Source organism: Klebsiella sp. K5-306, assembly GCF_051835185.1.
In the GTDB taxonomy this organism is placed as follows: Bacteria; Pseudomonadota; Gammaproteobacteria; order Enterobacterales; family Enterobacteriaceae; genus Klebsiella; species Klebsiella oxytoca.
Map to the genome: position 1 here is coordinate 1 of NZ_JAIFJY010000031.1, position 40,671 is coordinate 40,671.

43 protein-coding genes and 4 pseudogenes are annotated in these 40,671 nt (G+C 51.2%); 32 read left to right on the top strand and 15 right to left on the bottom strand.

Annotated elements, in window-relative coordinates; all coding sequences use genetic code 11:
• Positions 1-72 (bottom strand): IS1 family transposase (locus tag K2184_RS27630; RefSeq protein ID WP_044061500.1); only part of this gene is annotated, 72 nt, incomplete at its 3' end.
• A 190-nt stretch (positions 73-262) separates the two neighbouring features.
• A protein-coding gene (locus K2184_RS27635; protein ID WP_085955172.1) for an IS3 family transposase occupies positions 263-1,470 on the bottom strand; the annotation gives its coding sequence in 2 pieces (ribosomal slippage) (positions 263-1,149 and positions 1,149-1,470; 1,209 coding nt in all).
• A 90-nt stretch (positions 1,471-1,560) separates the two neighbouring features.
• Here K2184_RS27635 and K2184_RS27640 point away from each other — a divergent pair.
• Positions 1,561-2,045 (top strand): annotated as a pseudogene (locus K2184_RS27640) (IS1-like element IS1X2 family transposase); the annotation flags it as partial.
• A 15-nt stretch (positions 2,046-2,060) separates the two neighbouring features.
• Positions 2,061-2,603, top strand: a pseudogene (locus tag K2184_RS27645) (ISL3-like element ISKpn25 family transposase); the annotation flags it as partial.
• 295 nt (positions 2,604-2,898) lie between these two features.
• On the opposite strand, the gene silE reads toward K2184_RS27645, so the two are convergent.
• From silE to silR, 3 genes are all read right to left on the bottom strand, one after another.
• Positions 2,899-3,330 (bottom strand): silver-binding protein SilE, encoded by a 432-nt coding sequence (silE, locus tag K2184_RS27650; protein ID WP_004178091.1) that lies wholly within the window; start codon positions 3,328-3,330, stop codon positions 2,899-2,901.
• Positions 3,331-3,580: 250 nt separating this feature from the next.
• Complete coding sequence (gene silS / locus K2184_RS27655) at positions 3,581-5,056, bottom strand: copper/silver sensor histidine kinase SilS (RefSeq protein ID WP_003032875.1); 1,476 nt, start codon at positions 5,054-5,056, stop codon at positions 3,581-3,583.
• Positions 5,049-5,729 (bottom strand): copper/silver response regulator transcription factor SilR, encoded by a 681-nt coding sequence (gene silR, locus K2184_RS27660; RefSeq protein WP_001572351.1) that lies wholly within the window; start codon positions 5,727-5,729, stop codon positions 5,049-5,051. The genes silS and silR overlap by 8 nt, the downstream gene beginning before the upstream one ends.
• A 189-nt stretch (positions 5,730-5,918) precedes the next feature.
• Here silR and silC point away from each other — a divergent pair, with 189 nt between their 5' ends.
• The 7 genes from silC (at position 5,919) to K2184_RS27695 (ending at position 15,594) form a co-directional block, all read left to right on the top strand.
• Positions 5,919-7,304, top strand: coding sequence for a Cu(+)/Ag(+) efflux RND transporter outer membrane channel SilC (silC, locus tag K2184_RS27665; protein WP_000475512.1), 1,386 nt, complete (start codon positions 5,919-5,921; stop codon positions 7,302-7,304).
• Between the two features lie 28 nt (positions 7,305-7,332).
• Positions 7,333-7,686: a cation efflux system protein CusF gene (gene cusF / locus K2184_RS27670; RefSeq protein WP_001246153.1), complete on the top strand. Its 354-nt coding sequence runs from the start codon at positions 7,333-7,335 to the stop codon at positions 7,684-7,686.
• Positions 7,687-7,799: 113 nt separating this feature from the next.
• Positions 7,800-9,092 (top strand): Cu(+)/Ag(+) efflux RND transporter periplasmic adaptor subunit SilB, encoded by a 1,293-nt coding sequence (silB, locus tag K2184_RS27675; protein ID WP_004098959.1) that lies wholly within the window; start codon positions 7,800-7,802, stop codon positions 9,090-9,092.
• A gap of 10 nt (positions 9,093-9,102) precedes the next feature.
• Positions 9,103-12,249 carry a Cu(+)/Ag(+) efflux RND transporter permease subunit SilA gene (silA, locus tag K2184_RS27680; protein ID WP_004098958.1) on the top strand — a complete coding sequence of 1,049 codons (3,147 nt, stop codon included), beginning with the start codon at positions 9,103-9,105 and terminating at the stop codon, positions 12,247-12,249.
• 86 nt (positions 12,250-12,335) lie between these two features.
• Positions 12,336-12,776, top strand: coding sequence for a DUF411 domain-containing protein (locus K2184_RS27685; RefSeq protein WP_000758228.1), 441 nt, complete (start codon positions 12,336-12,338; stop codon positions 12,774-12,776).
• 126 nt (positions 12,777-12,902) lie between these two features.
• Positions 12,903-15,356, top strand: a complete 2,454-nt coding sequence (gene silP, locus K2184_RS27690; protein WP_023317528.1) for an Ag(+)-translocating P-type ATPase SilP — start codon at positions 12,903-12,905, stop codon at positions 15,354-15,356.
• 40 nt (positions 15,357-15,396) lie between these two features.
• Entirely contained in the window at positions 15,397-15,594 is a 198-nt protein-coding gene (locus tag K2184_RS27695; protein ID WP_000843497.1) for a DUF2933 domain-containing protein, read from the top strand.
• A 33-nt stretch (positions 15,595-15,627) separates the two neighbouring features.
• On the opposite strand, the gene K2184_RS27700 is transcribed toward K2184_RS27695, so the two are convergent.
• Complete coding sequence (locus tag K2184_RS27700) at positions 15,628-16,365, bottom strand: peptidoglycan DD-metalloendopeptidase family protein (RefSeq protein WP_004182013.1); 738 nt, start codon at positions 16,363-16,365, stop codon at positions 15,628-15,630.
• A gap of 288 nt (positions 16,366-16,653) precedes the next feature.
• Entirely contained in the window at positions 16,654-17,103 is a 450-nt protein-coding gene (locus K2184_RS27705) for a copper resistance protein (protein WP_001023257.1), read from the bottom strand.
• Between the two features lie 233 nt (positions 17,104-17,336).
• On the opposite strand from K2184_RS27705, the gene pcoA reads away from it, so the two are divergent.
• The 7 genes from pcoA to pcoE all read left to right on the top strand — a co-directional run bounded on the left by pcoA (position 17,337) and on the right by pcoE (position 24,187).
• Positions 17,337-19,154, top strand: a complete 1,818-nt coding sequence (gene pcoA / locus K2184_RS27710; RefSeq protein WP_000925242.1) for a multicopper oxidase PcoA — start codon at positions 17,337-17,339, stop codon at positions 19,152-19,154.
• A gap of 5 nt (positions 19,155-19,159) precedes the next feature.
• A complete protein-coding gene (gene pcoB / locus K2184_RS27715; protein ID WP_001378118.1) occupies positions 19,160-20,050 on the top strand; it encodes a copper resistance outer membrane transporter PcoB in 891 nt (296 codons plus the stop codon).
• A 39-nt stretch (positions 20,051-20,089) separates the two neighbouring features.
• Positions 20,090-20,470: a copper resistance system metallochaperone PcoC gene (pcoC, locus tag K2184_RS27720; protein ID WP_000025662.1), complete on the top strand. Its 381-nt coding sequence runs from the start codon at positions 20,090-20,092 to the stop codon at positions 20,468-20,470.
• 55 nt (positions 20,471-20,525) lie between these two features.
• Entirely contained in the window at positions 20,526-21,404 is an 879-nt protein-coding gene (gene pcoD, locus K2184_RS27725) for a copper resistance inner membrane protein PcoD (RefSeq protein ID WP_080821469.1), read from the top strand.
• A gap of 54 nt (positions 21,405-21,458) precedes the next feature.
• Positions 21,459-22,139: a copper response regulator transcription factor PcoR gene (gene pcoR / locus K2184_RS27730; protein WP_001188930.1), complete on the top strand. Its 681-nt coding sequence runs from the start codon at positions 21,459-21,461 to the stop codon at positions 22,137-22,139.
• The gene (gene pcoS / locus K2184_RS27735) at positions 22,136-23,536 is read left to right on the top strand and encodes a copper resistance membrane spanning protein PcoS (RefSeq protein ID WP_004152084.1); all 1,401 of its coding nucleotides are present in this window, start codon (positions 22,136-22,138) and stop codon (positions 23,534-23,536) included. The genes pcoR and pcoS overlap by 4 nt, the downstream gene beginning before the upstream one ends.
• A 216-nt stretch (positions 23,537-23,752) precedes the next feature.
• On the top strand, positions 23,753-24,187 hold the full coding sequence (gene pcoE, locus K2184_RS27740; protein ID WP_004152085.1) for a copper resistance system metallochaperone PcoE: 435 nt from the start codon (positions 23,753-23,755) through the stop codon (positions 24,185-24,187).
• 231 nt (positions 24,188-24,418) lie between these two features.
• Here pcoE and K2184_RS27745 read toward each other — a convergent pair whose 3' ends face one another.
• A complete protein-coding gene (locus tag K2184_RS27745; protein WP_024623170.1) occupies positions 24,419-24,598 on the bottom strand; it encodes a type II toxin-antitoxin system RelE/ParE family toxin in 180 nt (59 codons plus the stop codon).
• A 60-nt stretch (positions 24,599-24,658) separates the two neighbouring features.
• Positions 24,659-26,279: pseudogene (locus K2184_RS27750) on the bottom strand (ISL3 family transposase).
• Positions 26,280-26,340: 61 nt separating this feature from the next.
• On the opposite strand from K2184_RS27750, the gene K2184_RS27755 reads away from it, so the two are divergent.
• A complete protein-coding gene (locus tag K2184_RS27755) occupies positions 26,341-26,850 on the top strand; it encodes an aquaporin (RefSeq protein WP_004196769.1) in 510 nt (169 codons plus the stop codon).
• A 49-nt stretch (positions 26,851-26,899) separates the two neighbouring features.
• Here K2184_RS27755 and K2184_RS27760 read toward each other — a convergent pair whose 3' ends face one another.
• A complete protein-coding gene (locus K2184_RS27760) occupies positions 26,900-27,397 on the bottom strand; it encodes a GNAT family N-acetyltransferase (RefSeq protein ID WP_004196778.1) in 498 nt (165 codons plus the stop codon).
• A 331-nt stretch (positions 27,398-27,728) separates the two neighbouring features.
• On the opposite strand from K2184_RS27760, the gene K2184_RS27765 reads away from it, so the two are divergent.
• The 6 genes and pseudogenes from K2184_RS27765 (at position 27,729) to K2184_RS27790 (ending at position 32,190) form a co-directional block, all read left to right on the top strand.
• Positions 27,729-28,055, top strand: a complete 327-nt coding sequence (locus K2184_RS27765) for an ArsR/SmtB family transcription factor (protein WP_004152092.1) — start codon at positions 27,729-27,731, stop codon at positions 28,053-28,055.
• Positions 28,052-28,765, top strand: a complete 714-nt coding sequence (arsH, locus tag K2184_RS27770; RefSeq protein WP_004182006.1) for an arsenical resistance protein ArsH — start codon at positions 28,052-28,054, stop codon at positions 28,763-28,765. Before K2184_RS27765 ends, arsH begins: the two co-directional genes overlap by 4 nt.
• Positions 28,766-28,773: 8 nt before the next feature.
• Positions 28,774-29,319 (top strand): sigma-70 family RNA polymerase sigma factor, encoded by a 546-nt coding sequence (locus K2184_RS27775; protein WP_004182005.1) that lies wholly within the window; start codon positions 28,774-28,776, stop codon positions 29,317-29,319.
• 75 nt (positions 29,320-29,394) lie between these two features.
• A complete protein-coding gene (locus K2184_RS27780) occupies positions 29,395-29,757 on the top strand; it encodes an arsenic metallochaperone ArsD family protein (RefSeq protein WP_004152095.1) in 363 nt (120 codons plus the stop codon).
• An 18-nt stretch (positions 29,758-29,775) separates the two neighbouring features.
• A pseudogene (gene arsA / locus K2184_RS27785) lies at positions 29,776-31,532 on the top strand (arsenical pump-driving ATPase).
• A gap of 121 nt (positions 31,533-31,653) precedes the next feature.
• Positions 31,654-32,190: a GNAT family N-acetyltransferase gene (locus K2184_RS27790; protein ID WP_004152096.1), complete on the top strand. Its 537-nt coding sequence runs from the start codon at positions 31,654-31,656 to the stop codon at positions 32,188-32,190.
• A gap of 32 nt (positions 32,191-32,222) precedes the next feature.
• Here K2184_RS27790 and arsC read toward each other — a convergent pair whose 3' ends face one another.
• From arsC to arsR, 5 genes are read right to left on the bottom strand one after another with little or no spacing between them, the layout of a single operon-like run.
• Complete coding sequence (gene arsC / locus K2184_RS27795) at positions 32,223-32,648, bottom strand: glutaredoxin-dependent arsenate reductase (protein ID WP_004152097.1); 426 nt, start codon at positions 32,646-32,648, stop codon at positions 32,223-32,225.
• Positions 32,649-32,660: 12 nt separating this feature from the next.
• Positions 32,661-33,950, bottom strand: a complete 1,290-nt coding sequence (gene arsB, locus K2184_RS27800) for an arsenite efflux transporter membrane subunit ArsB (protein WP_004152098.1) — start codon at positions 33,948-33,950, stop codon at positions 32,661-32,663.
• 47 nt (positions 33,951-33,997) lie between these two features.
• On the bottom strand, positions 33,998-35,749 hold the full coding sequence (gene arsA / locus K2184_RS27805) for an arsenite efflux transporter ATPase subunit ArsA (protein ID WP_004152099.1): 1,752 nt from the start codon (positions 35,747-35,749) through the stop codon (positions 33,998-34,000).
• A 17-nt stretch (positions 35,750-35,766) separates the two neighbouring features.
• On the bottom strand, positions 35,767-36,129 hold the full coding sequence (gene arsD / locus K2184_RS27810; protein WP_004152100.1) for an arsenite efflux transporter metallochaperone ArsD: 363 nt from the start codon (positions 36,127-36,129) through the stop codon (positions 35,767-35,769).
• 49 nt (positions 36,130-36,178) lie between these two features.
• Positions 36,179-36,529: an As(III)-sensing metalloregulatory transcriptional repressor ArsR gene (arsR, locus tag K2184_RS27815; RefSeq protein WP_004152101.1), complete on the bottom strand. Its 351-nt coding sequence runs from the start codon at positions 36,527-36,529 to the stop codon at positions 36,179-36,181.
• 357 nt (positions 36,530-36,886) lie between these two features.
• Between arsR and K2184_RS27820 the strand changes: the two genes are divergently transcribed.
• From K2184_RS27820 to K2184_RS27860, 9 genes are all read left to right on the top strand, one after another.
• Entirely contained in the window at positions 36,887-37,156 is a 270-nt protein-coding gene (locus K2184_RS27820; RefSeq protein WP_004152102.1) for a hypothetical protein, read from the top strand.
• A complete protein-coding gene (locus K2184_RS27825; RefSeq protein ID WP_004152103.1) occupies positions 37,144-37,719 on the top strand; it encodes a hypothetical protein in 576 nt (191 codons plus the stop codon). Before K2184_RS27820 ends, K2184_RS27825 begins: the two co-directional genes overlap by 13 nt.
• A gap of 30 nt (positions 37,720-37,749) precedes the next feature.
• Complete coding sequence (locus K2184_RS27830; protein ID WP_004152104.1) at positions 37,750-38,244, top strand: DNA-binding protein; 495 nt, start codon at positions 37,750-37,752, stop codon at positions 38,242-38,244.
• Between the two features lie 43 nt (positions 38,245-38,287).
• Positions 38,288-38,656: a hypothetical protein gene (locus K2184_RS27835; protein WP_004152105.1), complete on the top strand. Its 369-nt coding sequence runs from the start codon at positions 38,288-38,290 to the stop codon at positions 38,654-38,656.
• A gap of 33 nt (positions 38,657-38,689) precedes the next feature.
• Positions 38,690-38,893, top strand: coding sequence for an HHA domain-containing protein (locus tag K2184_RS27840; protein WP_004152106.1), 204 nt, complete (start codon positions 38,690-38,692; stop codon positions 38,891-38,893).
• A 48-nt stretch (positions 38,894-38,941) separates the two neighbouring features.
• The gene (locus K2184_RS27845; RefSeq protein WP_004152107.1) at positions 38,942-39,199 is read left to right on the top strand and encodes a hypothetical protein; all 258 of its coding nucleotides are present in this window, start codon (positions 38,942-38,944) and stop codon (positions 39,197-39,199) included.
• Between the two features lie 75 nt (positions 39,200-39,274).
• Complete coding sequence (locus tag K2184_RS27850; RefSeq protein WP_004152108.1) at positions 39,275-39,529, top strand: hypothetical protein; 255 nt, start codon at positions 39,275-39,277, stop codon at positions 39,527-39,529.
• A gap of 175 nt (positions 39,530-39,704) precedes the next feature.
• A complete protein-coding gene (locus K2184_RS27855; RefSeq protein WP_003026799.1) occupies positions 39,705-39,971 on the top strand; it encodes a DUF1778 domain-containing protein in 267 nt (88 codons plus the stop codon).
• Positions 39,959-40,441: a GNAT family N-acetyltransferase gene (locus tag K2184_RS27860; protein WP_003026803.1), complete on the top strand. Its 483-nt coding sequence runs from the start codon at positions 39,959-39,961 to the stop codon at positions 40,439-40,441. Before K2184_RS27855 ends, K2184_RS27860 begins: the two co-directional genes overlap by 13 nt.
• Positions 40,442-40,671 lie beyond the last annotated feature (230 nt).

Here is a 40,671-nt window from a genome sequence, read left to right on the forward strand (position 1 = left end):
AGTGCTTTTGCCGTTACGCACCACGCCTTCAGTAGCGGAGCAGGAAGGACATCTGATGGAAATGGAAGCCACGCAAGCACCTTAAAATCACCATCATACACTAAATCAGTAAGTTGGCAGCATTACCAATCATCTGTTCTCCAATGACTGGTCTAAAAACTAGTATTAAGACTATCACTTATTTAAGTGATATTGGTTGTCTGGAGATTCAGGGGGCCAGTCTAGTGATCTTGACCCTCCATCTCCGAACAGCTTTTGTATCTTAAGTTAACGATGTCCGCTGCCGCCGGTATTCCCTCGGGGAGTGATATCCCAGCGCGCTGTGCGGGTGGTTTTCATTGTAATGCGTGAACGCTACTGCAAGGTTTCGCAGTGCTGTTCTCACATCCGGTTTTGGCATGAACGCGATATAGTCTTCTTTCATCGTTTTCACGAACCGTTCGGCCATGCCATTACTCTGCGGGCTGCTCACCGCTGTTGTGCAGGGCTCCAGATTCAGCTCTCTCGCGAACCTCCACGTTTCATACGCGGTATACGCTGAACCGTTGTCCGTCAGCCACTGCACCGCTGTATCGGGCAACCTGTCGCCGAAGCGCTTTTCCACCGACCTCAGCATCACATCCTGCACGGTTGAACTGTCATAGCCTCCCGTGCTTGCTGCCCAGTCTATGGCCTCACGGTCGCAGCAGTCCAGCGCGAACGTTACCCGCAGTTTTTCGCCGTTGTCGCAGCCGAACTCGAAGCCATCTGAACACCAGCGCATATCGCTTTCTGCCACCGCTATCTTGCCCTTATGTTCACGCTTCGGTCGCTCTGGTTTGTCATGCAACAACAACAGGTTATGCTCGCTCATTATCCTGTAAAGCCGTTTGGCGTTCACAGGTGGCTGTCCCTCTGTGCGACGTTGCTTGCGCAGGATGCCCCACACGCGTCGATAACCATAACTCGGCATATCGCTGATGATGTCGAGGATAGCCGACAGTATTTCTTCGTCTGCTTCGTCATTACGCCGGTTACAGCGCTTGTCCTGCCAGTCGGCAGAACGGTTAATCCGCAGTGACAGCTGCGCACGCGACACGCCCATGGTGCGGCTGACCAGGGCTATTCCCCGTCCTTTGGCAACAAGGGCGCGTGCGCTATCCATTTTCGCGACTGGCCGTACTCCACGGCTTCTTTCAGGATCTCAACTTCCATCGTCTTCTTGCCCAGAAGGCGCTGAAGTTCCCGGACCTGCTTCAGAGCAGCAGTAAGCTCAGAAGCAGGAACGACTTCCTCTCCGGCCGCAACGGCGGTGAGGCTGCCTTCCTGATATTGCTTCTTCCACTTAAACAGCAGGCTGGGCTGGATACCATGCAGGCGGGCGACATGGGAGACATTCATGCCCGGCTCCATCGTCTGCTGGATAATGGCGATCTTCTCCTGAGGAGTTTTACGTTTACGGGCTTCTTGCCCTAACAGGATCCCGGTCATCTCAAAATTGGCGTTAGTGTTAGACATATATTCAAGCCTATCTCTTATCTGGAGATACAGCTACTGTCCGGTGTTTCAGGGGGCTACATCATTATGGGCGTTGGCCTCAACACGGTTTTACGTCACTTAAAAAACTCAGGCCGCAGTCGGTAACCTCGCGCATACAACCGGGCAGTGATGTGATTGTCTGCGCTGAAATGGACGAACAGTGGGGCTACGTCGGTGCTAAATCACGTCAGCGCTGGCTGTTTTACGCGTATGACAGGATACGGAGGACGGTTGTGGCGCACGTCTTCGGTGAACGCACTCTGGCCACACTGGAGCGTCTTCTGAGCCTGCTGTCGGCCTTTGAGGTCGTGGTATGGATGACGGATGGCTGGCCGCTGTATGAATCCCGCCTGAAGGGAAAGCTGCACGTTATCAGCAAGCGTTACACTCAGCGCATTGAGCGACATAACCTGAATCTGCGACAACATCTGGCAAGGCTGGGACGGAAGTCACTGTCGTTCTCAAAATCGGTGGAGCTGCATGACAAGGTCATCGGGCATTATCTGAACATAAAACACTATCAGTAAGTTGGGGTCATTACCCAGGCACAGTTAAGCAAAGAAGATCGCATTTACGTCAAAAAGTCCATTCGCTGGCTTACCCTGAAGCGACCCGGCAACCTGACGCCCGCAGAGCAAAAGGCGCTGGAGGTTGTAAAGCAGGCGATCCCAGCACTTGCCATGGCCTATGACTTCAAGGAAGCCTTCTTCTGCATCTACGACGAACCCGACAAGCAGAGTGCTCAGAACGCCTTTGAGGCTTGGAAGAACAGCCTGCCGCCTTATGGCATGGAGCCTTTCAAAAAACTGGTAAAAACGGTACACAACCATTACGACGACATCTTTGCCTACTGGGATGCGCCGTTCTCACTCACCAATGGCTATACCGAAGGGCTCAACGGTTTGATCAAGATGTCCAACCGGTTAGGTCGGGGTTATAGCTATGAGATCATCCGTGCAAAGACGTTGTACTCCAAAGAAGCCCGCAAGGTTGGCAGTGGTATTCGAGCAGGACGAGGCAAGGTCGAGTATGGACCGCACATTCCGACATTGTTGAAGCAGGCAGAAGGTGGAGAGTTGGATTAACGCGAGAGAGGGCGCGTCTGAGAATCCAACCAATGTTAGATTTTCGCAGGGTGGTGAAAAACAGAAAAATCCAACCAGAAGCAGCTTTTTGTCCGACTAAGAATCAAGGGTTAGAATGGATGAATTCCAACCCTAGAATGCAAATAGCCCATATAATAATTCCTTTCAGACAGGTACCGGTTAAGTGTAGCTGAGTCAGACAAAAAAGCCCCCTGACGGGGGGCAAAAATGTAGCAACGTTGTTTCAGGAAAATCTATCAGGGAAAAGGTAACAGCACGGATACTACCGTCGCATTCAGCCTGCATTGATCATGCGGCGGTGCGCTTCGGCCATGGCCTGATGTGGGCCGGATTGCCCGTTATTCATGAATTCATGAGCAACCGCTGCTCTTTCATGCTCATTCATCGCCGCGTAAGACGTTGACGGGACGGTCGTGGATACCGTGTTATTTCCCATCATCTTCTGATGACTTTCCACCATTTTCTGGTGAGCATCCGCCGAGCCGTTCGTCATGGTTTCATGAGCAATAATGGCCTGTTCATGCTGGTCCATACCGGTCATACGAGGAGCAGTCCCCTGGATCCCGACAGGAGCCTCAGCAGACTGCATCTGGTGAGCAGGAGCCTGTGCATTGTTGACGCGATCATGGATATTCACGGTTTCAGTGGCCCAGGCCGATGAAATTAAACCAAAGCCCAGCAAAGATGCTAATACGATATTTTTCATGATAACTCTCCATTTCTGAATTAGTGATGTCCGGGGAAGTACAACCGGTGTTTTCAGTTCCATAACTGAAACAAGTTCGGCAGCGTTTATTTCTCCGGAAGAGGGCTGGATATTCATTTCCTGGCGTACTCTGACGCCGGGTATTGATGAAGCAATCCAGCCTTCCTGATAAGTTGCACTAATTATATCGAATGGCTTCTGTTTGCTGCATGACAGGCTAATGACATCTTTGTCATTTACATCTTTATTTTCAGCATTGGGTTTCCGGGATCATTTTCTCCAGTCTGGGCACGGATAAGATAAAACGCGTGGAGCGTACGTCTGATTCCACCTGCACTCTTCCGTGATGTGCTTCCACGATTGACTTCACAATCGCAAGGCCGATGCCGCTGCCTTCTCCTTTTCGTTGTCTGGATGGATCCACCCGATAAAAACGGTCAAACAGCCTTGATAAATGTTCTTCAGGGATCGGTTTCCCCGGATTTTCAATCACAAGGTCAAAAAAGCTCTCCTGCTCTCTTATTGAGACGGTGATTGCCTGTCCCTCCGGGGTATAACGCAGGGCATTGGATAACAGATTATTGATCGCCCTTCTGAACATTTGTGGATCTCCCTCAACCAGGCAGGGCATCCCGTTAAATTTGAGCGTGATATTGCGTTCTTCGGCCCAGGCTTCGAAAAACTCGAAGACTTTCATGACTTCCGCTCTGAGGTCAAACATGACCCTGTCAGGTATCAGCTGATTATTATCTGCCTGTGCCAGGAACAGCATATCGCTGACCATTTTGGTCATCCGGTTATACTCTTCAAGACTGGAATAGAGGACATCCTCAAGTTCCCTCTGTGTTCGATCCTGACTCAGTGCGATTTCAGTCTGCGTCACCAGATTGGTGATGGGCGTTCTGATCTCATGCGCGATATCGGCAGAGAAATTGGCCTGGCGGGTAAAGACATCCTCAATCTTTCCAATCATATGATTGAACGAGATAACCAGTTGCTCCAGCTCAATGGGAACGCGTGTCGGTTCCAGTCGCGCATCAAGATTCTCGGAGGTGATGTTTTTAATGGCATTGCTGACATTACGAAGGGGCAGGTGCCCCTGACGGACAGCGATTCGAATGATCAGAACAATCAACAGGCTTATCACGACGGCAATCGCAATCAGGTTCTTTTTCAGCGCATCGAGGTAATGGAGATGGAAATTAATGGATAGGCCAGTCAGCATGACATAGTTCTGCTGTTTGCCCTGAAATATCGCCTGACCAGAGGAGGCGATAATCCTGTATGTTTCCATCTTCATTTCGGACCCGGTATCCATCGGTCCCGCAGGATCCTCCACCGTCCAGAGAAAGACATCCCGTGCGCGGCTGTGCTCGCTAAAATCTGCTGAATTCACTGCCGGGCGTAGTGCCGCCCCCTGAGCTGAGCTAAAGAGCACTTCACCCCTGGGATTGAGGAGCAAAAGGGCAACGTTGCGGTAGCTGGCAATTGATTCCTTTATTTTGCTTACTTTTTTTTCATCCGGATCTGCCGGGGACTGGAGTATACGGCTCAGTGTGGTGCTGATTTGTTGCAGATCGCTGACATCCTGCTCGGCAAAATGCTTTTCAACAGAATGCAGCATAAACCAGGTGAAGGCGATAAACGCCAGTATTGTGGACAGGCTGATAAAAAAGGTCAGCCGCAGAGCGAGTGAGAAAGGTCGTCTGGACGGTTTGCTATGCATCCGGGATCTCCAGCATGTAGCCCACGCCCCGCACTGTCTGGATCAGTTTTGTCCCGTAATCGTTGTCTATTTTAGCGCGGAGTCGCTTTACTGCGACATCAATCGCGTTAGTGTCGCTGTCAAAATTCATGTCCCAGACCTGAGAGGCAATCAGGGAGCGGGGAAGAACTTCTCCCTGATGGCGAATGAAGAATTCCAGCAAGCTGAACTCTTTACTGGTGAGCACAATGCGGTTCCCGGCGCGGCTGACTTTTCTGGATACGAGATCAACCGAGAGGTCAGCCACTTTAAGCTGGCTTTCCGTGATCATCGTGTTTCCCCGCCTGAGGAGGGTTCTTACCCGGGCGAGCAGTTCAGCAAACGCAAAGGGCTTCACCAGATAATCGTCCGCACCCAGCTCAAGTCCTTTGACCCTGTGTTCAATCGTGCCAAGGGCCGTCAGCAGTAATACCGGCATCCCCTTTCCGGCACTGCGCAGCATACGGATGATATCCCAGCCGTTTACATCAGGCAGCATGATATCCAGGATGACTAAATCATACTCGGCTGTCATGGCAAGATGATATCCGGTCAGACCATTATCAGCGTGATCCACGACGAACCCCGCCTCTGTCAGCCCCTTGCTGAGATATTCACCTGTTTTAATTTCGTCTTCAACGATTAATATTTTCATCATGCTCCCCGGCTGGCTGCTAATGTCATTTTATTGCGCCCACGATCGTTATCAACGGATTACAGCAAAAATGACAACATTGTCATTATCCTGTCACCCGGCAAACAGAGAGCGTTCGGTAAAGTATCCCTATCAATACTCTGGATTTCGTTTGAACCATTTACCAGGTCTGCCTGTACGAGAAGCGTTATGTTCAAATTAAAATTACTCAGCATCAGTACCATATTCATCCTGGCTGGTTGTGTTTCTCTGGCACCTGAATATCAGCGTCCGCCAGCTCCGGTTCCCCAGCAGTTTTCATTGTCTAAAAACAGTCTGACGCCTGCGGTAAACAGCTATCAGGATACGGGCTGGCGAAACTTTTTTGTCGATCCCCAGGTCAGCAGGCTGATCGGTGAAGCCCTGAATAATAACCGTGATTTGAGAATGGCTGCCCTGAAGGTTGAAGAGGCCCGGGCCCAGTTCAACGTCACGGATGCAGATCGTTATCCCCAACTGAATGCCTCATCCGGGATCACATACAACGGTGGTCTGAAAGGTGACAAGCCGACCACACAGGAGTACGACGCGGGTCTGGAGCTCAGCTATGAGCTCGATTTTTTTGGCAAACTTAAGAACATGAGTGAGGCTGATCGCCAGAACTACTTTGCCAGCGAAGAAGCCCGTCGTGCCGTACACATCCTGCTGGTCTCCAACGTTTCACAGAGCTATTTCAGCCAGCAACTGGCGTACGAACAACTCCGTATTGCGCGGGAAACGCTGAAAAATTATGAACAGTCCTATGCTTTCGTTGAGCAACAGCTCGTGACCGGGAGTACGAACGTTCTGGCACTTGAACAGGCGAGAGGACAAATCGAAAGTACCCGCGCCGAAATAGCCAAACGAGAAGGCGATCTGGCTCAGGCAAACAATGCCCTGCAACTGGTGCTGGGAACGTACCGCGCACTTCCGTCAGAAAAAGGGATGAAAGGCGGGGAGATCGCACCAGTAAAATTGCCACCAAATCTATCTTCACAAATTTTGCTGCAGCGACCGGATATTATGGAAGCGGAATATCAGCTGAAAGCGGCTGATGCCAATATTGGCGCAGCGCGAGCGGCCTTTTTCCCCTCCATTACCCTGACCAGTGGTCTTTCCGCAAGCAGTACGGAGCTGTCAAGCCTGTTTACGTCAGGAAGTGGAATGTGGAATTTTATCCCTAAAATTGAAATTCCTATTTTTAATGCTGGCAGGAATAAAGCCAATCTGAAGCTGGCTGAAATTCGCCAGCAACAATCGGTGGTTAATTACGAACAAAAAATTCAGTCAGCCTTTAAGGATGTTTCCGACACGCTTGCGCTGCGCGACAGTCTTAGCCAGCAACTTGAGTCACAGCAGCGTTATCTTGATTCACTTCAGATAACTCTCCAGCGTGCCAGAGGATTATATGCAAGTGGTGCTGTCAGTTACATCGAAGTGCTGGATGCAGAACGTTCCCTCTTCGCTACGCAGCAAACCATTCTCGATCTTACCTATTCCCGACAGGTTAACGAAATTAATCTGTTTACCGCGCTGGGTGGCGGTTGGGTAGAGTAAATTTATTTAATTAATCAGGAAATTAAAAATGCGTAATTCACTTAAAGCCGTTTTATTTGGTGCCTTCTCTGTCATGTTTTCTGCCGGTCTTCATGCTGAAACACATCAGCATGGCGATATGAATGCTGCCAGTGATGCTTCGGTACAGCAGGTTATCAAGGGCACCGGTGTCGTTAAAGACATTGATATGAATAGTAAAAAGATTACCATTTCGCACGAAGCAATCCCTGCTGTGGGCTGGCCTGCAATGACCATGCGCTTCACTTTTGTTAATGCAGACGACGCTATCAATGCCCTGAAAACCGGCAACCATGTCGATTTCTCGTTTATTCAGCAGGGCAATATCTCCTTACTCAAAAGCATTAACGTTACGCAATCCTGATTATCAGTCCGGAGCGAATACATCCAGTGCGCCTGAACATTCATTAAGGGATTACTGTGAATGAATGATCGGGCGCATATGCCAGGTGTTTTGATTTTTCAGCGAGAAATTGTATGGCTTCTTTAAAGATAAAATATGCTGCAATAATTATCAGCAGCCTCATAGCAGGGGGGCTGATATCGGTTACTGCCTGGCAGTATGTAAACTCATCACAAAAAACAGTACAAACCGAACAAAAGGCACCGGAGCGAAAGGTACTTTTCTGGTATGACCCGATGAAACCGGATACCAAATTTGATAAACCCGGAAAATCTCCCTTTATGGATATGGACCTGGTGCCGAAATATGCTGATGAAAGTGGCGATAAAAGCAGTGGCGGGATCCGTATCGATCCAACGCAGGTTCAGAATCTGGGATTAAAAACGCAAAAAGTCACGCGAGGAATGCTGAATTATTCCCAGACAATCCCGGCTAATGTCAGTTACAACGAGTATCAGTTTGTCATTGTGCAGGCGCGCTCTGACGGTTTCGTCGAAAAAGTGTATCCCCTGACGATTGGCGATCATGTGAAGAAAGGCACTCCGCTTATCGATATCACCATTCCTGAATGGGTTGAGGCACAAAGTGAGTTCCTGCTGTTATCCGGTACAGGCGGTACGTCAACCCAGATAAAAGGGGTTCTGGAGCGACTTCGTCTGGCTGGTATGCCGGAAGAGGATATTCAAAGGCTGCGTTCAACCCGCACAATCCAGACCCGTTTTACCATTAAAGCACCTATTGATGGTGTCATTACTGCGTTTGACCTGCGCACCGGCATGAATATTTCGAAAGATAAAGTAGTGGCTCAGATTCAGGGGATGGACCCGGTCTGGATCAGCGCTGCAGTGCCAGAATCTATCGCATATCTGCTGAAAGATACGTCGCAGTTTGAAATTTCGGTACCGGCTTATCCGGATAAAACATTCCATGTCGAAAAATGGAACATTCTTCCCAGCGTGGATCAGACAACCCGTACGCTTCAGGTCCGTCTCCAGGTTTCTAATAAGGATGAGTTTCTCAAGCCGGGCATGAATGCCTATCTGAAACTGAATACCAAGAGCCAGGAGATGCTGCTGATACCAAGCCAGGCCGTTATCGATACCGGCAAAGAACAGCGCGTGATTACTGTTGATGATGAAGGCAAGTTTGTGCCGAAACAGATCCACGTTCTGCATGAATCACAGCAACAGTCCGGCATCGGTTCCGGCCTGAATGAAGGCGATACCGTGGTGGTCAGTGGCCTGTTCCTCATTGACTCCGAAGCCAATATTACGGGCGCGCTGGAACGTATGCGCCACCCTGAAAAAACAGAAAGCAGTATGCCAGCAATGTCTGACCAGCCTGTAAATATGCATTCAGGGCACTGAGGAGACGACGATGATTGAATGGATTATCCGGCGCTCTGTCGCCAACCGTTTCCTGGTCATGATGGGGGCCCTGTTTCTCAGCATCTGGGGTACATGGACGATTATTAACACGCCGGTCGATGCCTTGCCTGACCTGTCAGATGTACAGGTCATTATCAAAACCAGCTATCCCGGCCAGGCCCCGCAGATTGTAGAAAACCAGGTCACCTATCCACTTACCACCACCATGCTGTCCGTACCTGGCGCAAAAACCGTGCGTGGTTTTTCACAGTTCGGGGATTCGTATGTGTATGTCATTTTTGAAGACGGCACCGATCTGTACTGGGCCCGTTCCCGCGTGCTGGAATATCTGAATCAGGTTCAGGGAAAACTGCCTGCCGGTGTGAGTTCTGAAATCGGTCCTGATGCCACGGGTGTGGGCTGGATTTTTGAATATGCCCTTGTCGATCGCAACGGAAAACACGACCTTTCAGAACTGCGCTCTCTGCAGGACTGGTTCCTGAAATTTGAGCTGAAAACCATCCCGAACGTGGCTGAGGTCGCTTCGGTTGGCGGCGTGGTGAAACAGTACCAGATTCAGGTCAATCCGGTAAAACTGTCCCAGTACGGTATCAGCCTGCCCGAAGTGAAACAGGCACTTGAATCGTCTAACCAGGAGGCCGGTGGCTCATCCGTTGAAATGGCCGAAGCGGAGTATATGGTCCGTGCCAGCGGTTATCTTCAGAGCATTGATGATTTTAATAACATCGTCCTGAAAACAGGTGAGAACGGCGTGCCGGTTTATCTGCGGGATGTTGCCCGCGTGCAGACCGGGCCCGAAATGAGGCGTGGTATTGCCGAGCTGAACGGCCAGGGAGAAGTCGCTGGCGGCGTGGTGATCCTGCGGTCGGGTAAAAATGCGCGCGACGTTATCACGGCAGTGAGGGATAAACTGGAGACGCTGAAGGCCAGCCTGCCGGAAGGCGTTGAAATCGTGACCACCTACGATCGCAGCCAGTTAATCGACCGGGCGATTGATAACCTCAGTTACAAGCTTCTTGAAGAGTTTATCGTTGTTGCTGTCGTTTGCGCACTGTTCCTCTGGCATGTCCGTTCTGCCCTGGTGGCGATTATTTCTCTGCCACTTGGCCTGTGTATCGCCTTTATCGTCATGCACTTCCAGGGACTGAACGCCAATATCATGTCGCTGGGAGGGATAGCGATTGCCGTCGGTGCGATGGTGGATGCCGCCATTGTGATGATTGAAAATGCGCACAAACGGCTTGAGGAGTGGGATCATCAGCATCCGGGTGAGCAGATTGACAACGCCACCCGCTGGAAGGTGATTACCGACGCCTCCGTGGAAGTGGGACCCGCGTTGTTCATTAGCCTGCTGATCATCACCCTGTCCTTTATTCCTATCTTTACCCTGGAAGGGCAGGAAGGTCGTCTGTTTGGCCCGCTGGCATTCACGAAAACGTACTCCATGGCGGGAGCGGCCGCACTGGCCATCATCGTCATTCCTATTCTGATGGGATTCTGGATCCGGGGGAAAATTCCTGCCGAGACAAGTAACCCCCTGAACCGGGTGCTGATCAAAGCGTATCATCCTTTGCTGCTGCGGGTCCTCCACTGGCCAAAAACAACCCTGCTGGTTGCGGCCTTGTCCATTTTCACGGTTATCTGGCCACTGAGTCAGGTGGGCGGTGAATTTCTGCCGAAGATTAACGAGGGCGATCTGCTGTATATGCCGTCGACCTTGCCTGGCGTCTCTCCGGCAGAAGCTGCAGCGCTCCTGCAGACAACAGACAAGTTAATCAAAAGCGTTCCTGAAGTGGCTTCTGTATTTGGCAAGACCGGTAAAGCAGAGACCGCAACGGATTCCGCGCCGCTCGAAATGGTGGAAACCACGATCCAGCTCAAACCTGAGGATCAGTGGCGTCCCGGCATGACAATTGACAAGATTATTGATGAACTCGACAGGACAGTCCGTTTACCGGGTCTGGCAAACCTCTGGGTGCCGCCTATCCGTAACCGTATTGATATGCTCTCAACCGGGATCAAAAGCCCGATAGGTATCAAAGTGTCCGGGACTGTTCTGTCCGATATCGACGCGACGGCGCAGAGTATCGAGGCGGTAGCCAAAACCGTGCCTGGCGTGGTGTCTGTCCTGGCTGAGCGACTTGAGGGCGGGCGCTACATCGATATCGATATCAACCGGGAGAAAGCTTCCCGGTACGGGATGACTGTGGGCGACGTCCAGCTGTTCGTCTCTTCAGCAATCGGTGGGGCTATGGTGGGTGAGACGGTTGAAGGCGTGGCCCGGTACCCTATTAACATTCGCTATCCGCAGGATTACCGTAACAGTCCGCAGGCGTTGAGAGAGATGCCAATCCTGACCCCAATGAAGCAGCAAATTACGCTGGGCGATGTTGCCGATATTAAGGTCGTTTCCGGACCAACCATGCTGAAAACCGAAAATGCCCGGCCAGCCAGCTGGATTTATGTTGATGCCCGCGGCAGGGACATGGTGTCGGTGGTGAACGATATTAAGACGGCCATCAGTGAGAAAGTGAAACTGAGACCGGGGACCAGTGTGGCATTCTCAGGACAGTTTGAATTACTCGAGCACGCCAATAAGAAATTAAAACTGATGGTACCGATGACGGTGATGATCATCTTCATCCTGTTATATCTGGCATTCCGCCGGGCTGATGAGGCCTTACTTATTCTGATGAGCCTGCCGTTTGCCCTGGTTGGCGGGATATGGTTCCTGTACTGGCAGGGCTTCCATATGTCAGTGGCGACCGGAACCGGGTTTATCGCCCTGGCCGGGGTGGCAGCAGAGTTTGGCGTGGTCATGCTGATGTATCTGCGTCATGCCATTGAAGCGCACCCGGAATTGTCCCGTAAAGAGACGTTCACACCGGAAGGCCTTGATGAAGCCCTCTATCATGGTGCCGTACTGCGTGTCCGGCCGAAAGCCATGACCGTGGCGGTGATCATTGCGGGTCTGCTGCCAATACTCTGGGGAACCGGTGCAGGTTCAGAAGTCATGAGCCGTATCGCGGCACCCATGATTGGTGGGATGATCACGGCTCCGCTGCTGTCCCTGTTCATTATTCCTGCCGCCTACAAATTAATCTGGCTGCGCAGACATAAAAAAAGCGTGTCCTGAACCTGAAAGGGCACCCCCTGTGGGTGTCCTTCTTTACTGATTCACCCTGACGTCAGGGTTTATATCGATAATATACAGAGGTGAGTATGAAAAAAGTGGTTCTAATGGCGCTGGCTCTCGGCCTTTCACTACCCGCGATGGCGAGTGAAAAAGTGATTGATATGTACAAATCTGAAAACTGTGGCTGTTGTTCCCTGTGGGGCAAAGCGATGGAAAAAGACGGGTTTGAAGTACGAACTCACGTCATGAATGATCAGGCGCTGTCAGCCCTGAAAGAAAAGCATGCTATTCCTGCAGGACTACGAAGTTGTCATACCGCGGTTGCCGGTAATTTGATCATTGAAGGCCATGTGCCTGCGACAACGATACATAAGGCAATGCAGTCTGGTTCGGGTATATACGGTCTCGCCACCCCCGGTATGCCAGCAGGAAGTCCTGGAATGGAGATGGGAGCCCGAAAAGAGGCTTACGATGTTATCGCATTCTCACCGGATGGAAGTAAAAAAGTCTTCCAGCGAATCGAATAGTCAGCGGAACGGCTGATAACGGGACGCCGGTAGCAGGCACTCCTGTGCCGGCGATATTCGTGGTAATCGCATCCATGACATACCCTGAAGACAGAAGATGCTTCGGTATGCATAAGGAGAGTTACTGTGAAAAATGACAATGCAGTGCAACACAACAACCAGACTGCTTCTGAGCAGACATTATCCCCGGACGAGGGCCACGTATTGCATAAGGTGAGAGATCCCGTGTGCGGGATGGCCATCCTGCCCGACAGGGCGCACAGCAGCATTCGATACCAGGACCACCAACTTTATTTCTGCTCCGCCAGCTGTGAGAGTAAATTTAAAGCCCATCCCGATCGTTATCTTACCGAAGATGCCAGTGAACATTCCCATCACCATCACCATCACCACGATCATCACGAAGTCAGCCCTGATCAGATAAAACAGCCTCACAACCAGGCGGAAAAAGAGAATTCTGAAGGTGTGTGGACATGTCCGATGCACCCGGAGATACGCCGCAGTGGTCCCGGAAGCTGTCCTGTCTGTGGAATGGCACTGGAGCCGCTCGTAGCTACGGCATCCACGGGGCCGAGTGATGAACTTCACGACATGACAAGACGCTTCTGGCTGGGGTTGTTGCTGGCGTTTCCGGTTCTGGTACTCGAAATGGGATCTCATCTGTTTCCCGACTTGAGGAATACAGTACCGCCACAGTACAACACATGGCTGCAGTTGCTTCTGGCCTCCCCTGTCGTGTTGTGGTGTGGCTGGCCATTCTTCGCCCGGGCCGGAATGTCGTTACGTAACCGCTCCCTGAATATGTTTACCCTTGTTGCAATGGGGACCGGCGTAGCCTGGGTTTACAGCGTCATTGCAACCGTCTTCCCCTCCTGGTTTCCTGCATCGTTCAGAAACATGGATGGCCTGGTGGCCGTTTATTTTGAAGCCGCAGCAGTTATTACGGTGCTTGTTCTGCTGGGACAGGTTCTTGAGCTGCGGGCACGGGAACAAACCTCAGGCGCCATTACTGCGCTTCTGAACCTTGCCCCCAAAACCGCCAGACGGCTGGATCATGACGGTCATGAAACGGATATTAATGCGGAAGATGTCCTGCCTGGCGATAAGCTCCGCATCAGACCTGGAGAGAGTATTCCGGTCGACGGTATCGTGATCGAAGGCAAAACAACCGTTGATGAATCGATGGTGACCGGGGAGTCTATGCCGGTTACCAAAACGAAGGGTGACCCTGTCATTGGGGGGACGATTAATCAGACAGGTAGTCTTATCATCCGTGCAGAGAAAGTCGGTGATGAAACGATGCTCTCACGAATTGTTCAGATGGTCGCTGATGCACAGCGTTCGCGTGCCCCCATCCAGAGAATGGCAGACAGCGTTTCAGGCTGGTTTGTTCCTCTGGTGATACTTATCGCGGTTGTTGCTTTCTTGATCTGGTCTCTCTGGGGGCCCGAGCCCAGGATGGCGCACGGTCTCATTGCGGCTGTGTCGGTCCTGATTATTGCCTGTCCCTGCGCGCTGGGACTGGCCACGCCGATGTCGATAATGGTGGGGGTGGGCAAAGGCGCCCAGGCCGGGGTGTTAATCAAGAATGCCGAAGCCCTTGAGCGTCTTGAAAAAGTGGACACGCTGGTTGTCGACAAAACAGGCACGCTCACGGAAGGTTCGCCTACGGTGACAGGGATTATCAGTCTCAGTCCGGGTGGGGAAATATCTCTTTTACGTGTAACAGCTGCAGTGGAAAAAGGTTCGCAGCATCCGTTGGGTATGGCTGTTGTCAGAGCCGCGCATGAAAAGGGGATCGTGATACCTGCCGTCAGTAATTTCAATGCCCCGTCGGGGAAAGGTGTCTCAGGCGATGTCGAAGGTCAACGGGTTGTTATTGGTAATGAACTGGCTATGCAGGAAAACAGTATCGTTATTGATAATCAAAAGGCCGTTGCGGATACGTTGCGGATGGAAGGCGCTACCGTTATCTATGTGGCCACAGACGGGAACCTTGCAGGCCTGATAGCTATCTCGGATCCCGTGAAAGCAACCACGCCGGATGCGCTTAAAGCTTTGCGTCAGGCGGGGATCCGCATTGTTATGCTCACCGGGGATAACCAGCTTACTGCTGAAGCAGTCGCACGGAAACTGGGAATAGATGAGGTTGAAGCCGGGATTCTGCCGGATGGCAAAAAAGCAGTGATAACCCGACTGAAAGCGTCTGGCCATGTGGTTGCGATGGCCGGAGACGGTGTGAATGATGCCCCGGCGCTGGCAGCGGCTGACGTGGGTATAGCCATGGGAACGGGTACAGATGTGGCAATAGAAAGTGCTGGCGTTACCCTTCTCAAAGGCGATTTGATGATACTCAACAGGGCCCGTCATCTGTCAGAAATCACCATGAAAAATATCCGGCAGAATCTGTTTTTTGCGTTTATCTACAATGCTCTTGGGGTGCCTGTAGCTGCAGGTCTGCTTTATCCTGTGTATGGAATACTGCTGTCGCCAGTTATTGCGGCGGCGGCTATGGCCCTTTCCTCCGTTAGCGTCATTGCAAATGCGTTGCGTCTGAAAAGTGTCAGGCTCGGGAAATAACCCTGAATGAAGGGTCTGTTACTAACAGAAGGAGTCCGGTATGAAAAGTACCACCTATGCGCTTATTGCTGTCGCCGCGATTGCGGCATTTGCCCTCCTGCGCGAACACTGGTCACATGTGGCAGGTTACTGGCCATATCTGTTATTGCTGGTCTGCCCGCTAATGCATCTTTTCCACGGCCACGGAGGGCATGGAGATCATCAACATCAAGGAAGTGAAAACGATAAAAAAAATTAATCCGGCAGACGGGGCCGCGTCGCGGCCCCGTTATCATTCCAGGTATCGTTCGTAGTCTCTGGCATGCGCAAAGGCATGCTGTTCAAGTTTGTTATCAGCGGGTGCCGCTGCCCGGAACGCCAGTGAGTTAACAGGATTGTTATTGATGACCAGCTCGTAATGCAGATGAGGACCGGATGAACGTCCGCTGTTACCGGATAACGCAATAGCGTCTCCCCGGGTAACCCTGGCCCCTTTAGTAACGAGTATTTTATTGAGGTGGAGATAGCGAGTTTTAACACCGGCTTTTCCCGTTACTTCAACAAAATATCCCATGGTACTGTTGTATTCGGCCCGGGTGATTTTTCCGTCGATGACGCTGACTATTTTCGTGTTCATGGGCATGGAATAATCAATGCCATTATGGGGACTCACTTTTCCCGATACCGGGTTAAGTCTTGCAGGATTGAAAGGCGAACTGAGTCTTGCTGTGGCCGGTAACGGATAATCGAGACTGCCTTTCCCGGAAGTATCGGAAAGGTTATAGAACTTTTTATCTGATATACGATACGCCGTGTAATTAAATGAACCGGACGTAAATTTATAGGCCACGACACGTGATTTTCCCGCTTTCTTTTGCAGTACGAGTTTTAATGATTCATTTTTTTTCAAATGCCGCAGATTAAACCGGGAAGGCAAGGAGCGCTGAAGAGTAGCGATCTCGTTCGATTCCAGCCCCGAGCGGGTGGCTGAAAGGTAGGCATTTTCTTTTACGACATCGGTAGAATACATTTACTGGAATTCGCCGTTAGCATGAACACTGCGGCGTATGCTAGGGGTTTTCAGGAGGCGTGTCATCTGTCAGTTAATCGGGAGCACCGTTGATGGTCGTCATTTTTGTAACATATCTTGTTTCCCGTTTGCTCCTGAAGCTCTGGGAACTGTATGACCAGCCCGACGGTGATGATTAACGGGACTGAAACAGGTTACGGCAGAGCAATATGGGGCTCATGTCCTGCTACGTAACCCGTCAGTAAAGCCCTGCTGCGCACCTGACGCTAAGCACTAACCCGCCTGCAGTTACCTGGTCGAATACAGCCCGCGAAGCTTTCTTGCCTGCGTCTGATGTGCTTCCGCACCGGCATTATTGACCTGCTCATGCACGAGAGCGGCTTTTTCTCCGGCATTCAGTTCGTTAAAAGAAGAAGACGAGGTCTTTGAATTTGCATCACTGCCGGACAGCATTTTTTTATGTTCCTCAATCATTTTCTGATGCGCATAGGACGCGCTGTTGTTCATAAATGAATGAGCAACAATGGCCCTTTCATGTTCATTCATTTCAGAGAATGAGGGCGTGTTGTTTTTATTAACCCTGTCCGGTAAGTTTTCATGCGTCGAGGAGTTCACATGACTGACGGCTGAGGCATTATTAACAAATCGATGTGCTTCATGGGCAATATCACTGGACTGAGCAAAAGCTGCCCCACAAAATAAAGCTGTAAACGCAGTGGTCGTGATTAATATATTCATGTGTAATTACCTTCTGAGGTACATAAAAGATGTCCTTATGATCATATATAAAAAAATCAACCTGTGGAGAAGATGACGTAAATGTAATACAGCCACGTACATTACACGATTGTAATGAATTTGTTTCTTAAGGTGTGCTAGATTCATTTCATTGTAAGTGGATGAACCAGTAATTTAATTTAAATCGGTTCTCGAATTCTGTCAGTAACCATACTTTAAATAAGGGAATGCGCATGCTGTTGAAAACGTCTCGACGAACTTTCCTGAAGGGGTTAACCCTCTCTGGCGTAGCCGGAAGTCTTGGCGTATGGAGTTTCAATGCGCGTTCCAGTCTGAGCCTGCCAGTTGCCGCATCCCTGCAGGGTACTCAGTTTGACCTGACCATTGGTGAAACGGCCGTCAATATCACGGGCAGTGAGCGTCAGGCCAAAACAATCAATGGAGGCCTGCCGGGGCCCGTTCTTCGCTGGAAAGAAGGTGACACCATTACCCTGAAGGTCAAAAACCGTCTTAATGAACAGACGTCCATTCACTGGCACGGCATTATTCTTCCGGCCAATATGGATGGTGTTCCGGGGCTGAGTTTTATGGGCATAGAGCCTGATGATACCTACGTTTACACCTTTAAGGTTAAGCAGAACGGGACTTACTGGTACCACAGCCATTCCGGTCTGCAGGAACAGGAGGGGGTATACGGTGCCATTATCATCGATGCCAGGGAGCCAGAACCGTTTGCTTACGATCGTGAGCATGTGGTCATGTTGTCTGACTGGACCGATGAAAATCCTCACAGCCTGCTGAAAAAATTAAAAAAACAGTCGGATTACTACAATTTCAATAAACCAACCGTTGGCTCTTTTTTCCGCGACGTGAATACCAGGGGGCTGTCAGCCACCATTGCCGATCGGAAAATGTGGGCTGAAATGAAAATGAATCCGACTGACCTCGCGGATGTCAGTGGCTACACCTACACCTATCTCATGAACGGGCAGGCCCCGCTGAAAAACTGGACCGGACTGTTCCGTCCCGGTGAAAAGATACGCTTACGGTTTATCAACGGCTCGGCAATGACCTATTTCGATATCCGTATCCCCGGGCTGAAAATGACGGTCGTGGCTGCAGATGGCCAGTATGTAAACCCGGTTACCGTTGACGAATTCAGGATTGCCGTTGCCGAAACCTATGATGTCATTGTGGAGCCTCAGGGTGAGGCCTATACCATCTTCGCACAATCCATGGACAGGACCGGTTACGCTCGAGGGACACTGGCCACGAGAGAAGGGTTAAGTGCTGCCGTTCCCCCCCTCGATCCCCGTCCTCTGTTGACCATGGAAGATATGGGTATGGGGGGAATGGGACATGATATGGCAGGAATGGACCACAGCCAGATGGGAGGCATGGATAACAGCGGAGAGATGATGTCTATGGACGGTGCTGACCTTCCGGATAGCGGGACATCCTCCGCGCCCATGGATCACAGCAGCATGGCCGGTATGGATCATTCCCGGATGGCCGGAATGCCGGGTATGCAAAGTCATCCTGCGTCAGAAACGGATAACCCACTGGTTGATATGCAGGCGATGAGCGTCTCTCCGAAATTAAATGATCCGGGTATTGGTCTTCGAAATAACGGAAGAAAGGTTCTCACGTACGCGGATTTGAAAAGCCGCTTTGAGGATCCTGACGGACGTGAACCTGGCCGTACCATAGAACTGCATTTAACCGGCCACATGGAAAAGTTTGCCTGGTCATTTAACGGAATCAAGTTTTCAGATGCCGCACCGGTGCTGCTGAAATACGGTGAGCGGCTCAGGATCACGCTGATCAACGATACCATGATGACTCACCCCATTCACCTGCATGGTATGTGGAGCGATCTGGAAGATGAAAACGGTAATTTCATGGTTCGTAAACACACAATAGATGTTCCCCCTGGTACAAAACGCAGTTACAGAGTGACAGCAGATGCGCTTGGCCGCTGGGCGTATCACTGCCATTTGCTCTATCACATGGAAATGGGAATGTTTCGTGAAGTCCGGGTGGAGGAATGATGCGAATGAAGAGAAATTTGAAGGCCATACCTGTTCTGGTCGCCGGTTTGTTTACCTCACAGCTTTCTATTGCGGCGGGCTCCGTCTCTGCAGATCCCCACGCCGGGCACGACATGTCTGCCATGCAGATGCCAGCAGATGAGAATTTCACTGAGATGACGTCAATGGAGCCCATTGTAACTGAGAGCAGAACGCCAATTCCGCCTGTTACCGATGCCGACCGGAAGGCTGCATTCGGCAATTTACAGGGGCATGCGATTCACGACAGTGCGATTAATTATCTGGTTCTGCTGGATCAACTGGAATGGCAACGGTCGGATAACACCAACAATTTCAGCTGGAGTGTTAACAGCTGGATTGGAGGCGACACAGATCGGATTTGGCTAAAGAGTGAAGGTGAACGAAGCAATGGGGAAACGGAGGCGGCTGAAGCGCAGTTACTCTGGGGACATGCGGTTGGCCCATGGTGGGATTTGGTTGCGGGTGTCAGGCAGGATTTCAGACCTGCTTCTGCCCGGACCTGGGCTGCTGTCGGTTTTCAGGGGCTGGCACTCTATAATTTTGAGTCTGAAATTACGGGTTTTGTCAGTAATGGCGGAAAAGCAGCCCTTCGTCTGGGAGGAGAATACGACGTTTTACTGACTAACCGGCTCATACTCCAGCCATCCTATGAGGTGAATTTCTACAGTCAGGATGATGAATCGCGGGGTCGCGGCAGGGGACTGACTGACACAGAGCTGGGGCTCCGACTGCGCTATGAAATACGCCGTGAGTTTGCACCCTATATAGGCGTTTCCTGGAATCAACTTTACGGGAAAACATCCGATATGGCGAAAAGAGAAGGTGAGAAAGACCATCAGGTAGTATTCCTGGCGGGAGCCAGAATCTGGTTTTAACGCACTGATATAAAACACTCAACTAAACAGGTAAATAAAATGTCGATTTTAAATAAAGCCATTCTTACAGGTGGCCTCGTTATGGGCGTTGCTTTCTCTGCTATGGCCCATCCGGAATTAAAAAGCTCTGTGCCACAGGCTGATTCAGCCGTAGCGGCCCCGGAAAAGATTCAGCTTAATTTCTCGGAAAATCTGACCGTGAAATTCTCAGGTGCAAAATTAACGATGACGGGTATGAAAGGCATGTCATCACATTCTCCGATGCCGGTCGCGGCAAAAGTGGCGCCAGGCGCTGACCCTAAATCGATGGTCATTATTCCGCGAGAGCCTTTACCCGCTGGCACTTATCGTGTTGACTGGCGCGCGGTTTCTTCAGATACGCACCCTATTACCGGTAATTACACCTTTACAGTGAAGTAATATTATGAACGACCTGATTATGATTGTTATTCGTTTTCTTCTTTATCTGGATTTGATGGTAATATTTGGATTGCCATTTTTTCAGATATATGGAATAAGCGGTGTCAGACATGAAACCTATAACCTGACTAATTTCAGGTCGTTTATAACCTTTGCTGTTGTTACAGGCATCATTCTTACTGGCATTAATATGCTCCTGGTATCTAATGCCATGAGTGGAGTAACTGACCTCAGAGAATTATCCATCCATGTTATCGAGATGGTGATAGAAGAAACTGATGTGGGTATTAGCTGGATTGTCAGACTCTGTGCCCTGTTTACCACACTCGGTGCTTTGTTCCTTTACACTAATAAGAGAGTATTGTCCTGCCTGCTGATGACGATGAGTGGGGGCGTGGCGCTGGCTACACTTGCCTGGGGAGGACACGCCGTTATGCATGACGGTCTGCATTACTATCTCCATTTACTGAGCGATCTGACCCATCTCGGCGCTGCAGGTGCCTGGACAGGTGCTCTGGTTGCATTTGCTATCCTGCTGATGCGCAGAAACGAGCATAATGCACAGAGCGTCATTGTGATATCTGACTCCCTGGCAAAATTTGCCACGGCAGGAACGGTGATTGTTGTAGCCCTGATCCTGAGTGCGCTGGTCAACTATCTGTATATTGCTGAGGGTAACTTAACTCCCTTATTCAACAGTTCCTGGGGGAGGATATTGCTTGCCAAGACGGCTCTGTTTGTTCTGATGCTTCTTCTGGCTGCAGCAAACCGGTTTCACCTGGGTCCCCGGCTTGAAGTTATGGTCAGGGAAGGGAATTATGATCGCAGCGTTGCCCTGATGCGAAACAGCATCCTGACAGAATTCGTTGTTGCGATTATCATTCTGGGCGCCGTAGCGTGGCTTGGAATGCTTGCTCCGTCTCAGATCAGCTAGGGGACAGCCAAAGCTCATGCGTGAGATTTTTACTTTCATATCAGCGAGTTGACCATGCAGCGTATTTTAATCGTTGAAGACGAACAAAAAACAGGTCGTTACCTGCAGCAGGGACTGGTTGAGGAAGGCTATCAGGCCGATCTCTTTAATAATGGCCGCGATGGTCTCGGGGCCGCGTCGAAGGGACAGTATGATTTGATAATACTGGACGTGATGCTGCCTTTCCTCGACGGGTGGCAAATCATCAGCGCACTGAGGGAGTCCGGGCACGAAGAACCGGTCCTGTTTTTAACCGCAAAGGACAACGTGCGGGACAAAGTGAAAGGACTGGAGCTTGGCGCAGATGACTACCTGATTAAGCCCTTTGATTTTACGGAGCTGGTTGCACGTGTAAGAACCCTACTGCGCCGGGCACGCTCGCAGGCCGCAACAGTCTGCACCATCGCCGATATGACCGTTGATATGGTGCGCCGGACCGTGATCCGTTCGGGGAAGAAGATCCATCTCACCGGTAAAGAATACGTTCTGCTTGAGTTGCTGCTGCAACGCACCGGAGAAGTGTTACCCAGGAGTCTTATCTCGTCCCTGGTCTGGAACATGAATTTTGACAGTGATACGAATGTGATTGATGTCGCCGTGAGACGTCTGAGAAGTAAAATTGATGATGACTTTGAGCCAAAACTGATCCATACCGTTCGCGGTGCCGGATATGTCCTGGAGATCAGAGAAGAGTGAGGTTCAAAATTTCCCTGACCACACGCCTGAGCCTGATTTTTTCTGCGGTGATGCTTACGGTATGGTGGTTATCAAGTTTTATCCTGATTAGCACCCTGAATGGCTATTTCGATAATCAGGACCGCGATTTTCTGACAGGTAAACTTCAGCTCACCGAAGAGTTTCTTAAAACAGAGACGTTCAGGAACAAAACGGATATTAAGTCATTATCAGAAAAAATAAACGATGCGATGGTGGGGCACAATGGCTTATTCATTTCTATAAAAAACATGGAAAATGAAAAAATTGTTGAACTCTATGCCAAAAATTCTGTTGTTCCAGCGGTCCTGCTTAATAAGTCGGGTGATATTCTCGACTATATGATCCAGACGGAAGAAAATAACACCGTGTACCGCAGTATCTCGCGGCGGGTTGCCGTGACGCCGGAACAGGGTAAAAGCAAACATGTCATCATTACGGTTGCCACGGATACTGGGTATCACACCCTGTTTATGGACAAACTCAGTACCTGGCTGTTCTGGTTCAATATCGGTCTGGTCTTTATTTCTGTTTTTCTGGGCTGGCTGACCACACGTATTGGTCTGAAACCGCTACGGGAAATGACCAGTCTGGCTTCCTCCATGACCGTACACAGCCTGGATCAGCGTCTAAATCCCGATCTGGCTCCGCCGGAAATCTCTGAGACCATGCAGGAGTTCAATAATATGTTTGATCGCCTGGAGGGGGCATTCCGGAAACTGTCAGATTTCTCGTCTGACATCGCGCATGAGCTGCGCACACCAGTCAGTAATCTGATGATGCAGACGCAGTTTGCACTGGCTAAGGAAAGGGATGTTTCGCATTACCGCGAAATTTTATTCGCTAACCTGGAAGAACTGAAAAGGTTGTCACGAATGACCAGTGACATGCTTTTTCTGGCACGTTCAGAGCATGGTCTGCTGCGGCTGGATAAACATGATGTGGATCTGGCAGCCGAACTGAATGAATTACGTGAGTTGTTCGAGCCCCTGGCAGACGAAACAGGAAAGACAATCACGGTTGAAGGAGAGGGCGTTGTTGCCGGAGACAGCGATATGCTCCGACGTGCTTTCAGTAACCTGCTTTCCAATGCAATCAAGTATTCTCCCGATAACACCTGTACAGCGATACACATTGAGCGTGACAGTGACTGTGTGAACGTGATGATTACGAATACGATGTCCGGCCAGGTTCCCGCTAATCTGGAACGTTTGTTTGACCGGTTCTATCGCGCAGACTCATCAAGGTTCTACAACACGGAAGGCGCGGGGCTGGGATTATCAATTACAAGGTCGATCATTCATGCTCACGGCGGCGAGCTGTCAGCAGAACAGCAGGGGCGGGAAATTGTGTTCAGTGTGCGTCTGTTAATGGATTAATACCGTTATTCAGGAGAAACCCGGAAGGTGACAAAAATGTCATCGTTCAGTCACGCGATAAACAGAGGCGGTTTTTTATAATCAGCCATAAATCAGGACAGCGTGATAATTCAATCGCCCGGTTCCTGGCGTGATGATCAACCAGCCCTGAGATCAAATGCTTTCTCTGTTATAAGCCGTTGATTGTTTGGGTATGAAAACACCGGAGACCCAACCATGAAAAAGATCCTTGTATCATTTGTTGCCATTATGGCTGTCGCTTCATCCGCCATGGCTGCAGAGACAATGAACATGCATGACCAGGTAAATAATGCCCAGGCACCCGCCCATCAGATGCAGTCAACCTCTGAAAAAAGCGCTGTTCAGGGAGACAGTATGACAATGATGGATATGAGCGGTCACGATCAGGCTGCAATGACCCATGAAATGATGCAAAACGGCAACGCTTCTGCCCATCAGGACATGGCTGAAATGCATAAAAAAATGATGAAATCCAAGCCAGCAGCTTCTAACGAAACAGCAAAATCATTTTCCGAAATGAACGAGCATGAGAAAGCCGCTGTTGTACACGAGAAGGCGAATAATGGTCAGTCTTCAGTGATTCATCAGCAGCAGGCTGAAAAGCATCGCAGCCAGATCACCCAGAATTAACCCGCAGCTCCACTTGTCAGACCCTCATTTGACGCCGAAGTCACTGGCTTACGCTCCCGCCGGGAGCGTTTTTTTTCGTAATTAATAAGTGTCATCAAAAGCATCCATCACCATTATCATAATTGGCCCTGATCAAATAAAATTTAACTTATGTTGCGCGAGAATTCAGTTCATGAAAAAAATATCAGTATCATATTGTTTTTAATTATTATTTTCGTTCCCGGTTATATCCTATATCCAGGGTTCATGCCGCGCCGTATCCTGAGACTGGCTGAGAATACGAATGATCATAACCACCGAATGTGATGACACAAAATAGATCATGTGCTGTTCCACCGGCAGCGAGCAGATATTGTCTCCCAGCTCCGCGCGATGCGTGCCTATGTCATGCATGGCCAGAACGTCAAACACCGCTGCTATACTGTTACCAACGGTGCAAAACTGGGTCTTCCGCAACTTAGGTGGAGTTGTTTAAGCCAGAGGGCTCATGACTCGTCGTCGCAGTAACTCGAAGCCAGCTCGACCGTACATCTGCCGTTTCAGCATCTTCAGGCGGTTTACATGGCCTTCCACAACGCCATTACTCCATCTGCTGCTTATCGCTTCGTGTATTGCTGTTGCATCCGCTTCCATACCGGCCGCAACACGCTGAAGGTCAATGAGCCCACTTTGACTGACGTCAGAGAACCATTGATTTAACTGCGATTTATTCTTCGTTTTCAACATTCGATAGAAGTCGAGCGACAGCTGTTGCGCCATTTTCAGTTGCGGTTCTTTCTGGCACATCGATTCGATGAAGCGGGATGCATAGTTTTCTTCTCCTCTGATCATTCGCCAGGGCATTAACCAGCGGCTTACTCTGGATGCTGAGGGGAGTCGAACTGGGGCGATAACGGGACTGTTAACCTGCTTACGCCACTTAGCCACAGCATCCCTGACCGTCGTTTCGCTCCCGGTGAAGCCAGCATTTACCATCTCCCGCCATAGCTGCCCGGCATTATGGTTACCGTTTATCCGTTGTTCTTCCAGCCATTCCTGCCATGGTTCAAGTAACCCGGGTCTGGGTGGCTTAGTTGATATTTCAGGGAACGCTTTTGACTGTATCCACCGGCGAACCGTCACCCGGGACAGTCCGGTGATACGCGATATTTCTCTTATCCCACAACCCTTTTTATGAAGAGAGTCTACCTCAGCCCAGCGCTGATACCGTTTGTCACGTCGCTCTCGTTTAATACGTTCAGGGCGACGTAACGTTGACGTTGGCACCAAAGACGCTTCAGCATTCTGTTTTTTGGGGGGATAACTCGGTGGCCACCAGTCGTATCAATGGCATGTGTCTGTACATCATGCGCTCCAGCGCATCACCAATATTCTTCAGCAGATGCCAGCGATCGGCCACCTGTATTGCCTGCGGTGCACCATCGCGAGCAGCTAACGCATAGATCCCCCCACGATCGCGTGAGACGACCTGTATTTCTGGGTATTTTTTGAACCATGCCGCCAGAGTGCGTTGCTCCCGGCCTGGCAGTAACACCAGGGGGCGATGGGTATCAAGATTTACGATCAGTGTGCCGTACCTGTGGCCCCGATGCCATGCCCACTCGTCAATACCAACATGCCTGGTCCGGTTCTCTGTTTGTTCCGGAGCTTGAACCACTCTGCGCAGTAAAGTATCCGCGCTGATCTGTATTCCTGAAGCTACTGCAGCTCGTCTCCCTGCTTCACCACCTGCGATAAGCCCCAGCTGATGCTGCAGATTTTTCAGCAATGCAGAAGACTGCTGCTGCGGGCCTGCAAAGGGAGCAAGCGATTCAGCAAAAATTTTACGTGAACAGGAAGGGTTACGACAGTACCAGTGCCGGATGGCGAAGACTAACCAGAGGGCCTGGCCTGAGCATGGAAGATGCTGTACTCGCCTCCGCCGGCAACTATGAACAGAATGACTGTGCGTGAGGCACTCAGGACATGATGCCGTTTTACGTGTGGCGCGGAGATGGAGGGTTATTCCATCAGTACCAGTAATCTGTCGGCAGGTTTGCCACCCGCGCGGTAGCTGTAAAAGTCTCTTAAGTGAGGCCATTTTGTTATACATAACTTAAAACAGCTTAGATCCTTGTTAACTAAAAAGTTTCATCAATTTTTGTCCACCTAAGTTGCGGAAGACCCACTTTTTACCCGTTGTTGACAGCGGAGCACACCTTAACCCCGTGGTAAGCCTGATTTTTTATCTGATCGGGGCCTGCTCTTTCAGGGCAACCATGAATTACATCGTGGCTCAGTTGTTAGGGGCCGGCGCTGCTGCACTGTGCCTGAAGGCTGTCTTTGGCCACTCCCTGCTGGCCGGGGTGACCCGGGTCCATATGGGGGTATCACTGTACAATGCCTTTTTCATCGAAGGTGTCATGACTTTTATTCTGATTATGAGCATCCTAACGACCAGAAACCCCGCGATTATCAGCATTGCTGTTTTTCTTGATGCTTTTATTGGCGGGCCGCTGACGGGGGCAAGCATGAACCCGGCCCGTAGCTTCGGGCCGGCATTGGCCATGGGATACTGGGATAATCAGTGGCTGTACTGGGCCGCTCCGCTGTCTGGCGGGCTTGTAGCTGTTGCGTGCTGCCAGCTGTTTATGCCGCAACTGAAGTCACCCTCACCGGAATAAAGTCCCTTCCAGGACAGAATGCCTCTGATGAACAGAGGCATTCTTTTTTTCAGCAACCCACTGTCCGGCTACGCCTTTCCAGAATGAGAACATCTCTCCATTTTCCGTTCATTTCACCCACTTTTTCCCGGCAGCCGACTTCCCTGAATCCCTGGCTGCGATGTAAAGCAACACTGGCCTGGTTTTCCGGAAAGATGCCAGCAAGTAGCGTCCAGAAACCCGCACTTTCCGAGCCCTTTATCAGCCCGGAGAGCAAAGCCCTGCCCGCGCCTTTTCCCTGAAAATGAGTACTGACATAAATGCTCAGCTCTGCGACACCGCGGTATGCATGCCGGCGGGAAAAAGGAGATAGCGCAGCCCATCCCACCACTCTGTTATCAACAGTGGCGACGTAGCGGCAGTCCTGAAGATGCCCTTCATTCCATTCCAGCCACTCAGGTGCTGCGGTCTGAAAGGTGGCGTTCCCTGTTGCAATTCCTTCCTGATAAATTTCCCTGACTGCACACCAGTCCTCTTCGTGCATTTTTCTAATGATGATCTCTGCCATTTCTCTGTACCGTATGTTTGCTGTATTCATAGGCAGTCAGAAAACGAGCCTGCCTGGGCTTCCCGGCGGCGGGACATAATGCGCCCGTCAGCAAAGGATGAAGGTCATTTTATTTTTAGCGGGAATCGGTTTCTACTGTGACGGATTCATATGCATTTTTCCATATATATTGTGACGTACCTCATTTCTGAGAGGTATAAACACCGATCATGTTTTCTCCATGCCGCGTAAGTGTAAGGCCCCGGAGATGGAGTCATATTATGGACGTGGTTGCGCTCACTATATATTTCTATTATTCTGGAAATATAGAAATAAAATTACGAGGAATGGGATGGAGCTGAAAATCGCCGCGATGGTGCTGAAAGAACTTGGCCACACCACTCGTCTCGATATTTACAAAACACTCGTTAAGGCCGGACGTCAGGGACTGCCCGTGGGGGAACTGCAGCAACATCTCGCCATTCCGGCCTCGACCCTGAGTCATCATCTTTCATCGCTGATATCCGTCTCACTGGTTCGCCAGGAAAGGCAGGGGAGAACACTGTTCTGCCACGCCTGTTATGACAACCTTGCTGCATTGATTGCCTTTCTGACAGAAGAGTGCTGTGCAGACGAATATGCCCCGCCTGGTTTTATGTCACCACCGGAGAAAAAATGATTGCTGAACTGAAAAATGTTGTTCCTGAGCTGTTTGATACAGGTCTCACCGGGGTCCGCCTGGGTGTAAAGACAGTTGACCATCCTCCCCGGATCCTGATGTTGTACGGTTCCGTTCGAGAGCGGTCCTACAGCCGTCTGGCCACCGAAGAGGCTGCCCGGCTTCTTACCGCCATGGGTGCGGATGTCCGCATCTTTAATCCTTCCGGTCTCCCTCTGCCGGATGATGCAGCGGATACGCATCCCAGGGTTATGGAACTTCGCGAAATGGTGCGCTGGTCTGAAGGGATGGTATGGTGCTCTCCTGAACGTCATGGTGCGATGACCGGCATTATGAAAGCCCAGATTGACTGGATACCACTATCAGAGGGCGCAGTACGCCCTTCTCAGGGAAAAACCCTGGCCGTCATGCAGGTCTGCGGAGGCTCCCAGTCTTTCAATGCGGTAAACCAGATGCGTATTCTTGGCCGCTGGATGCGAATGATTACTATACCTAATCAATCCTCGGTAGCGAAAGCCTGGCAGGAGTTTGATGAAGACGGACGGATGAAACCATCCCCGTACTACGACCGTATTGTGGATGTAATGGAAGAGCTGATGAAGTTTACCCTGCTGACCCGGGAGTATGCAGCGTATCTCGTCGATCGCTACAGTGAACGTAAAGAGTCGGCAGAAGCACTTTCCCGGCGGGTGAATCAGAGCAAAATCTGAGGGCTGGTATGAGTGATGTAACGGCATTCAACAACTGCATGAGCGTGTTCTGGCAACAGCATGAAGCAGAGCTCTCCCGTTTTCTGGCATCAAGGACAGGCGATCGGGAGCAGGCAGCCGATCTGCTTCAGGAAGTCTTCCTGCGCGCCCGGGCCTGTGCAGACCGCTTCTGTGAAATGGAGAACCCGCGGGCCTGGCTGTACCGGACGGCGAGGAATCTGCTGACGGATGAGTACCGTGCCGCCAGAGACGTCGTGGTGCTGGAAGACGAGATCCCGCTGCCTGACGCCTTCCATGAGGCGGTTTCAACGCTGGAGATTTGCCTGCCTGAAACCCTGCAGGCCTTACCTGACGAGGAAAGATGGCTGATAGAAGAGGCCGATCTGAACCGGCGTCCCCAGCAGCGCCTGGCCGACGAGCTGGGGATCACGCTGACGGCGTTTAAGTCGCGCCTGCTTCGCGCCCGGAAACATCTGAAGAAGACGATGACGGAACTCTGCCAGGTGGAAGTGGATGATGCGTCTTCCGTCTGCTGCCATAAAAAAATGGATTAACCGCGCATCTTTTTCCCGCCTCACTCGTTTACCTCAGTGTAAAGCCCCATCATTCAACACTGAGGTAAACAGTCCATGTCAAAAATTGAGATCTTTGAAGCCGCAGGCTGCTGTGCGACCAGCAGCGTCGTGGTCAGCGATGAAGCCGTCAAATGGAACGCCAGCGCCGAATGGGCGAAAAAGCATGGTGTGAATATTCAGCGTTACAGCTTGGCAAAGAACCCGCAGCAGTTCCTGAATACGCCCGTCATCAGGGCCTTCCTGAACACGTCAGGAATGGAGTCCCTTCCCGCTACCCTGCTTGACGGCCAGCTGGTGATGGCGGGCAAGCTCCCGTCCCGGGAAGATATCGCCCGCTGGGCCGGTATTTCCCTCACGCAGGACTGGAATGAAGACAGCACGCAGCCGCGCTGCTGCAGCATTCCCCGTATGCCTTAATCCCGGAGGAGCTCAACAATGACGATGCCATTTTTACAGAATATCCCCCCGTTTATCTTCTTCACCGGCAAAGGCGGCGTGGGGAAAACCTCTCTGGCCTGCGCGACGGCGGTATGGCTGGCTGACCAGGGCCGGAGAACGCTTCTGGTCAGTACCGATCCGGCCTCCAATGTCGGTCAGGTCTTCAGCCAGACTGTGGGCCACCGGATCACTGGTATCCGCACCGTGGAAAACCTTGCGGCAATGGAAGTTGACCCGATGGCGGCCGCGCAGGCTTACCGCGATCGCGTGCTCGATCCTGTTCGTGAACTGATGCCTGCCGATGTCATCAGCAACATTGAAGAACAGCTTTCCGGTTCATGTACCACGGAGATCGCGGCGTTTGATGAATTTACCGCGCTGCTGACCAGTCATGAACTGCGCGAAAAATATGATCATATCGTCTTTGATACTGCACCAACCGGACACACCATCCGTATGCTTGAGCTGCCGGGCGCCTGGAGCGGGTACCTCGATGCACATCCTGATGCTGCGGCGAACCTCGGCCCTCTGGTGGGGCTGGAGAAACAACAGGACCAGTACGCTGACGCAGTGAAAGCCCTCTCTGATACGGCACTCACGCGACTGGTTCTGGTTGCCCGCGCACAGGCGTCGACCCTGAAAGAGGTCTCCCATACCCACGAGGAGCTGTCGGCTATCGGTCTGCAGCATCAGCACCTTGCCATCAATGGCGTGCTGCCTCCCTTTGCCGGTGAACAGGATCCGCTGGCGCACAGTATTCTGGCGCGGGAGGAACGGGCCTTACGGGCCATGCCTGAAAACCTCGCGCATCTTCCCCGGTCGATGCTGTATCTGAAGCCTTTTAATCTGGTTGGTCTGGAAGCCCTGAGGGCGCTGTTTACAGAGAGCACACTTGTTCTGCCGGATCCGGGAGCCACGCTCACGACGGTCGATTTACCGGAGCTTGCCTCCCTGGTGGAGGACCTCAGCCGAGCGGGAAAAGGGCTGGTCATGACGATGGGAAAAGGGGGCGTGGGGAAAACCACGGTGGCGGCTGCGGTCGCGGTCTCGCTGGCCAGACGCGGTCATAAAGTCCACCTGACCACCTCCGATCCGGCAGCCACCTGTCTTACACCCTGGATGGCTCGCTGCCAGGCCTTCAGGTCAGCCGTATCGATCCAAAAGCAGAGACTGAGCGCTATCGTCGCTTTGTGCTGGAAAATCAGGGAAAAGGTCTGGATGAAGAGGGACTGGCGGTACTGGAGGAAGATCTCCGTTCCCCCTGCACCGAAGAGATTGCCGTGTTTCAGGCATTCTCCCGGATCATCAAAGAGGCCAACGACCATTTTGTCATTATAGACACTGCGCCCACCGGGCATACGCTGCTGTTGCTGGATGCAACCGGGGCCTATCACCGGGAAATGGTGCGCCAGATGGGGCAGGCTCACGATCACGTGATAACGCCAATGATGCAGCTGCAGGATCCGGAGAAGACCAGAGTCATTATCGTGACGCTTGCCGAAACCACGCCGGTACTGGAAGCGGCCGGGCTGCAGCAGGACTTACGCCGGGCCGGGATTGAACCCTGGGCGTGGGTCATCAATAACAGCCTCGCGGCCGCGAAGCCGTCCTCCCCGTTCCTGGTCACCCGTGCCCGTCGCGAACTGCCGCTGATCGACGACGTTGCCGGGCATTATGCACAGCGCATTGCCCTGACGCCACTGCTGAAGGACGACCCGGTAGGCGTGGACCTGCTGGCTGAAATGGCGGGCTGACAGGTGGGGCGACGCCCTACCTCCACTTAAAACATTTCCTTATACAGGTCATAAGATGAAGCGCTTAATCTGCCGTCGCGAATTCCGGTAGTGTGTCAGTCAACGTCACAGGAGTCATACAATGCACATTATCAATGCTGAAGAGCAGCACATTCCCGCCATACGGCGCATTTACGCCCATCATGTCCTGCACGGCACAGGCAGCTTCGAGACGGAACCCCCGGACACGCAGGAAATGCTTGCCCGGGTGAAAAATGTTCAGTCACGTGGATTTCCCTGGTATATCGCCCTGCAGGGGGAGACGGTCATCGGCTACTGTTATCTCTCCCGCTACCGCGAACGCCATGCCTACCGGTTTACGGTTGAAAATTCGGTGTACATCGATCCGGCTTATCAGCGGCAGGGGGGCGGAAAAGCCTTACTCGATCATGCCTTAACATGGGCCCGGTCTCAGGGATACCGCCAGATGATAGCGGTTGTGGGGGACAGTGCGAACGTCGCGTCTGTAGCGCTGCATCTTCGCGCCGGATTTACTGAAATCGGCACGCTGAAGGACATCGGTTTCAAGCATGGCCGCTGGCTGGACACGGTGTTGCTGCAGCGTCAGCTGGGAAAAGGGAGCTGTACGCTGCCGGACAGTCCGGTACCCGGACGCTGAGGCAGGAGAAAGGGGGCATCGCCCCCTTTCGGTTATTTCAGCCGTTTCCCTGCCTCATCTACTACTTTCTCGCCGTCTTCCTTAGCAAATGCGCCTTTTTGCGCATCCGGAAGAATATCCAGTACCACTTCGGAAGGGCGGCACAGACGCGTTCCCAACGGTGTCACCACAATCGGACGGTTAATCAGGATCGGATGCTGAAGCATAAAATCGATTAACTGATCGTCAGTAAACTTATCTTCCTCAAGCCCCAGTTCTTCATAAGGCTCGACGTTTTTGCGCAGCAAAGCCCGGACTGAAATGCCCATATCTGCAATGAGTTTGACCAGCTCATCGCGTGACGGTGGATTTTCAAGGTAATGAATAACGGTCGGTTCATTACCACTGTTGCGGATCATCTCCAGCGTATTACGCGACGTGCCGCAGGCCGGGTTGTGATAAATGGTGATGTTGCTCATATCAGTATCTCATTACAAAGTGAAAGAGAGACGTAGCGCCAGCGCTGCCAGCGTTACAAACAGCACAGGCAGAGTCATGACGATCCCGGTGCGGAAATAGTATCCCCAGGTGATGGTCATATTCTTCTGTGAAAGGACATGCAGCCAGAGCAGCGTTGCCAGGCTACCAATAGGTGTAATTTTAGGTCCCAGATCGCAGCCAATCACGTTGGCGTAGATCATCGCTTCTTTGATAACGCCTGTTGCGGTGCTTCCATCGATAGAAAGAGCGCCAACCAGCACGGTAGGCATGTTGTTCATGATGGAAGACAGGAAAGCCGTCAGGAAGCCAGTACCCAGCGTTGCAGCCCAGAGTCCTTTATCCGCAAGTACATTCAGCACACCTGAAAGGTATTCGGTTAGCCCGGCGTTGCGCAGACCGTAGACCACCAGGTACATCCCCAATGAGAAGATGACGATCTGCCATGGCGCACCGCGCAGCACTTTGCCAGTTTTAATGGCATGGCCTCGTTTAGCTACTGCAAACAGGATCACAGCTCCAACAGCCGCAATCGCGCTAACGGGAATACCAAGCGGCTCAAGGACAAAGAACCCAACCAGCAGAAGTATTAAAACTATCCAGCCGGTTCTGAAGGTTGCCAGATCTTTAATCGCTTTTGCCGGTGCTTTCAGAAGAGCCAGGTCGTAAGTCGGTGGGATATCCTTGCGGAAGAACAAATGCAGCATAACCAACGTGGCAACAATGGCTGCAATATCCACCGGCACCATTACCGACGCATACTCGGTGAAGCCCAGTCCAAAGAAGTCTGCAGAAACGATGTTAACCAGGTTGGACACGATAAGCGGCAGGCTGGCTGTATCGGCAATAAACCCGGCAGCCATGACGAATGCCAGTGTCGTGCCTTTGCTGAACCCTAATGCCAGCAGCATGGCGATGACTATCGGCGTCAGAATAAGTGCCGCACCATCGTTGGCAAACAGTGCCGCCACCGCTGCACCAAGCAGAACGATATACGTAAAGAGCAAACGGCCACGACCGTTACCCCAGCGCGAAACATGCAATGCCGCCCATTCGAAAAAGCCGGACTCATCAAGCAGCAGGCTGATAATAATCACGGCAATAAAGGTCGCCGTCGCGTTCCAGACGATATTCCACACCACCGGAATATCGCCCACATGCACAACGCCAGATATCAGAGCCAGTCCCGCGCCCAGCATTGCACTCCAGCCGATCCCTAATCCCTTTGGTTGCCAGATAACCAAAACAATGGTCAGGACAAAAATAGCGCCTGCCAGTAACATAAAACCTCCTGACAGGGCGACTTTGTCGCCCTGTAGATGTCAAAAAATTAACTCATCAACTCTCTGAGCTTTTCAATACCGGCGGGCTCTGACGCCAGCACCGGAACAAGCGCTATACGGTCAGCATGCTGATTCTTAACAGCCTCAATCTGAGGCAGTTCCTGTTGAGCACGCTGACAAAGCAACGGAGAACGCGTATCCGCAATGGAAAGGCTGTTATTGATAATCCAGCCCCACGGATGAATCCCCGCTCTTTCAAGGTCAGCCTGCAGGTTTGCCGCTTCCAGCACCGGTGTGGTTTCAGGAAGCGTAACCAGCAGAACTTTGGTTCTATCCGGGTCCTGAAGCTGCATCATGGGGGTAGTAAAATGACCTTTACTCCCCATTTTTTTGGCAATCTCTCGGTGATAAGCCCCGGTCGCATCCAGCAACAGCAGCGTGTGTCCGGTAGGGGCGGTATCCATGACAACAAAGCGCTTACCCGCTTCACGAATCACACGGGAGAAGGCCTGAAACACGGCAATTTCTTCAGTACAGGGAGAGCGTAAATCCTCTTCCAGTAACCGTTTCCCTGCTTCGTCCAGATCTCTTCCCTTCGTCTCAAGAACATGCTGGCGATAGCGTTCGGTTTCATCGTGAGGGTTGATGCGGCTGACCTGCAGGTTTTTGAGGCTGCCGTTCAGCGTTGTACTCAGGTGCGCAGCAGGATCAGAGGTCGTGAGATGCACGTCAAATCCCATGTCGGCCAGCCTGACGGCGATGGCGGCAGCCATCGTGGTTTTCCCTACACCACCTTTGCCCATCAGCATAATCAGGCCGTGTTCACTGCGAGCGATATCATCGACCAGGCCAGAGAGTGATAAGTTTTCAGGCGTGTACAGGATGTTCGTTACCGGGAGCGGTAATGCCTCAGAACGGGTAGCCAGCAGTCCCTTCAATGCTGAAACACCAACCATATTGACTGGCTGGAGTAACAGGGTATCTGTCGGTAGCTCAGATAAACCGGCAGGAAGATTTGCCAGTGCCTCCTGCTCACGTTGCCATATCGCCGCGGCCAGGGCGTCATGTTCAGCTTCGGCTTCAGGCAGCACACCATTAATCACCAGATATTGATTTTTCAGGCCAATCTCAGCCAGTTCCTCATGAGTGCGGGCGACTTCCTGCAGCGTAGAATTTTGCAGTCGTGCAACCAGAACCAAGCGGGTACGTTCAGGGTCGGATAACGCCTCTACCGCATGAGCATACTGCTCACGCTGCTTTTCCAGCCCGGCCATCGGGCCAAGACAGGAGGCACCATCTGGATTGCTTTCAATAAAGCTACTCCAGGCACCAGGAAGCTGGAGAAGGCGAATCGTGTGGCCCGTCGGCGCGGTATCAAAAATGATGTGATCGAAACGGGTCAGCAGGGAAGCGTCTGTCAATAAGCCGGTGAACTCATCAAACGCCGCAATCTCAGTGGTGCAGGCTCCTGAAAGCTGCTCGCTGATACTGTTAACAACGTCATCAGGCAGAAGACCTTTGATAGGATCAACGATTCTGGCCCGATATTGCCGGGCGGCTTCCTGCGGGTCAATCTCCAGAGCAGAAAGCCCAGGAACTGCTGTCACAGGGCGAATCGTGTTACCGATAGCCAGATCGAATACCTGACCGACATTGGAGGCCGGGTCGGTACTGACCAGCAAAACCCGCTTACCCTGTTCGGCAAGGTGGATAGCCGTCGCGCAGGAAATGGAAGTTTTTCCTACACCACCCTTGCCAGTAAAAAACAGGTAAGGCGGGATATTCTGTAATAATTTCATATGTCCTCCTGACATATTCAGCAACAGGAAGTATTACCACCACAGCAACTGGTGGGAGCTAACCCTACCTTCTCCAGCGGAATACCGAACCAGCGAGCCAGCTCAGCGCGTTTTGGGTATCGCCCAGCCATCACCGTTTCGCCGTCCAGCAACAGCAGCGGAAGCCCTTCTGCGCCGGATGCATCGAGGAAGGCTTTCGCTTTCTCATTGTGAACAAAGCTCATGGGCTGCTGCGCCAGGTTGTAACGTTCAACCTGTACGCCACGTCCTTTCAGCCACTGCATATCAGCAGAAAAATCAACCAGAACCTGATCGACATCTGAACCACATACACCGGTACTGCAGCACATTGCCGGGTCAAACACCGTTAACGTCTTCATTCTGAATACCTCATACATTCGAAAAAACACATATGTTCAGGCAAATTTTTTAGATGCAAACAGCCTTACCGCTACCAGAGCAGTTTGCCGATGCCAGCTTACGGGCGATGGCCTGTACGTCGTCCTGTTGGCTTAACCAGGCCTGCTCAATCACCTGAGCAGCCCAGGAAGGAATATGCGGGGATAAGCGATAATGAACCCATTTCCCCTGCTTGCGATCCAGCAATAGACCGCTTTCCCGGAGCATTGCCAGATGACGGGAGATCTTGGGCTGGGACTCATCCAGCGCCGTGCAGAAATCGCAGACGCACAGTTCTCCCAGCTCCCTGAGCAGCAGGACAATACCCAGACGGGTTTCATCGGACAGGTTTTTGAAAAGCTTAAGGGCTGTAAGGGGCATTATTCCTCCTGTTCGGTTGCGTAAAGCATACGCCCGAAGACAAAAAAAACAACCATATATTCGGAAAATCGAATGTGTGAAAGTGTCAGATGACGCTGTCACGCTGGTATACGTCCATTACTTTCCGGGGAAAATACATGTGTGTTACAGAGATCCGACTTAGCCAGAAATCGGATCTGCGCGGCGGGAAACCGGTAAGTGATATGATAATTAAGTCACACTCACAAAATCATACTTGATATGATATTTATCATTAACCGCATAATAATATCTGATATGATGTTTAAATGATGAATAACAAATCATATATAATATGATTTATCTTCTTTAATCACATAATCAGACGGAGCGTGCAGGATGGATGAGAAAGTATTCTTTCACCTGAGTTATGAAACCATGCTTGGCGACACGGAAGATTTTATTAACGCGTGTCTTGAACGGGCAAACCGTGCGGACTGCAATGATGCCGATGCGGAGATTGCCCGGGCACGCAGCGCGATCGAACTCTGGTACCACCTGGCGATGGCGGGCCGTGCCCCGGAAGACGTCGCCGACAGGGACCATCTGCGCCTCACCGGAATGCTCCTGCGCGCTCCCACAGCAGAACAACGTTCATGGCAGCAGTAACAACCTCCCGCAGGCCGTCGCCGCTGCAGCGACGGGTACTGATTGTGCTGGCCGCCCTCGATGCGAAACGTCCGGGGCCGGTGGCGACGCGGGATATCGAGCGGGTGCTGGAGCAGGGCGGGGACGCCCCGGTGTACGGACCGAACCTGCGCGCCTCCTGCCGGCGCATGGAAGCCGCGGGCTGGCTGCGCACCCTGCGCGCGCCGAACCTGCAGCTGGCCGTCGAGCTGACGGAGGCCGGTCGCGGCATTGCAGAACCGCTCTTCCAGGCAGAACGCGAGGCTGAAACGGCACGACAACGACTGACCGACGTCCGGCGTCTGCCGTTACGCCAGACGGCTGCCGGTGACGCGGTGGAGCTGCAGCTGGGTGACGGCCATTACACCATCAGGGAAGCGGCCTACGTGATCCGTCTGGACGGTACCACCTGCCTGCAGCTGACGGATGCCGGCGGCATACGCCGGATAAAAGAGGGCGATCCCCTGCAGGTGGCCAGCTGGTATCAGGCCTGTTTTGATGCAGGCCTGCCGGTCATCGTTCAGGTGAATGAGAGCCGGGACTGATCGCCACCACACAAGGAACAGGAGCATAAAATGAAAGTCACTGAACCCGGACTGAATACGCTGATCGATAACCTGAACACCCTGATTTGTGAGGACAGCCTGCTCACGCGCCAGGAGCGTGAAACCCTGGTGCGGGCCGTGGCGGCCATCGGCGCCATGAAAGCACGCGTCAGCATGAAAAAAGGCGAAGCGCCGACCGTTGCCAGACGGGAAAAAAGGGAGAAAAAAGACCGCCAGCCTGATCCGCGTTTTCCGCGAGCCGGTCATCCCTGGCAGGAAGACGAAAAAACCTTACTGAGTGATGCGCTTGAACCGGTCCCGGATGAAGAGATCGGTACGCATCTTTTCTGGCTTTCCGAGAAACTGGGCAGAACGCCTTTCAGTGTTGCTTTCCAGATCGCGGCAATCAGGGAGCTGCAGGACGGCTGGGAGGAGCAGTTCAGGGAGATTTCGGATAAAATTCGCTTGTCCGGCCTGAGCATCAGTGATTATCTGAAGCAGAACGGCACGGGCCATAACGCCTGAAGAAATTTGCGTTACAGAAAAATTATATAACTGAGGGGCAGTGATGAAAACAGCGATATGGGTGGTGGTGTATTTCACGATGTGTTTTCTGCTTTTCACAGGCTGGATTTTCGCCTTTGCGCAGTATGCGCCCTATAACGGGCAGGAACACGCGTTTTCTCTGACGTATCTGCTTAATTTATTTTTTCTTCATGTAGTGATGGTACCTTACTACGAGTTTTTTCAGACTGAAATATACAGCAATGTATTAATGAGTCTGGCAGATGAATCCGGTCAGATGATACGTTTTCATCACGTGGTACCTGTTCTAGGGATATATAGTCTGTCCGCACTCTTAACTTTTGTAGGTTACATCATATATGCAAAATGGTTCACTCATAACCGGCTGAAAGGAAATCTTCTTCCAAAATGAAATTACCGGGACACCTCAGGATATAAAAAACCAATGACGAAACAGGAATGGATTTTAAGACTACGCCGCTGTACATCTAAGGAAACTCTGGAAAGGATAATAGAAAAAAATAAATATTCCCTGACGGATGACGAACTTGAGCACTTTAATGCCGCAGTGGATCACCGGCTGGCGGAAATGGCAATGGGGAAGTTTTATGATAAAATTCCTGCAGGCGTCTGGAAATATGTTAAATAAAACAGCCAGCATCAGTCTGTTCGCAGTTATCTCACCTGGAGCGCAATCATGAATATGATATTTGAACTGATTGGATTGTTACTTGTAGTCGGATGCGCATTCTTCACCACTTTTTTCTTAGCCGCAGTAGCAGGCACTATGGTAGTTATTTTTGGGTGGGGAATTTCTATTGTCACCCCGAAGTTGGTTACCTGTACTAATGATTGCATCACTACTGTTTTTGATGCCAAACCCTTTGGCTGGCTTCTGATTGTGTTTTCATTAACCATGATGTTCTTTATTATCAGAGGTATGATTAAACGTTAGATTGCCTTTAGTGTGTAGTTAAATCATCATCATAACAGCGTTAATCTGAAACTGATATTGCCGGAGGGGATCATCATGACGGGAAGAGGCATTAACACAGTACGTATCGGCGATGAAGTGAAGCACATCACCGAGCTCGATGCACTAACACTCATGCATGAATGGTCAAAGCTTAAAAAAGAAAATGCAGACCTGTATGACTATAACGGTCAGGTTAACCGGGGGTGGCGCGGCTTTATTCTTCGCATGATGGGTATCCATTTGCCTGATAACGACCGTGTTCGTCTTCAGGGCATTAATGCCAGAAAAGACTCCATCTATCCAGAATGAAGCCACGCCTGCAGCGATAATGAGCTGACTATTGCAGAAGATCAGCCATCATCTTTCATTAAATGTATGATATTTAACATAAAACGCATTATCGGTACTTTGAAGTGTATAGCATTTGCTATACGTTCGTGTTGTGTTATTCTTGTATATCAATTGCTATACAAGAGAGGTGTGTATGAAATCAGATGTTCAACTCAACCTAAGAGCTAAAGAGTCTCAGAGAGCACTCATCGATGCTGCTGCAGAGATCCTTCATAAATCGCGAACCGACTTTATCCTGGAGATGGCCTGCAAGGCTGCGGAGAATGTGATCCTTGATCGCCGTGTTTTCAATTTTAACGACGAACAGTATGCAGAGTTCATCGATATGCTCGATGCACCAGTCGAGGATGAGCCCGCCATTAATAAACTACTGGCAAGGAAACCTCAGTGGGACGTATAACCACGCCCGAGCCGTTATCCAGCTCTCATCAGCTGGCTGAGTTCGTCAGTGGAGAGACAGTCCTCGATGAATGGCTAAAACAGAGAGGTTTAAAAAATCAAGCTCTTGGCGCTGCCCGAACGTTCGTTGTTTGCAAGACGGGTACGAAGCAAGTAGCTGGTTTTTACTCTTTGGCCACCGGTAGCGTTAACCATACGGAAGCGACAGGTAGTCTTCGGCGTAACATGCCAGATCCTATACCGGTGATTATACTCGCTCGCCTGGCGGTAGATGTCTCATTGCACGGAAAAGGGGTTGGCGCCGATTTACTCCACGATGCAGTTCTACGGTGTTATCGCGTAGCTGAGAACATTGGGGTTCGTGCGATAATGGTTCATGCGCTTACTGAAGAAGCCAAAGGTTTCTATGCTCACCATGGATTTAAGGCATCACAAACTCATGAGAGGACTCTGTTTCTAAAGCTTCCATGACTGGTTGCTGGAATGGGAAAGTAGCTGGTTACCGTCTTAACATATTGATTTTTATGTTATTTATTTTAATATTTAACATAATCTTTGTTATGCGCACCTGTATTGTCAGCACAAAGCGTTATTGTCGTCTCAGCACAATTCACACGCGTCGTGTACGCTAAGCCTTCATTTTGCTCAGCACAGGACCGCGATCTTATGTTGGTGACTATGACAGACAAAGAACTTTACCG

Bases quoted from the DNA above. Each gene is read 5' to 3' on its own strand.
- silE (WP_004178091.1), bottom strand. From the start codon at position 3,330: ATGAAAAATATCGTATTAGCATCTTTGCTGGGCTTTGGTTTAATTTCA.
- silS (WP_003032875.1), bottom strand. From the start codon at position 5,056: ATGCATAGCAAACCGTCCAGACGACCTTTCTCACTCGCTCTGCGGCTG.
- silR (WP_001572351.1), bottom strand. From the start codon at position 5,729: ATGAAAATATTAATCGTTGAAGACGAAATTAAAACAGGTGAATATCTC.
- silC (WP_000475512.1), top strand. From the start codon at position 5,919: ATGTTCAAATTAAAATTACTCAGCATCAGTACCATATTCATCCTGGCT.
- cusF (WP_001246153.1), top strand. From the start codon at position 7,333: ATGCGTAATTCACTTAAAGCCGTTTTATTTGGTGCCTTCTCTGTCATG.
- silB (WP_004098959.1), top strand. From the start codon at position 7,800: ATGGCTTCTTTAAAGATAAAATATGCTGCAATAATTATCAGCAGCCTC.
- silA (WP_004098958.1), top strand. From the start codon at position 9,103: ATGATTGAATGGATTATCCGGCGCTCTGTCGCCAACCGTTTCCTGGTC.
- K2184_RS27685 (WP_000758228.1), top strand. From the start codon at position 12,336: ATGAAAAAAGTGGTTCTAATGGCGCTGGCTCTCGGCCTTTCACTACCC.
- K2184_RS27695 (WP_000843497.1), top strand. From the start codon at position 15,397: ATGAAAAGTACCACCTATGCGCTTATTGCTGTCGCCGCGATTGCGGCA.
- K2184_RS27700 (WP_004182013.1), bottom strand. From the start codon at position 16,365: ATGTATTCTACCGATGTCGTAAAAGAAAATGCCTACCTTTCAGCCACC.
- K2184_RS27705 (WP_001023257.1), bottom strand. From the start codon at position 17,103: ATGAATATATTAATCACGACCACTGCGTTTACAGCTTTATTTTGTGGG.
- pcoA (WP_000925242.1), top strand. From the start codon at position 17,337: ATGCTGTTGAAAACGTCTCGACGAACTTTCCTGAAGGGGTTAACCCTC.
- pcoB (WP_001378118.1), top strand. From the start codon at position 19,160: ATGAAGAGAAATTTGAAGGCCATACCTGTTCTGGTCGCCGGTTTGTTT.
- pcoC (WP_000025662.1), top strand. From the start codon at position 20,090: ATGTCGATTTTAAATAAAGCCATTCTTACAGGTGGCCTCGTTATGGGC.
- pcoD (WP_080821469.1), top strand. From the start codon at position 20,526: ATGGTAATATTTGGATTGCCATTTTTTCAGATATATGGAATAAGCGGT.
- pcoR (WP_001188930.1), top strand. From the start codon at position 21,459: ATGCAGCGTATTTTAATCGTTGAAGACGAACAAAAAACAGGTCGTTAC.
- pcoE (WP_004152085.1), top strand. From the start codon at position 23,753: ATGAAAAAGATCCTTGTATCATTTGTTGCCATTATGGCTGTCGCTTCA.
- K2184_RS27760 (WP_004196778.1), bottom strand. From the start codon at position 27,397: ATGGCAGAGATCATCATTAGAAAAATGCACGAAGAGGACTGGTGTGCA.
- K2184_RS27765 (WP_004152092.1), top strand. From the start codon at position 27,729: ATGGAGCTGAAAATCGCCGCGATGGTGCTGAAAGAACTTGGCCACACC.
- arsH (WP_004182006.1), top strand. From the start codon at position 28,052: ATGATTGCTGAACTGAAAAATGTTGTTCCTGAGCTGTTTGATACAGGT.
- K2184_RS27775 (WP_004182005.1), top strand. From the start codon at position 28,774: ATGAGTGATGTAACGGCATTCAACAACTGCATGAGCGTGTTCTGGCAA.
- K2184_RS27780 (WP_004152095.1), top strand. From the start codon at position 29,395: ATGTCAAAAATTGAGATCTTTGAAGCCGCAGGCTGCTGTGCGACCAGC.
- K2184_RS27790 (WP_004152096.1), top strand. From the start codon at position 31,654: ATGCACATTATCAATGCTGAAGAGCAGCACATTCCCGCCATACGGCGC.
- arsC (WP_004152097.1), bottom strand. From the start codon at position 32,648: ATGAGCAACATCACCATTTATCACAACCCGGCCTGCGGCACGTCGCGT.
- arsB (WP_004152098.1), bottom strand. From the start codon at position 33,950: ATGTTACTGGCAGGCGCTATTTTTGTCCTGACCATTGTTTTGGTTATC.
- arsA (WP_004152099.1), bottom strand. From the start codon at position 35,749: ATGAAATTATTACAGAATATCCCGCCTTACCTGTTTTTTACTGGCAAG.
- arsD (WP_004152100.1), bottom strand. From the start codon at position 36,129: ATGAAGACGTTAACGGTGTTTGACCCGGCAATGTGCTGCAGTACCGGT.
- arsR (WP_004152101.1), bottom strand. From the start codon at position 36,529: ATGCCCCTTACAGCCCTTAAGCTTTTCAAAAACCTGTCCGATGAAACC.
- K2184_RS27820 (WP_004152102.1), top strand. From the start codon at position 36,887: ATGGATGAGAAAGTATTCTTTCACCTGAGTTATGAAACCATGCTTGGC.
- K2184_RS27825 (WP_004152103.1), top strand. From the start codon at position 37,144: ATGGCAGCAGTAACAACCTCCCGCAGGCCGTCGCCGCTGCAGCGACGG.
- K2184_RS27830 (WP_004152104.1), top strand. From the start codon at position 37,750: ATGAAAGTCACTGAACCCGGACTGAATACGCTGATCGATAACCTGAAC.
- K2184_RS27835 (WP_004152105.1), top strand. From the start codon at position 38,288: ATGAAAACAGCGATATGGGTGGTGGTGTATTTCACGATGTGTTTTCTG.
- K2184_RS27840 (WP_004152106.1), top strand. From the start codon at position 38,690: ATGACGAAACAGGAATGGATTTTAAGACTACGCCGCTGTACATCTAAG.
- K2184_RS27845 (WP_004152107.1), top strand. From the start codon at position 38,942: ATGAATATGATATTTGAACTGATTGGATTGTTACTTGTAGTCGGATGC.
- K2184_RS27850 (WP_004152108.1), top strand. From the start codon at position 39,275: ATGACGGGAAGAGGCATTAACACAGTACGTATCGGCGATGAAGTGAAG.
- K2184_RS27855 (WP_003026799.1), top strand. From the start codon at position 39,705: ATGAAATCAGATGTTCAACTCAACCTAAGAGCTAAAGAGTCTCAGAGA.